Raw genomic sequence first — 40,936 nt, forward strand, 5'->3', positions numbered from 1 at the left:
CCCCTCGACACGGTCGGGCCGCTGCACCGGGTGTCGTGCCTCGCCCGCCAGCCGGGCTCCGGCCATTCCGCCGCCCCCGCCCGAGCGCTCGCGGCATGAGCGGCCCGATGTCGAATCCGGAACCCGCCGTCACCCTGGGGAACCTGCGCGTCGCCTTCGGCAAGGTGCAGGTCGTCGACGGCGTCGACCTCACCGTGGAGCGCGGTCAGGCGATGGCGCTCATCGGCGAGTCCGGCTCGGGCAAGAGCGTCACCCTGCGGGCGATCCTGCGGCTGTTCCACGAGGGGCGCAGCCGGATCGAAGGCACGATCCTCGCCGCCGGCCGAGACGTGCAGGCGCTGAGCAAACGCCAGCTCGCCAATTTCCGCGGCGGCGACGTCTCGATGATCTTCCAGGAGCCCCTTCTGGCCTTCGACCCGGTCTACACGGTCGGCCAGCAGATCACCGAGGCGATCCGCCGCCACGAGAAGATCTCGAAGGAGGATGCCCGCAAGCGCGCGCTCGCCCTGTTCGAGCGGGTGCGGATCCCCAGCCCGGAGCGTCGGCTGGACAACTACCCGCACGAGATGTCGGGCGGCATGCGCCAGCGCGCCATGATCGCCCTGGCGCTCGCCTGCCGGCCGCAGGTGCTGCTCGCCGACGAGCCGACCACCGCCCTCGACGCGACGGTGCAGATCCAGGTGCTCCTGCTGCTGCGCGAATTGCAGCGCGACCTCGGCCTGTCGATCATCATCGTGACCCACGATCTCGGCGCGGCGGTCGAGGTCGCCGACCGGATCGCCGTGATGTACGCGGGCAAGATCGTCGAGACCGGCACCGCGCATCAGGTCGTGCTCGACCCACACCACCCCTACACGATCGGCCTGCTCCGCAGCCGGGCGGAAGGGGCGCTGGCCAAGGGCTCGCGGCTCCAGACCATCCCGGGCAGCCCGCCCGACCTCGCCAACCGGCCGCCCGGCTGCCCGTTCGCACCGCGCTGCTTCCTGGTCGAGGAACGATGCCGCCAGGAAATGCCGCCGGTGGCTGAAATCTCGCCCGGTCACAAGGTCGCCTGCTGGCGGACCGAGGAGGCCGCTGCCGCCTACCGGGCCGGGCCGACGCCGGTGCGCGCGGCGGAGCCGGTCCCGGCCTGAACCCCGGGGATCGACGCATCCGCGCGAAGCCTTTATCCGGCTTCGCGCGGCTTTCAGGTGGCGGAACACCGCGCGACCGGCCGCCCGAGCATCGCGATGAGCCAAACCGCCCCTGAGATCGTCCTGGTTTCCCGCGGGGAGGCCGGCCATTTCCTTCCGTCAGCTTTGGGCTGGCTGGGCAAGCGCATCACCGTCACCGCCCATCCGGGGGCGGCCAACCACATCCTCTGCCTGCCGGTGCTCGACTTCGTCCGCCTCGGCTTCCCGGAGGCGAACGGGCGGCTGGACCTGCTGGAACCCGGCGATGTCGAGAACCTGCGCTCCGGCCGGGCGGCGCTGCTGCTCGACCTGTCGAACGAGGGGCCGGGCCTGCACGCCCCCACCTTCGAGGCCCTGCACCGAAATCTCCACGCGCTCGGCATCCCGCGGACGCAGGTCATCCTGGTCAGCCAGAACCGGGCGCTCCGCCTTGATTACGAGGAGCTCTACGGCGAGGGCCTGCGCTTCTGGACCTTCGATTTTTTTCCGCTTCAGGTCGCCCTCTGGCTCGACGACGAGGCTGGGCCGACGCTCTTCTCGCAGCATCCCCTCGACCGGACCGGCTACGTACCGTTCGCTCACACCACCGGCCCGGCCCGGTTCCTGTGCCAGAACGCGGCCCTGCGCTGGCACCGGGTGCTGCTCTACCGCTGGTTCCAACTCCATCGCCTCGACCGCGAGGGCCTGATCTCGTTCCACGGGATCGGCGCGGACAACCCGAAGGCGGGTGGCATCGACGTGTTCCACGCGCCGTCGGAGATCAAGGACGCCTTCGGGCCACTGCTGGCGGATGTCGGCTCCTGGATCCCCCGGCAGGCCAAGCGGCTCGATACCCCGGCGCCGGGCGGCGACATGGTGTTGACGCTCGATACCCAGGCCTATGCGGCTTGCGACCTGACGATCATCTCCGAGACCGATTTCTTCGAGCTGGGCGTCGAGCGCATCACGGAAAAATCGCTGAAGGCCGCCGCCATGGGGCTGCCCTTCGTGATGGTCGGCGCGCCGCGTGCCGTGGCGCTCCTGTCGGAACTGGGCTTCCACACCTTCGGCAGCCTGATCGACCACCATTACGACCGGGTCACCGACCCGATCGAGCGCCTTCCGGAGGTGTTCCGGTCGATTGAGACAGCCTGGGCCGATTGCCGACGCGACCGCATCGCTTGGCAGCGCCGGGCGCGGGAGCAGGCCGAGGCGAATGTCGCCCATGCGCGCCGCGGGCTGCTGCGGCAGCTCGACCGGGTGACGGTCGCGCCCCTGGTGGAGCGGCTCGCCCGGTTCATGGAAACGGGCACGCTGGTGCACTGACCCGCGCTCCGCCGTGACATCCGGACTCCCGACCGCGCCCCTGCGCTGCACCGCCTGCGACCGCGGCCATTATGTGCCGGTGCGGTTCTGCCCGTTCTGTGGCGCGGAGCAGACGGAGAAGGCTGAACCGCCGGCTCCCCCGCCTCCTGCACCACCTCCGCCGCCGCCCGTGGCGCAGGAGGAAGCTCCAGCCATTCCCGTCGCGGCGCCGATGCTTCCGCCCGAGGAACCGCCTCCACCGCCGGCGCCCGAGCCTGACCCGCCCCCGCCGCCGCCGATCCGGCCGGCGCCCACAGCCCCGCGCCGACGCAAAAGGCTGGTCCGGCTCCGTCAGGCCGTGCTGGCGCTCGCGGCCATCATCGGTCTCGCGGCCCTCGCGCTGGCGCGCCGCGACGTCGTCCCGGCGCCGATACGGATCGAGATCGGAGCGGCCTGGACGCCGGTGGCGATGAAATCCTTCCGGAACGTCGCGGCGCTGCGGATCACCGCGGAGGGCGTGGTCAGCCTGCGCCTCGACGGCGAGCGGGTGCAGCGCGTCAGCCCATCGAGCGGCGCGACCGTGCGGCCCAAGACCCTGCGGAGCCTGGAACTGCGCGCCGGCCGCGGCCCCGTTACCGTGACGCTGACGCCGCGGAGCGAGTGAGCGCACGGGGCATACTGCAACCGCGGCAACCTCAATCGGCCATCCGCAGCGTCTCGGCCAGTCGCTGCACAGCCGGCTCGATCGCCCGTTCGGGCACCGCCGCGTAGCCGAGCAGCAGCCCCGGCTCCGGCGCGCCGACATGGTAGGCCGAGAGCGCCACCGCCGAGATCCCGGCCCGACCGAGGCGCGCGACCGCTTCGGCATCGCCGAGCGCGTCCGGCCAGGCGGGACCGGGCCGGGCGATCAGGTGCATCCCGCCCTCCATCGGTGCGACGTTCATCACGTCGGCGGCATGGCGGCGGGTTGCGTCGACCAAAACCTCCTGGCGCAGGGCGTAGAGCCGCCGGGTCCGGCGCAGATGGCCGGCGAGATGCCCGTCCTCAATGAAGCGGGCCAGCGCCCATTGGCCGATCCCCGGGGGCGCCGGGCCGATCTCAGCGAGCGCCTGGTTCACCGGCGCCACCAGCCCCCGCGGCAAGACCAGATAGCTGAGGCCGAGGGCGGGCAGGAGCAGCTTGGAAAAGCTGCCGACATAGATGACCCGGCCGCCGCGATCCAAGGCCCGCAGCGGCGCCAAGGGACGCCCGGCATAGCGGTAGGCGCCGTCGTAATCGTCCTCGACGATCCAGCCTGAGACGGCCTCCGCCCAGGCCAGGAGGTCGAGCCGGTTCTCCAGGCTCATGGCATGGCCCAGCGGGTAGTGGTGGGCCGGCGTCACCACGGCGAGCCGCGCGCCCTCGAGCAACGGCCCGGCGCCGCTCACCGCGAGGCCGCCGGGGCCGATCGGGATCGGGACCGGGCGCAGGCCGGCGCTCGCGAGCGCCTGGGCGATCCCGGGAAAGCCCGGCTCCTCGACGAGGGCCGCCTCACCGGGATCGAGCAGGAGTTCGGCGAGCAGGCGTAGGCTCTGGCGGATACCCGCCGTGACGATCACGTCGTCGGCCTCGCAGGCTACGCCGCGCGCCTGCGCCAGATAGCCGGCGATGGCCGCGCGGAGCGCCGGCGAACCACGGGGATCGGGCCGCTCGGTCGGTCCGTGGCGCCACTCCGCTTGGAGCAGGCGCGCCCAGACCTCGTACGGGAAGGCGTCGAGGGCCGGCCGGCCGAGCGCGAAGGCGTCGGGCACGCCGGGACCGGCCATGAACCGCCGGTCCGGCGCCGCCACGAGGCGGGCGCCCCGGCGCGACAGGCTGGGTATGTCTGTACGGGTCGGCTGCACCGACGCGTTTGCCCGGGGGAGGGCGTCGTCGGGAAGTGTCGCGGCAACGCGCGTGGCCGACCCGGACCGGGCCGTCAGGTAGCCCTCGGCGATGAGCTGCTCCAGGGCGAGCACCACCGTGCCCCGGGCGCAGCCGAGATCCGCCGCCATCACCCGGGAGGCCGGCAATCGAGCGCCGCGCGGCAGGCGCCGGTCCAAGATCGCCGCGCGCAGACCCTCGCGCAGCTGGACGTGCAGCGGCGTCGGCGCGTCCGGATCGAGGCTGACGGGCAGCGGCAGCGGGCCCCGAGCCATGGCGAAAGCGGTCCAGTCGATTTTCGGAAATCGGACCTTTCGCCTGGTCCGCTGCACGGTCAAGCCTAGCGGCGTTGGAAGGGAGGGATTCGGATGTACCAGCCGCCGCAGTTTCGGGACGACACGCTTGCGGCGCAGCACGAGCTGATCCGTACCTATCCGCTGGGTCTTCTGGTCACCGGCGGCGCGGACGGCCTGGTCGCCAACCCGGTGCCGTTCCTGCTGGACGAGGCCGGCCCGCACGGCACCCTGCGCGCCCATCTCGCCCGCGCCAACCCGCAATGGCAGGCGCTGGCCGAGGCCGAGGAATGCCTCGTCGTGTTCCAGGGTCCACAGGGCTACGTCACCCCCGGCTGGTACGCGAGCAAGCGCGAGCACGGCCGGGTGGTGCCGACTTGGAACTACGCTACCGTCCACGCCTGGGGCCGGCCGCTTGTGATCGAGGATGCGGACTGGCTGCGCCGCCAGATCGCCGACCTCACCGCCCTGCGCGAGGCGCCGCGCGCCGCGCCCTGGGCCGTGGACGACGCGCCCGCGCCGTTCGTGGCGGCACAGCTGCGCGCCATCGTCGGCATCGAGATCCCGATCACCCGCATCGAGGGGAAGTGGAAGATGAGCCAGAACAGGCCCGAGGCAGACCGGACCGGCGTGATCGCCGGGATGCGGGCGGAAGGCGAGACGATCCTCGCCGATATGGTCGCCGCGCGGAGCGGATCATGAGCCAGCGCCTCAACGCCTTCGGCCAGCCGATCGGCCCGGCCCTGCCGGACTGGACCCCGCGCCCTCGGCCGCCGCGGGCGCCGCTAGAGGGCCACTTCTGCCGGGTCGTGCCCTTGGACGCCGAAGCCCATGCGGCCGGCCTGTTCGCCACCTACAGCGCGGCGCCCGACCGGCGGAACTGGACCTATCTGCCCGACGAGATGCCGGAGAGCGACGCCGAATTTCGCGCCCGGCTCGAAGCCAGGGCGGCGAGCGAGGATCCGCTGTTTTACACGATCCTCGACCGGGCGAGCGGCGTACCGCTGGGGATTGCCTCGTATCTTCGGATCGATCCGGGCAACGGCGTGATCGAGGTCGGCCATCTGCATTTCGGCCCGCGGCTTCAGCGCGCGCCCGCGGCCACCGAGGCGATGGCGCTGATGATGGCCCGGGCCTTCGACGAACTCGGCTACCGCCGCTACGAATGGAAATGCGACAGCCTCAACGCCCCGTCCCGGGCGGCGGCGCTGCGCTACGGCTTCACCTTCGAGGGCATCTTTCGCAATGCCACGGTGGTGAAGGGGCGTTCCCGCGACACGGCGTGGTTTTCGATCACGGACGCGGACTGGCCGCGGGTGCGGGCGGGCTTCAAGGCTTGGCTCGACCCGGCGAACTTCGATGGAGAGGGCCGGCAGCGGCGTGGGCTCGCCGCGTTGCGCGCCGAGCCCAACTGATCTCAGCCCCCGGCGGCCAAGAATGCCTCCGCGGTGCGCAAGCTCAGCGCCATGATGGTCAGGGCGGGGTTAGCCGCCAGCGAACTCGGGAAGGTCGAGCCGTCGCAAATCCAGAGGTTGTCGATGTCGAAGCTGCGGCCGACGGGATCGACCACGGCGCTCGACCCGTCACGACCCATCCGGCATGTACCGATCGTGTGGGCGACGCGCTCCAGCACCCAGATGTCCTCGGCGCCGGCCGCCTGCCAGAGGTCGCGCATCACCTTTGTGGCGTGGGCGTTGAGGCGCTCCTCATTGGTGCCGTAGCCGAAGCTGATCTGCGCCTTGCGCATCCCGCGGGCGTCGGTCTCGTCGGACAGGGTCAGCACGTTGGCGTCGCAGGGCAGCGTCTCGCCGTTGATGCCGATGCCGGCGACGTGATTGTAGCCGTCGAGATAGTCGAGCAGGGGCTGCCCCCACAGGCCGCGCCCGCGCGCCACCGCGTTGCCGAAGGTCAGCGGCACGACTCCGAGACTCTGGATCAGGTAGCCGCCGGCGAAATCCGCCCCGGCGCGGATGAAATCCTCGGTGATCAGCGATGAGGGATAGCCGCGATTCATCCGCACCTCGTTGGCGAAGGTGCCCCAGACCTGCGTTGCGACGTGGCCCATGTAGTTGCGGCCGACCTGATCGCTGGAATTGGCGAGCCCGAGATGCAGCAGCAGCCGCGGCGTCTCGACGGCGCCGGCGCAGAGGAACACCGCGCCGCAACGCTGGCGCCGCTCCTGTCCGTCTTGAGTGTAGACCACCGCCGTGACCCGGCCGTCGGTGCCGCGCTCGAGCCCGTGGACGAAGGCCTCTGCCCGGATCTCCGCGCCGCGGGCGACCGCGAGCGGCAAATAGGTGACGTCCATGCTGGTTTTAGCGCCGTTGCGGCAGCCCTGGTGGCAGAAGCCGCAATTGATGCAGGCGTTGCGGTGGGGGCCGTCCTCGGATTGGAACGCCTGCGAGACCACCGCCGCGGGGGCGTCGGCCCAGCGGATGCCGAGCGCGTCGCAGGCGCCGGCCATGATCTGCGCAGGCGCATTGCGTGGCACCGGGGGCAGGGGATAGCGGCGACCCGGATCCCAGGGATAGGATTGCGGCCCCGAGACGCCGATGAAGCGCTCGACCCGCTCGTAGAACGGCGCCAGCTCCTCGTAGCTCAGGGGCCAGTCGACGCCCTCGCCGCTCTCCGTGTGGAGGCGCAGGTCGCGGGCATCAGCCCGGGGCACGAAAGCGCCCCAATGAAGGGTCGAGCCGCCGACGCCAGTGCCGCTGTTGTTGGCCCCGAACGCCTCCGGCGTGGAGCCACCGCTCAGGCGCTCATCGGTCCAGTAGATCTCGTCCGCCAGGGTCTCGTCGAAGGCGAAGCGTTCCGGGGTGAAGTTCGGCCCCGCCTCCAAAGCCACGACCTTCAGGCCGGCCGCGGCCAGCCGGGCGAGCAACGGCGCGCCGCCCGCCCCGGTGCCGACAATGACGGCGTCGACCGCCTCGTCCGTGCGGTAGGTCCGCATCCCGTCGAGATTCATCGGACCGCCTCCTGATGGGCCGGGCGCGGTTCCCAGGGTTCCGGCGTATCAGGCCCGACCTGATGGAAGCCCGGAAGCCCGTCCGCGATCGGGCCCGGCCGGTCGCCGCCGGCGCCGATGCCGGAAAAGCCGACCCGGGCCAGGGCCGCCGGATGGGCAAGCCACAGGCGCACCACGTCAGCCCGCAAATCCTCGAACCAGAACCGCATCCGGTCGTCGTCGAGGCGACCGCCGAGCGTCTCCGGCACCGACAGCTGGCCGCGTTCGGCCAGCGTCAGCAGCGCGTCCTGCTCCCGGCCGTCGAGGACGACGAAGGGCCGGCTGTTAGCGGCGCGGGCCGCTGCGTCGAGGGTGCGCAAGGCGACCCGATAGGCCTCCGGGTCCGGCGGCAGCGCGACGAAACGCCAGCCGTCGCCGGCTCCGGAGGCCAGGCGCGTGTCGAGCCGAGCGGCGACGTCCACGCCCGGCGTCGGCAGGACGCGGGCGCAGGCGGCGCGCAGGATCGCCAGTTCCACCGGATCGAGCGCTTCCGGCTGGTAGGCCGGATCGTCGGGCTCCGCGCGTTCCTCCAGAGCGCTGCGCAGGCGGCTGTTGACCCGCTCGGACGCGATCAGCGCGGCGTAGGCCGGCGGCACCTCGGGCGCCTGAGCACCATCCGCGCGTGGCCGGTCATCGAAATGCTTGCGCAGCAGATCGGACAGGGCCTCGGGACGCTCCAGGGGCAAGAGATGACCGACGCCATCGACTGTGACGACCCGGTGATATGCAAGGTGTGGCGCCATCAGGGCGTGCTGCGCATCGGCACCGAGATCGGCATCCTCGGAGCCGGCCAGGATCAGGGCCGGCGTGCGCAGGATGCCGACCCGGCGGCTCAGATCCTCGTGAGAACCGGCTTCGAGCCAAGCCTTCCAGGCGGCCGGCGCAGCCTGCAGCACATCGGCGACCGCGCGGGCCTCGATCTCTGGGTCGAGCCCATCGCCGACATTCGCGCGCACGAACGCCTTCGCCTCGCGCAGGCGTGTCTCCGGATCGGCGTCGATCCAAGCGAGCATCTTGGCGCGACGATCCTCCGGTATCGGCTCCGGGCTGGGCGGCGAGCCCGAGATCAGGATCAGATCGGTGAGTCCGTCCAGGCCTGCATCGCCGTCCTCGGAGCGGCGGGCGAGGGCCAGGGCCACCTTCGCGCCCATGCTGTGGCCCGCGATGGCGAAGCGCGCCGGTGCCCGGGATCGGATCACGGCCGCCACGTGGTCGGCCATGGCGTCGACGGAAAAGCCCGACGCCCCGGCGGCGTTGCCGAAGCCCGGCAGGTCTACGGGCACGCAGGTCGGCGTATCGCCGAGGGCACGGGACAGAAGCTCCCAGCTTCGGGCGCTGCCGCCAAGGAAATGGAGTGCGAAGAGGAAGTCAGGCGCGGACATGATGCGGACATCGCGCGAGGCTGGAACGCTTCAAGCGTACGCGACGCCGCATGGACCCGATCGCATTGGGGTGGCGCGCTCCCGATCGGCATGGGATCAAACGGCCGGAGCGAATCATGACGTCCGACATTGATCTGGCCTGGCGCGTAGAAGAGGCCTGCCTCAACGCCTGGCCGAGCCCGCGCCAGCTCCTCGTCCACGGCTACCTGCTGCGCGCCACCGGCGGCACCTCGAAGCGACAGAACTCCGTGAACCCCCTGCGCGGCAGCGGCGCCCCCGAGCCGGCGATCGCGGCCGGCGAGGCGCACTACGCGGCCCTCGGCCGCCGGGCGATCTTCCGGGTGCCGGCGATCGCGCCGCAGATGGAGCCGCTCCTGACCGGCGGCGCTTACACCGTCGTCGACGAGACCTGCACGCTGTTCCGCGCTCTCGACGACCTGTCGGCCGGCCCGGACCCGGCAGTCAGGCTCATGTCTGCGCCCGATGCCGCGTGGCTGGCCGTGCGCGACGCAGTGAACCGGGCCGACGCGGCCGCCGCGCAGGCGTTTCGCGACACCGTGGAGACCCTGATCCTGCCACGGGCCTTCTCGGCGGCGACAGTGGACGGCGGCATCGGCGCCTTCGCTTTCGGGGTGCTCGACGGCGATGTTTTAGTGATCGAGTCGGTGGCGACGGTCGAGCATCTGCGCGGACGCGGCCATGCCAAACGCGCCGTGTGTGCGCTGCTGCACTGGGCTCGGGGGCAGGGCGCTCGGGCGGCCTGCCTTCAAGTGGTCGCGGCGAATAAGCCAGCCCGGGCGCTGTACCGGGGGCTGGGATTCGAGCGGGAGCTGTACCGATATCACTACTGGGTCGGGCCGGAGCCAACGTGATCTATCGCTAGAATGGCGAGTTCTCGGCGGGTTTTTCGAAAGCCCGTAAATAATCAGAAACGCGGTCCCGCAGATGCGGCACCGCCTGCGGATGGGCGATGAACCGCGCGGCCGGCATCAAAGTCCAATCGGTGCCTTCGTTTCCGAAGCGGATCTTCTCGACTTCGACCGGCCGTAGAGACGCGGCGCAGAAAAAGGCCGAGGCCCCAGTGCCGGACCAGCTCGGATAGCGACGCTGCCAGACGATCCGCTCAGGCTCGATGAGCAGGCCGAACTCTTCGTGGGTCTCGCGCAGCGCGCAGTCCGCCGGCGACTCGGCGTTCTCCCGACCGCCTCCGGGAAGATCCCAGAGCGCGGGAAACGGGATATCCGGCCGGTCGTCCCGCCGGTAGACGAGGATCTCGTCACCGAGGACCAGGGCGATCTTCGCGCCCGTGAACGGCCGCCCGTCCCAGATGTCGATCGGCACGCTGTCTTGCCCCGACGCGCGGCTCAGAAAAGCGACCCTTGCCGCGTCGGTGCGGCGGTGCTCGCGGGCGTGCGCTTGCCGGTCTCCGCACCGGAGGCCGGCTGCGTCCGCGCAGCGCGCCGGGCGGGTTTCGCCGAAACGGACGGGTCGGCGGTCCCGTCCGGCACCGCATGCACGGTCCCGTCGGCGAATTGCAGGCTGAGGCGGCTGGCAGCGACGGCCTCGGCGGCGTGGCGGACCGGCAGGCCGGCGGCGTCGCGGACGAGGACGTAGCCGCGCTCCAGCACGGCCCGGTAGCTCAGCGAGCCGAGGAGATGCGCCAAGCCCTCCAGCCGGTCGCGGCGGCGCTCGACGCCGCGCAGGCCAGCCTGGGTCAGGCGGTTCGACAGGGCGACGAGGCGGTCGGCCCGGCGCGCCTGCAGCGCCCGCGCCCGCTCCAGGCTGGCATCCCGGGCGACGACCAGGCGCCGGCCGAGCTGGGCCAGGGCCTCGCCCTTGCGCTGGACGTCGTTGCGCAGGGCGGTGAGCGGCCGGTGATCGATCCGCGCCAGCCGCGCTCTGGCATTGGCGAGCGCGACGTCCGGCGAGCGGCGGGCCATCCGGTCAAGGAGGAGTTGCAGGCGGGCGCGGTGCCGGCTGGCGCCGGCCGCGAGCGCAGGGGCGAGGCGCGCCTCGGCGAGGTCGAGGCGCTGGCGCTTGGCCGCGAGCAGGGCGTCGGCGCTCGGCAGGGCGCGAGCGAGAGCGCGCAAATCCGAACGATCGCGCTCGACCCGGCGGCCGATCGACCCGATGGCCCGGGCGGAGAGGTCCGACACCGTGGCGATCAAATCGGCGCGGACCGGCACGGCCATCTCGGCGGCGCCCGTCGGGGTCGGCGCCCGTCGGTCGGAGACGTAGTCGATCAGGGTGGTGTCGGTCTCGTGCCCCACCGCGGAGATCAGCGGGATCGCGCTCTCGAAGGCGGCACGGACGACGCATTCCTCGTTGAAGGCCCACAGATCCTCGATGGAGCCGCCGCCCCGGGCGACGATCAGCACGTCCGGGCGCGGGATGGCGCTGCTTGGCCCCAGCGCGTTGAAGCCGCGGATCGCGGCAGCGACCTCTTCCGCCGCGCCGTCGCCCTGGACGCGCACCGGCCAGACCAGGACGGGGCGCGGGAACCGATCCTCCAGCCGGTGGAGGATGTCGCGGATCACCGCTCCGGTGGGCGAGGTGACGACGCCGACCACGCCCGGCAGATAGGGAATCGCCCGCTTGTGCTCCGGGGCGAACAGTCCCTCGGCGGCGAGAAGCTTCTTGCGCTCCTCCAGGAGGGCCATCCAGGCGCCGAGGCCGGCCGGCTCCAGGCTTTCGATGACGATCTGGTACGAGGACTTGCCCGCGAAGGTCGTGATGCGCCCAGTTGCGACGACCTCAAGACCTTCCTGGGGCTTCTGGCGCAGGCGGCCGAACACGCCCTTCCACACCACCGCGTCGATCCGCGCCTGCCCGTCCTTCAGCGAGAAATAGGCATGGCCGGAGCCGTGCTGGCCGCGATAGCCGGAGATCTCGCCGCGCAGGCGGACATGGCCGAACGCGTCCTCCAGGGTGCGCTTGAGCGCGCCCGCCAACTCGCCGACCGACCATTCCGGCTGGTTGGCGGTGAGTACGCTGGTCGGCGGTATATCCGCCGCGGGCGAGGCTGCGGGGCGCGGAGGCGGCACGAGGGGCATGGGCGGACGCTAGGCGGCCTTAGCCGGAAGGTCAAAGGTCGAGAGGCAGCCTATTCCACGACCAGTTCACGCGGCGCGTCCGAGATCGCCACCCGCGGCACGAACAGCGACAGCAGCAGCGTCAGCGACGCCACGGCAAAAACCGTCCAGAACGTGCCGTGGAGGGCGTGCTGAAGCCCGTCCCGGATCGCGTCGCCGCCGGCGCCGAGGCTGGCGGGATCGTCGAGGAGGCGGCGGAGCTGGTCAGAATCCACCGCCGGTCCGCTCGCCGGATGCACCAGCCGATAGTTCAGCACGGCGCCCAAGGCGGTGGCCCCCAGGGTCGAGCCGAGGTTGCGAGCAAAAATGTTCGAGGCGGTCGCGGCGCCGCGCTGGGCCCAGGCGACGCTGTCCTGGATGATCACGATGGCGGCGGTCGAGAGGAAACCCATCCCCAGCCCCATCACGATCGAGCCGCAGGCGGCCACGATCGGCGAGGTCGCGGAGCCCAGGGCGACGAAAGCGGTGGCACCGAGCGGCAGCAGGGTCGCGCCGACCAGAAGCGTCGGGCGGAGGCCGAAGCGCACGAAGTTGCGCGCCGCCGTGGTTGCGCCGATTGGCCAGCCGAGCACCATCAGGGTCAGGGTCATGCCGGCGATCAGAGGCGATTGCCGCAGCACGCCCTGGACGTACATCGGCAGGAAGGCGGTCAGGCCGATCACTGTCATGCCGGAAAGCAGTGTCGCGGCGTTGGCGGTGGCGATCGGGCGCTGCATCCACAAGCGGATGTCGAGCATCGGGTCGGTGGCCCGGCGCTCCTGCAGCACGAACAGGAAGGCGGCGACCACGAAGCCGAGGGCCGGCCACAGGGCTGCCGCGGCCGAGGTGCCGGCCTCGGTCAGCGCCATCATGAGCGCGGCGATGGCCGCGGTGAACAGGGCGGCGCCCAGCGCATCGATCGGGCGGCTGCGGCGCTCGACGCTCTCCCGCAGGAACGCCAGGAACAGCCCGGCCGCGATGACGCCGACGGGCAGGTTGATCCAAAAGATCCAGGGCCAACTCAGATGGCCGATGATCAGGCCGCCGACCAGCGGTCCGGCCACCGACGAGATGCCCCACACGCTGGCCAGATAGCCTTGGACCTTGCCGCGCTCCCGGGCCGGGTAGAGGTCGCCCACCACCGTCAGGCTCACCGGCTGGATCGCCCCGGCACCGACACCCTGCACCAGCCGGAACAGGATCAGCGAAGGCATCGACCAGGCGAGCCCGCAGAGCAGCGAGCCGGCCAGAAAGACTGCGATCCCGAACAGCAACACCGGGCGCCGCCCGTAGAGGTCGGACAGCTTGCCGAACACCACGGTGGTGGCGGTCTGGGTCAGCAAGAAGGAGCCGAACACCCAGGCGTAGAGGTGGAGGTCGCCCAGCTGCCCGGCGATCTGCGGCATGGCGGTCGAGACGATGGTCGCCTCGATGGCGATCATGAACATCGCCGCCATCACCGCGGCGAGGACCAGCGGGCGGCGCGTCTCGGAAGGGCTGGGCATGCGCGCGGTCTAGGCCCGCAGCCGCCTGCGACCTAGCGTCGAAGATGCGCTCCCGTCCGGCTGTGCTTCCGGGCCGTGCGAGAGCGCACATGAACGGTTACGCTTCGAGTTCTGCATCGAGGTCGCGGCCCCGGGTCTCCGGCAGCAGGAAGGCGGCGATGGTACCCACCAGGCTGAAGGCCGCGAGATAATAGGCCGGCGCCAATCGGTCGCCGGTGGCCGAGATCAGCCAGTTGATCACGTAATTGGTGCTGCCCCCGAAGACCGAGACCGAGAGCGCGTAGACGATCGACAGGCCGGCGCTGCGCACCGCCCGGGGCAAAGCCTCCGGGATGCCGACGATCACCGCGGCGGCGTTGATCGACGAGAGTGCCGAGAGCAGAAAGGTCACGGCGTAGACGCTCGCCGCGCTCGGGGCGTTCACCACCCAGGCGAAGGCCGGCACGGCCAGCACCAGGATCAGCGCCCGCGGCCAGATCATCACCGGGCGACGCCCGACCCGGTCGGCCAGCCAGCCACCGAGCAGGGGGAAGATCACCGAGGCGAGGCCCAGCGCGATCGGCACCGCGGTGGCGGCGGTCTCGCTCAGGCCCAAGGTCGCGCCGGCATAAACCGGCATGTTGGTGCCGACGGCGTTCGACACCGTGGAGGCGGCGATGACCAGGAAGGTCAAGCCCAGCAGGCGGCCGTGCTCGCGCAGCAGCCGCCCGACCACCGCGAGGGTCGAGGGAGCCGCGCGCGGGTCCTCGTCGGCTCCGGCCGTCTCCGGCAGGTGGCTGCGGATCACGAGGCCCACCGGGACGACGCACAGACCGAGGCCGAACATCACCCGCCAGCCCCAGGCCGACATCGCCTGATCGCCGACGATGAGCGCCAGGATGGTCGCGACGATGCCGGCGAACAGGGCGGCGCAGCCCTGGCTGGCAATCTGCCAGCTGGTGACGAAGCCGCGCTTGGCCGGCGGGGCCGCTTCCAACAGGTAGGCGGTGGACGGGCCGACCTCGCCGCCGAGCGCCAGACCCTGGATGAGGCGACCGGCGATGACGATCACCTGCGCCCAGCCGCCGATCGCCGCGTAGGACGGGCAGGCAGCGAGCATCAGCATCCCGAGCGCCATCAGCGCGATGGTGATCAGCATGGCGGGCTTGCGCCCGGCCCGGTCCGCGAAGGCGCCGATCAGTACGCCGCCGATCGGCCGCATGACGTAGCCGATGCCGAACAGGGCGAGCGACGCGAGCAGGCTGTGGGTGGGATCGGTGGCCGGGAAGAACGCCTCGCCGATCGGCTTGGCGAAGAAGGCGTAGACGGTGAAGTCGTAGAATTCGAGGGCGTTGCCGAGGACCACGGCGCCGACCGCCTTGCGGTCGAGGGCGGGGTGCGGCGGCACGTCGGCAGGGATCGCGGTTCTGGCGTCCATCAGCGCGTGGGCTCCGCGGCCGGCGGGTGCTTGGCGAGTCCCCCGGTCACCGGCTCCGCTCCACCGGAGACGGCTTCGTCGTAGCCCGCAAGCCAGCGCGTGCGCGCCTGCGTCCCCTCGGCATAAGGGCAGGCCTCGCGGGCGAGACCCTTCCCGGGGGCGGCGCGGCCGAGGGCGTGCGTATCGAGATCGTTCGGGGGCGAATCCATGCTGGCGCTGCTCCTCATGCGTCGCGTTCGCCGCGATGTAGGGCAGACGGAGCGCGGCGGCTTGCGCTCAATGCAGCGTGGGATCTGCGTCCGGCGGGAGCGAGACGGCCTCGCTGAACGGGAATTCCAGCACGACCTCGCCCGCCGCGTCGGTCACGACCAAGCAGGCGGTCATCAGCCGGGCCTGGTTCCGCGGATCGGCCAGGGCCGCCCGGATCGTCTCCTGGGCCTTCTCCCAGGCCTGGTCCGGATCGCGCAGTTCGAAACCGGTTGGGTCGGTGATCGTGTCGTCGCCAATCTGGGTGTGGAAGAAGTAGCGCGGCATGGCCGTCATCCCCGGTGTCGAGCGCTCGTACAGCGACCGACCCGTTTAGATGGGGATCGGACGAGCTCGGGTCAGCGGTGCGACTCAGCCGTTGGCGGCCTGCGCCATCGGGGCCGCGGGAACCGCCCGGAGGCTGTGCACGGTGGCGGAAGGGGCGCCCGTGCGGTGCAGCTTCTCCATCGCCATCAGCGGCCGCAATTCGGGCTCGGCGAAATCCATCAACCGGGCGTTGCGCCAGCGCGGCTTGCCGGCACCGCGGCCGAACCAGCGTGGACGCACCTCCTCGACCAACAGCACGAGACGGCCCGTCCAGGATTTCCGGAACCAGAAGCGCCCGGTCAGAGCCATCGTCCCATCCCCACGAACAAAGCCGCCCGCAGCAGGCGGCCGAACCGATACGGCTCAGCTGTCGGCGCCCCCAATACCGGACTTGGCCGTAGAAGTACCGGTCTATCGCGCGGACCCATGCCGGCTCGACCAATATCCACAGGCGACGCAGGCCACTCAGCGCGCGAGATGACGTAGGACCAGACCGAGCACGAGGAACCAGACGAGGCCCGAGGTGACGTAGACGAAGCCGCGCAGCAGAGCGGATTCCAGCGCTTGGTGGGCGGAGCCCCGATTGGCTGGCCGGAGCCTGTGCTCTGCGGGCCGTGATGCCGGCGCGTTCACGCCCCCGGACGGTGCAGCGAGGTAGCGCGTCAGGCTTTCCGGCAGCTTTGGTTCGTCGGTCTCCACGGATCGGGAGATTAATCGTCTCCTTTCCCGCGCCGCAAAACAGCGGCCGCGGATGAAACGGAGGCGGCCCCATGATACCGATGGCCGACCCCGGCGGCACGGCCGGTCCACGGCACCTGATCATGTCCCAGCCCCCTGTCCTGATCACGGGCGTCGCCGGCTTCATCGGCAACGCGCTCGCGCTGCGCCTGCTGGAGGCGGGCCGGCAGGTCGTGGGCCTCGACAACGTCAACGCCTATTACGATGTCGGCCTGAAGGAGGCGCGGCTCCGGCGCCTCGCACCGTTCGAAGGCTACAGCTTCGCGCGCCTCGACCTGACCGACGGGTCCGGGATCGACGCTTTGTTCCGCCGCCACGGCTTCCGGACCGTGATCCACCTCGCCGCGCAGGCCGGCGTCCGATATTCGCTGACCGACCCGCACGCCTACGCGTCGAGCAACCTGGTCGGCTTCCTCAACATCCTCGAAGCCTGCCGCCATGGCGGCGTCGAGCACCTGCTCTACGCCTCCTCCAGCTCGGTCTACGGCGCGGTCACGGCCATGCCGTTCTCGGTCCACCAGAACGTCGACCACCCGGTGAGCCTCTACGCGGCGACCAAGAAGGCCAACGAGCTGATGGCGCACAGCTACAGCCACCTCTACGGTCTGCCGACGACGGGGCTGCGGTTCTTCACCGTGTACGGGCCCTGGGGCCGGCCCGACATGGCGATGTATCTGTTCACCCAGGCCATCCTGGCGGGCGAACCGATCCGGGTGTTCAACGAAGGCCGGATGCGCCGAGACTTCACCTATATCGACGACATCGTCGAAGGGATCGTCGCGCTCTCCGAGAAGCCGGCGGCCCCGAACCCCGCCTGGAGCGGCGCCGACCCGGATCCCGGCACCAGTGCGGCGCCCTACCGGGTCTACAACATCGGCAACAACGAGCCGGTGGAGCTGACGCGGATGATCGCGCTCCTCGAAGACGCGCTCGGGCGCAAGGCCGAGACGATCCTGCTGCCGATGCAGCCGGGCGACGTGCCGGCCACCTACGCGGATATCGCGGATCTCACCCGGGACACCGGCTTCCGGCCGGCGACCCCGCTGAAGCTCGGCATCGAACGCTTCGTGGCGTGGTACCGGAGCTATCACGGCCTCTGAGCGGACCGGCGTCGCCTCAGCGACGACGCCCGGCCGCGTCGCGCCGCCGATAGCCGAGCACCGCCGCGATCCCGACGAAGATGGCCAGCGCCGTCCACATCCCGCCCTCGCCGAGCTTGCCGAGGAAAACCCAGAGGCGGTCCGGCTCGTCGAGAAGCGCGATCCCGAGTGCGGCCATCCCGCATAGGGTGACGAGGATCGCCAGGACGCGAAAGGTCATGGTGGGCGCTCCGCTCCCGACGACGCCAGCGGCGCGATCCGGCGGCCAGGCGGTCCGATCTGCTTAGGGGCTCACCGGACGGATCGGCAATCCGGCACGGCGCCGAAGCTGGTTCGAACGCCGCAGCGGCCTCGCCCTCACACCCCGCGATCCAGCTTCCATCCGCCGCAGGCGGCGAAGCGGGAGCATCGGTGTTGAGGGTCTGATCACTCTTTGTATTCACCGGGACGACGGCTCCGAACGGCTAGGCCGTTGCACCATCTGCGTGTAATCATTTAGAGCTGTTCCAGGCAGGCAAGCTCTGCTGTAAACGCTGCCGCGACAGCGGCCATAAGGAGGAAATCCATGCGTTCTTTCGTTCTCGGCGCCGTCCTTGCCGCCCTGATCCCCCTCTCGGCGCAGGCCCAGGAGGCCGGTGATGCCGCCGCTGGCGAGAAGGCGTTCGCGCCCTGCAAGGCGTGCCACAACTTCCAGAAGAACGGCGTGGGCCCGGACTTGAAGGGCATCGTCGGGCGCAAGGCCGGCACCTACGAGGGCTACAACTACTCCGCCGCGCTCAAGAATTCCGGCCTCACCTGGGACGAGGCCACGCTCCACGAGTGGCTGAAGAACCCGAAGGCGAAGGTGCCCGGCACCAAGATGATCTTCCAGGGCTACCCGGACGACAAGAAGATCAACGACGTGATCGCCTACCTCAAGACCCAGTCCTGAGATAGCGCACGACAGCGCACTCGAACTCGGGCATCCGCGCAGCCGCGCGGGTGCCCTTTTCCGTTCTGGACCCGCGGGATAGGCCCGACGACGCGCTATTCCGGGATCAAGCCGGTCTGGAGGCCGAGCCGCAGGGTGACGAGGTCGTTCAGCAGGTCCTTGCGACCCTGCATGTCGAGACCGGTCCGGTCCCCCGCCTCGTCGGGCACGCAGGCGAGCACGTCGCGCAGCGACTGGCCGGCCGGCGTGAGGAAGATGCTGACCTGCCGCTCGTCGGCCCGGTCCCGGGCGCGCCGCACCCGGCCCGAGGCCTCCAGGCGCTTGAGCAGGGGCGTCAGGGTCCCGGAATCGAGGAACAGCCGGTTGCCGATCTCCTTGACCGACAGGCCGTCCTCTTCCCACAGCACCAGCAGGACGAGGTATTGCGGGTAGGTCAGCTCGTAGCGGCTGAGAAGGGCGCGGTAGGCGCGGCCGAACGCGTGCGCGGCGGCGTAGACCGCGAAGCACAGCTGGTTGTCGAGGCGCTGCCGCTCCCGCTGCGATGGCAGATCGACGGACGCACGACCCACCTGTTTCGGCTGAGCGCCGCCCTGCGAAGCAGTCGGGCCTGACATGGGTTGAACTCTCTCTGGTAAAGGCGGCCTATCGTACCGGTATGCCGACAGGTCACTCTTAGTCAGTTCGTGAATCCTGTACAATTCTCGTGAACGGGCGACGGGTCACAGATCGTGTCCGCCGTTCATCCATCCATGAGTGGGTGCAGGTCTCGTACCATCGCCTTCAAACGCTCATCGAGGACGTGCGTATAGATCTGCGTGGTCGAGATATCGGCATGGCCGAGCAATTCCTGGACGATGCGGAGATCGGCCCCGTTCTGCAGGAGATGACTGGCGAAAGCGTGGCGCAGCACGTGCGGACTGACGCGGTCGGGGCGCAACCCGGCGGCGACGGCCACCGCCTTGAGGTCGCGGGCGAAAGCCTGCCGGGTGAGGTAGCCGCTATCGCTGTCGGCGGGGAACAGCCAGGGGGACTCCTCCGGCACCGCCGCGAGATGCGCGGTCATCGCGGCCCGGGATGCCTCGGTCAGCGGAACCAGCCGCTCGCGGCCGCCCTTGCCCTTGATGAACAGGTAGCGCTCGCGGGTGGTGCCGGCGGCGCGCGGCAGGGCGACGAGCTCGGAGACGCGCAGGCCCGTGGCGTAGAGGAGTTCGAGCAGGCAGACCATGCGGCGGGCGCGCCGCGCTGGCCCCGCCTCCTTGTCGGCCGCCGCCGCGTGGGCGGTGGCGAGGAGCCCGTCCACCTCGGCGATCGACAGCACCTTCGGCAGGGTCCGGCCCCGGCGCGGCCCGGAGACCGCGACGCTCGGATCGGCCTCGGCGTAGCCCTCGGCATAGAGAAACTTGTGGAAGCCGCGCACGCAGGACAGGCGCCGGGCCGCCGACGAGGCCATCAGCCCGCGCGTCTCGAGGTCCGCCACGAAGGCCCGGAGGCTGTGCGTGTCGGCCTCTTCGAGCGGGATGCCCTCACGGCCGAGATAGGCGAGGTAGTCGTCGAGATCGCGCCGGTAGGCGGCCAGCGTGTTGGCGCCGGCGCCGCGCTCGGCGGCCAGCATGTCAAGATAGGCGGCGACCTCCGGGGCGGGGGGCCGGGCCGGGACCTCTGCCGCCGCCGCGCTCAACGGTTGCCCGGTTGGAGCTTCGAGGCCGGGATAGTCACGGTCATCTCCCGGGGCGTCGGCACCACGAAATTGGCCAGCGCGAACATCGCGGCGAAGACCAGGCCGGCCAGGATCGCGATGGTGGCGAAGAAACGGAACAGGGTCGGCACGTCGGTCGAACCTCGGGCAGACGGGCGCAGTGAGCGGGGAGGGGAGCGCGCGAAAGGCCCTCCCGAGATGTCGCGAGAGATCGGTTTCCATCACGCGATCGCGGCGCTGACAAGGCCCGCAAGGACACAGCGATGCGTTTCGCAGGCCGCTTGAATCGCGCTAAGAGCCTGGCACAGGATTGGAAGCCCCCCGCGAGGCGCGTGCGGGGCGGCGCGAGGGAGCCGGGACGCCACGACCATGCGATGCTGCCGTCGATGAACGAAGGGGATGCCGAGGAACCGATTGAGGCGCGCCTGCGCCGGGCGCTGGGCCTGCGCTCGATCGTGCTCGTCGGCTTGATGGGGGCGGGCAAGAGCACGGTCGGGCGGCGCCTCGCCAGCCGGCTCGGGCTGATCTTCAAGGACGCCGACAGCGAGATCGAGGCGGCGGCCGGCCTGACCATCCCCGACATCTTCGCGATCTACGGCGAGCCAAGCTTCCGGGACGGCGAGGAGCGTGTGATCTCGCGCCTGCTGCGGGCCGGCCCGCTGGTGCTGGCCACCGGCGGCGGCGCCTATCTGCGTGAGGCCACACGCGAGCGGATCAAGGAAGCCGCCATCTCGGTCTGGCTCAAGGCCGATCTCGACGTGCTGATGCGCCGGGTGCGCAAGCGCGGCAGCCGGCCCCTGCTCCAAACCGACGATCCCGAGGCGACGATGCGCGAGCTGATGGCGGTGCGCCACCCGGTCTACGCCGCCGCCGACGTGGTGGTGATCTCCCGGGAGGTCTCGCACGACCGCGTCGTCCAGGACGTGCTGGAGGCGCTGGACGTCCATCTGACCGCCGCGGCCCCGAGCCCTATCGCCGCCCAATGATCGCGAAGCGAGCCTGTCCGTGACCGAGTCCTCGACCCATCCGGTTCCCCTGACGGTCCATGTCCCGCTCGATGCCGGGCGCGCCTACGACATCCTGATCGGCCGCGAGCTTATCGAGACGGCCGGGGCGCAGATGGCCGCCCTCGGGGCCCGCCGGGCGGCCATCGTCACCGACGAGAACGTTGCCGCGCTCTATGGTGATCGCCTGCGGGAAAGCCTGGAGCGCGCCGGCCTCGGGTCCGGCGTCGTCACCGTGGCACCGGGCGAGGGCTCGAAATCCTATGCTGGCTACGCACAGGTCTGCGACGGCCTGCTGGCGCTGAAGGTCGAGCGCGGCGATCTCGTGGTGGCACTCGGCGGCGGCGTGGTCGGAGACCTCGCCGGCTTCGCGGCCGCGACCCTGCGGCGGGGCGTGCGCTTCGTGCAGGTGCCGACCAGCCTGCTCGCACAGGTCGATTCCTCGGTGGGCGGCAAGACCGGGATCAACGCGCCGCTCGGCAAGAACCTGATCGGCGCCTTCCATCAGCCCCGCCTCGTCTTGGCCGACACCGCAGCGCTCGACACCCTGTCCGAACGGGAGATGCGCGCCGGCTATGCCGAGGTCGCCAAATACGGGCTGATCGCCGATGCCGGCTTCTTCGATTGGTGCGAGTCCAACTGGCGCGGCATCTTTTCCGGCGGCCCCGAGCGCGAAGAGGCGGTTGCCGCGTGCTGCCGCGCCAAGGCGGCGGTCGTCACCCGCGACGAGCGGGAAGACGGCGAGCGGGCGCTCCTGAACCTCGGCCACACATTCGGCCACGCCCTGGAGCGGCTTACCGGCTACGACTCGGCCCGGTTGGTGCACGGGGAGGGGGTCGCGATTGGCACGGCCCTGGCCTTCCGGTTCTCGGCCCGGCTGGGGCTCTGCCCCGGTCAGGATGCGGGCCGCGTCGCCAACCATTTGGCGCTCGCCGGCCTGCCGACCCGCCTCCAAGCGGTGCCGGGCGGCTGCGGCGACGCCGACGCGCTCCTCGACGCGATGGCCCAGGACAAGAAGGTCCGCGACGGCGCCCTGACCTTCATCCTCGCCCGCGGGATCGGCCAGAGCTTCATCGCCCCCGGGATCGACCGGGCGGAGGTGCGGGCCTTCCTGCAGGGCGAGCTCGCTGCCGATCCGCGTCCCTGACCGCGCCATCGGCCTTGCCTTGCGCCGGTCGGACCGCTAAGAGCCTGCCACGTCCGGGACGGTTCACACCGTCGCGGGATTCTGGCCCGGATCATACCCGGGACAGGTGGTCGAGGTCGGTTCGCCCGCCTTGCCGGTTGCCGGTGTAGCTCAGTGGTAGAGCAGCGCTTTCGTAAAGCGAAGGTCGGGGGTTCAAATCCCTCCTCCGGCACCATCACTACCCCACTACCTGACGGCTTAGTTTTCGTTTTCCGTGCCAAAGCGGCCTAAGGGCGTTGCGGCGATCTGCCTCATCAGCCGACGGGACGCGATGGCCAACAACCCGACGGTCGCCGACCCTTTTAAATCCAAATCCGTCACTGACGAAGAGGTGGACGCCGCGGTCGACGCAGTGCTCGCCGATCTAGCGACCGAATCGTTCCCCCTTGCGAAGGGCTGGACCATCGACTTGGTCGAGACGATTCGGACGAACACCACCGCTGCCGAGGCGCTGAAGACCGACAAGCCGGCCTGGAAGCGCAACATGGTCCGCACCGCGATCCTGCTGGCACATCCGGTGAAGGGGTGATGGGCGACGACGCAGATCCGGCCATGGAGGCGGTCGATGCGCTTCGAGCCGCCAACATCGCAGTGGCGCCGGTCGGCGAGGAGCTGGAGCGCTGGCAGATCGGCGACCTGGTCTTCTCGGATGCCAATGTCTGGCGCCTAGCCGCGAGCCGGGGGCTGGTCGAAGTCGATCCGTGAGCCGCTACCCGCCAGGCGCCTACACCCCGGGCGTGGGCGATCCGGTTCCGCGTGGGAGGCGCAATCCCCGCAGGGGCTACGATGCCGAGGGCCGTGAGACGGTTCCAGCCACCATCGCCAACAGCATGTCCAACGGCGCCTATGCGATCCGCGCCACATGCGATTGCGGGCATGAGGCCGAGGTGTCGATAGATCGGTTCCCGCCGAACAGCTTCGTGCCGGATGCCGGGCTGCGCATGCGATGCGAGAAGTGCGGCCGCAAGGGGCCGACGACCGCGCCGGCTTGGTCGCGGGTGAGCGATAGGCCGTGACCACGTCACATCGCCGCAGATATTGGTATTGACGATATCTAGACGACTATAATCTACCTAAGGTACGTTCGCTTTGTGAGCGATTAGATTGGTCTGCGTGTCGGATCAGTTGAAGCGGCTGAAGCCTAAGAGCGCTGAATGCCCCCTTTCGGCCTAACCCTCCCCCTTCGTATCGTGGCGGACGCTGAAGCCGTGAGGGTGCTGGATGCGGCCGACCGGGTTGTGGCGCTGATCGCGGTTCACGCAGACCGAGGCCGCCGCGAGGTGCTCAAGCGGCTTTCTCCGGACGGGGCGGCCGAGGCGGCGAAGGTGATCCGTCAGGCGCTGACCGATTCCACCGTGAACTGCCGCGATTGGGACTGAAACGAAAAAGCCCCGCGCGGCGGGTGCCGGCGGGGCTGAAGGTAGTTCCGAGAGGAACGGGCGGTAGACCGATGGGCGGGCCTAGGGGTCCGAGTCAGTCCGGAGGCCGGCGGTGCGGCGGCTCACGCGGGAGCGTCCGGCCGACGAGGACCGCGATCAGCGCGTAGACCAGGCTAAGATCCTGGTGTTGGCCCGACTGACGGACACCGTCATTAGTCAGCATCAGAACATCCCCCAAGTCATAGATACGCGCGAGCACATGCTACGGCTCGGTCATGCAGAGCAGTTCTGGCGCGTAGGCCACCGTGAACCCGACCTGCGCATAAAGCGCCTCGATGCCGCCACCGGCCGGGCATTGCAGGAAAGCGCAGCGCGCCCCGCGCGCCTGGGCCTCGCGCAGGGCGGCGACCGTCACGGCGCTGCCGAGACCCCGGCGCTGCCGGTCGGCCCGGGTGCTGACGTTGTACAGCCCCGCCAGGCCGCCGCGCAGGTAGAGACTGGCGCAGGCCGCCGGGCCGCTCGCATCGTGCAGGACGAGGTGGACCGGCATCAGCCCCGGCCGAGACCGCGCCGCCCGCAGGGCCGGCAGGTAGAACCGACGCAGATGCGCCTTCACGGCCGAGTCGTCCGACAGATGGGCGAAGACCTGCTCGAAATCCGGCGGCGGTGCGGGTGTGGCATAGGCGTGGACGACTCGGTCCGGCGCGGGCTGCGACGGGGTCAGCCGCGCCACCATCCAGCTTGCCGGATAAGCGGCGGCCGGCTCGAACAGCGTCCGCAGGGCCGCTGCCTCGGCCGCGTCCCGGGCGAGGAAGACGGGGGCCCTGGCGCGGCCGAGCGCAGTCGCCCCGGCCCAGCTGAACTGGTCGGGCCGGCGGACCCCGCATGCGAAGTTCAAGGTCGGGTCCGGGATCGCGCGCGACCAGACATAGACAGCCCCGCCCGGACCGTGCTCGACACCGTCGATCAGGGAACCGGTGAGCGCGGCCAGATGCGCGTCTCGCAGTTCCTCGAAGGTGGGCGCGCCCATGCTCAGGCTGCGCTCCAGGCCGGACGCGGCGCTGTCAGCGCGGCGATCCGCGCATGGAGGTGCGGCGACAGCACGATGTCGAGATGGTCGGTCTCCGGCACGGTCTCCACGGACAGGAGCCGGGTCGTGAGCGGCTGCCAGTCGATCACCGGCAGGCCGCGAGCGCGGGTTTCCGCCGCCACGAAGCTGCGGATCGGCACCGAGCCGGGGACGAGACGCAGCGCCCGGAACTGGATCGCGTGATCGACCAGCGTCCACAAGATCCGCTCCCGGCTACCGACCTCGGGGCCGTCGGTGGGCAGTGGCTGCGGCTCGGCGGCCAGGAAGCGTAGGAACTGTACCGCCGCCTCCAGGTCCATGCGCGCCCGAAGGCCCTCCCAGTGAGCGCGCATCGGCGAGCGCTCAAGCCAGCCAGTCACCATCGTCTCGTGCGCGGCCCGGTCCTCGGCGTCGATCGGACGGCCGGCGCCGCGGGCGAAATTCGGCTCCAGCCCGCAGGCGTCGAGCATTCCGACGAAGTCCAGGGGAAATCCCGGTCCGAGCAGCCGGGCGGTCTCGTAGGCGAGCACCCCGCCCCAGGACCAGCCCAGGAACGCGCAGCCGCCCAGCCGGCCGCGCATCAGACCCCGCACCTGCTCGGCATAGGCGGCGGCGAGCTCGGCGACCTCCGGCAGCGGGCGCACGGCCTCGACCAGGGAAGCGCACAGGAAGCCGTGCGCCTCCTGCCCGGGCCCGAGGTGGGCAACGAGCGGCTCGTATTCCCGGGTGCTGACCAGGAGGCCCGGGAACAGCACCAGGAGCGGCCGCTCGGACCCACCGCCACCGGCCGAGAGCCGGACCGTCGGCGCCAGCCCCTCGTCGGCGGCCTCCGCGTCGGCGTCGATCCGCGCGGCCAGATCCGCGATGGTGGGATCGCGCAGGAGATCCGCGACCCCGATCCCGCCCCGGGGGGCGATGAGGCGCAGGCGCGCCACCAGCTGCAAGGCCGACAGGGAGTCGCCCCCGAGCGCGAAGAAGCGCCGATCCGCCACCCGGACCGGGAAGCCCAGCACTTCGGACCAGATCCCGGCGAGCCGCCGCTCCGTTGTGCTACCGGGCGGGCGCCCGCGCCGATCGTCGGCGGCCGGGTCCGGCAGGGCGTTGCGGTCGAGCTTGCCGTTGGCATTCACCGGCAGCCGGTCGAGCAGCGTCAGGCTCGCCGGGACCATTGGCTCCGGCAGCCGGCGGGCGAGGGCGGCGCGCAGGCGCCCGGCCTCCGGACGACGGCCCCTCGCCGGAACGACGTAGCCCGCGAGATAGGCGCCCGCCGGGCCCTCTCGGCGCAGGACCACGGCCTCGGCCACCTCGGGCAGCGCCCGCAGGGCGGCCTCGACCTCACCGATCTCGACCCGGTGGCCGCGGATCTTGACTTGGTCGTCCGCCCGCCCCGCGAAGGCGAGGCTGCCGTCGGACCGCTGCCGGACCCGGTCGCCGGTGCGGTACATCCGGCCGCCCCGCGGGGCGAACGGGTCGGGCAGGAAGCGCTCGGCCGTCAGGGCGGCCCTGCGCCAGTAGCCCCGGGCGAGGCCGCCGCCGATATAGAGCTCGCCGGTCTCACCCGGGGCCACCGGTTCAAGATCGGGACCCAGCACGTAGACCGCCCGCGCGCCTACTGGGCTGCCCACCGGCGCGTAGGGCTCTTCGAATGTCGTGCCCGGCGGCACCTTCCAGATCAGCGGCGAGATCACGCATTCGGTCGGCCCGTAGCCGTTGATCAGCAGCCGCGGCTTCAGGATGCGCCCGAGCCGCGCGAAGGTCTCGCGGGCCATCGCCTCGCCGCCGAAGGAATAGACCTGCACCTCCGGCGCCTCGCCCAGGCGCTCGGCCCAGTCGGCGAGCTGGCCGATATAGCTCGTCGGGAAGCCCGCATGCGTGACCCGGTGGCGGCGGATCTGTGCCAGGGTCTCGGCGGCGGTCCACAGCTCCGGGCCGCGCAGCACGATGCAGGCGCCCGCGACTAGCGGGGTCATCCAGCGCTCGTGGGCCCCGTCGAACGCGAAGGACAGGAAGTGCAGCTCGCGGGACTCCGCGTCCATCTCGTAGGCGTCCGCAGTGGTGCGGCAATGCATGGCCAGCGGGCCGTGCTCGACCAGGACGCCCTTCGGCCGACCGGTCGAGCCCGAGGTGTAGATCAGGTAGGCGGGATCGCCGGGCTCCGGCATCGGAGGTGCGGTCGCGCCCGGCGCGGCCACCGCCAGGGCAGTGGGATCGAGCCGCGTGATTCCCGGAGGCAGATCGAGCCGCGCGGCGATCTCCGGCGTCGTGATGCACTGCATGATGCCGGCATCCTCCAGCATCATGTGGATGCGGGCGGCCGGGTATTCGGGATCGAGTGGCAGGAAGGCGGCCCGGGCTCGGAGGATTCCGAGCAGCGCGACGATGATCTCCGGGGAGCGCTCCAGCGCCACCGCCACCCGCTGCCCCCGGCCGATCCCGCGGGCGGCGAGCCCGGCCGCCAGGGCGGCGGCGCGGGCATCGAGGTCGCCCCGGGTGAGCGTATCTCCGCCGAACAGTACGGCCGGCTTCTCGGGATCCGCCGCGGCGAGGCTTGCGAGGCGCGCCGGGACGCTTTCTGGATCGGCGTCGGGCGCTGAGGCCGGTGCCAGGTCCGGAGCCTTGGCCGGCTCCTCGATCCAGGCCCGCGCCGCCTCGATCCCGCAGGGGCCGTGCGCCCGAGTCCAGCCAGCGGGAAGTCCGCGTCCGGCCGGCCAGAAGGCGGCGTGCCCGGCCGTGTCGCGCGCCACCACCACCGCGTCCCGGGTCCAATCCGTGCTCGGATCCTCGGTCGTATCCCGGCTGGCCTGAATGTCCATCCGCTCGCTCCTGCGCCCCTCGGGCCTCGACACATCTGACGGTTGACGCCGGGCACGGTTCACGGCGGAGCGCCCGCATGGCTGCAAAAAACGCTGAACCGCGGCCGGGGCCAACCGTCAGGGAGGTGCCGGCAACACGCGGAGGACGGATGACGGACATTGCGAGGGATGAGGCGAGAGACGAGGCTCGGGCGGTGCGGCTCAGCCTGGATGGGAGTTCCGAGTCGCCGGTGATCCGGCTTGTCGATCCGGCTCCACCAGAGATCGCCGCGGAGGCGATCCTGGCCCGGGCCGAGGCGCTGACGGCCGAGGATACGCGGGTCCTGCGTATCGGCGTCGACGCCGATCCCGGCACTGCGGCGCGGCTTCTCGCCCTCGGGGCCGCACGGCGCATCGGAGCCGGAGTCGAGATCCTTCCCGGTCTACTCTGGCAATGCGCCATCCACTGGCTGCCCGATCCGCGGCCGCCCTTTCCCGAACTGGTCACGGTGACGGACGGGCGCCGGCATCCGCTGCGGCCTGAGACGCCGGCCGGCGCGGTCTACGCCCGCGACATCCCGTGGCTCGGCCGCCGCCTGAACTTCCGCACGATGACGGAGCCCGGAGATATCGCGCTGTTCTCGGCCTGGATGAACGATCCCCGGGTCGCCGAGGTCTGGCAGGAGCGCGGCACGCTGGCGGAGCACCAGGCCTATATCGCCCGGCTGCAGGCCGATCCGGCAAGCCTGCCATTGCTCGGCTGCTTCGACGGCGCGCCGTTCGGCTATTTCGAACTGTACTGGGCGCGCGAGAGCCGCGTTGGCCCCCTCTACGAAGCCGGTCCCTACGACCGCGGCTGGCACGTAGCGATCGGCGATGCCGCGATCCGCGGGCGCCCGTACCTCTCGGCCTGGCTGCCCTCGCTGATGCACTACCTGTTCCTCGACGAGCCGCGCACGCAGCGCATCGTCGGCGAGCCCCGGGCCGACCACGCCCAGCAGATCCGAAACCTGCACGGCTCGGGCTTCGCTACGATCGCCACCATCGATTTCCCGCACAAGCGCGCCGCCCTGGTCAGTCTGTCGCGGGAGCACTTCGTCCGCGACCGGCTCTGGGTGCCGGGCGCCGCTTCCGCCGATGCGGCGCCGCGCCCTCCAGCGGTGCCAGCCACCTGATCGCCCTCACACGACCTGACGAAAGACGCGCGCGATGACGGATCACCCCGCGACCGACGACATCATCGGCATCGGCTTCGGCCCGGCCAACCTGTCTTTGGCCATCGCCCTCCGGGACGCGATGGTCGGCAGCCCGCTGCGCCCGAGCTTCCGCTTCCTCGAGCGGCAGGAACGCTTTGGCTGGCACCGGGCCATGATGCTGCCCGGCGCCGACATGCAGATCAGCTTCGTCAAGGACCTCGTGTCCCTACGCGACCCGACGAGCCCGTTCAGCTTCATCAACTACCTGCACGTGAAGGGGCGGTTGAACACCTTCCTCAACCTCAAGACGTTCAACCCGTCGCGGGTCGAGTACAACGATTACCTCGCATGGGCGGCCGAGCACTTCGCCGACGTGGTCGCGTATGGCGAGACGGTACACGCCGTCCGGCCGGAGACCCGGGAGGGCCGGCTCGCTGCCTTCGTAGTCGAGGGCCGGGACCGGGCGGGCGGGCGCCGCCTGCGCCGCTGCCGCCATCTGGTCGTTGCAGCGGGCGGCGACCCGGCGATCCCACCGCCGTTCTCGGCGCTGGTCAACGACAAGCGGCTGATCCATTCGTCCTGGTATCTTCCGGGGATCGCGGGCGCTCTTGGGCAGCCGCAGCTCGAAGGCCCCCAGCCCCGTATCCTGGTGGTGGGCGGCGGCCAGAGCGCCGTGGAGATTGCCACCGACCTGGGCGAGCGCTACCCCCGCGCGCTGATCGACCTCGCGATCCGCGGGCCCGCCCTGAAGCCCGCCGACGACAGCCCGTTCGTCAATGAGATCTTCGATCCGGCTGCCGTCGACCGCATCCACGACGCCCCCGCTCCGGTGCGAGCCGAGCTGATCGCCGCCCATCGCGCCACCAACTACGCGGTCGTCGACGCAGACCTGATCCAGGCTTTCTACGCCACGCTGTACGAGCAGGAGGTCAGCGGCGTAACCCGCTACCGGCTGCGGCGCAGCACCCGGGTGCTGGCCCTGGAGGCCGGTGCGGAGGGCCTGTCCGCACTGTTGCGCGACGACGTCGCCGGGATCGAGGACCGCCAGACCTACGAGGCCGTGATCTGCGCCACCGGCTACGAGCGCGCCGCGGTCCCCGCAATCCTAGACCCGCTCCGCTCGTTCCTGGCCGGCGAGACCGTCGATCGGCACTACCGCCTGCCGCTGGACTCCGCCGAGCCGCGGGTGAGCCTGCATCTCCAGGGCTTCAGCGAGCCGACCCACGGACTGACCGAGACCCTGCTGTCGATCCTGCCGGTACGGGCGGGCGCCATCGCGCAGACGATCCTCGCGGAAGAGCGCGCCGCCCGGGCGACGATCCGGACCGCCGCGGCCCAGCCGTGAAGCGTATGCGGGCGCGACGCGGCGGCGGACCGGTGGATCTCGACGGCGACCAAGTGATCGCCCTGGTTCTGCGCCTGTCGGGGCCGGCGATCCTCGGCATTTCGGCCCATGCGCTCCAGATGCTGGTCAACGCCTGGTTCGTGGCTGATCTCGGCGCGGCGGCGATCGCCACCATCGCCATCGCGTATCCGGTGACGCTCCTAGTGGCCGCGCTAGGGTACGGGGCCGGCATCGCGGCGGCTTCTCAGGTCGCCCGGGCCCTCGGCGCCGGCGACCGCGATCGGGCCGACGAGGCCGCATCTCTGGGCTTCTGGCTTTGCCTGCCGGCGGGCGGGGCCGTCACGGCCGCGATCCTCGCCGACACGCCGGCCTGGCTCGGGCTCCTCGGTGCGGATGCCCCTCTGGCCACGGCGGCAACCCCGTACACGGCACTGGCGACAATCGGCACTGCGCTGATGCTTGTGATGATCGTCGGTGGCTTCGTGGTCCGCGCCCAGGGGCATGCCCGCCTCAGCGGCGCGATCATGATCGGCAGCTTCGGCCTCAACATCCTGCTGGACTGGGTCCTGATCCGGCTCTGCGGCCTCGGCACCGTGGGCGCCGGCTGGGCGGCGATCGGCGCGCAGGCTGCCGGGGCCGCCGCCTATGGCTTGCACTTCGTCCGGGCCCGGGGGCCGGACCGGATCCGGTTCCGCCGACCCGGCGGCGGGCGGATCCGGCCCGGTCTGCTGCCTGAGGCTCTGCGGCTCGCAGTGCCGGCCACTGGCTCCAGCCTGCTTGCGGCCTTCGCGATGGCCCTGTTCGTCGAGGCGGCCGCCCCCTACGGTGACGCCGCGGTGGCGGCCCAGGGGCTCGCCCTGCGCCTCGTCCTGGTGGCGGCCCTGCCGCTCCTCGGCATGATGGCGGGTGCCCAGGCGGTGCTCGGCCATGCCGGGGGCGCCGGCCGGCTGGACCGTCTGCATCGCGCCCTCGGCTTCGTCACGGCTGCTTCCCTGATCTACGGGCTGGTGGTGGGCGGCCTGATGGTCGCCCTCGCCCAGCCGCTGACGGCCCTATTCGCACAGGATGCCGAGACGGCCCGGGAGGGCGCGCGTGCCACGGCCGCCTTCGCGGTGGCGTTCGCCCCCGTGGGACTACAGCTCACCGCCGCGACCCTCTTTCAGGCGATCGGCGCCCCGCGCCGGGCTGCGGCGGTCTCGCTGGCGGCGCAGGGGCTGGCGCTGATCCCACCGCTGCTGATCCTGCCGCGGCTGTTCGGCTATGACGGCGTGCTCGCGAGCCGGATCGCGGCCGAGCTCTTCGCCGACGGTCTCGGCCTCGCGCTGATGCTGGCGTGGCTGTCCGGTGCGGGCACTCGCCGGGCAGGCGGCACAGCGCCGGTCGAGGGCAGCGAGGCAGTGGAGATGCCCCCGACGCACGAGGCCGCACACCAGAGCGCGTGAGACGCCCATCCGCGCAGCGATCACGTTCTGCGGCACGCCGTCGACTCGATGCAGGCGGAAGGCCGTGCCGACCGGCTCCGGTAGTTGCGCCAACGCCGCGGTAACCCGCTGCAGAGCCTCCCGCGCGGCCGTCGCGTCCTCCGGCGTCCCGGCGACAGGGTCGGCGGGATCGATGGCCTGGTCGAGATGAGCGAACAGTCGCCGCTCGAGGGTGCGCCGCCGCGCTTGGTCGATGGCGAGGTTGCGGACCATGCGCGCGACATAGGCCGTCGACCGGACCTCGTCCGAGGGGGGCGCGGCCGCGAGGCGCAGCATCACATCCTGCACGACGTCCTCCGCCTGCTCGCGGCACGCGAGAATGCGACGCGCGATCGAGACATAGGCCGAATGATGCCACTGGGTGACCGCCAAAGCCCCGGGCGCCGTCTTTGACGCCGCGTCGGACCGGCGCGACGCGAGCGCCCCCTTTTCCTGGTGCTTGTGTCTGTTCAAGGACGATGCACTCATGCTGCTCCGGATGGCACAGCATACACACAACCGCCGTGATAGAAATATTCCGCGAGTATTTTATAATTATTTTAATTCGATGCATTCGACCATTTGCGGACTTCTTGTTATAAATTGTTGTAGATAATTAATTGCGTCTCAAGCTCGAACGCTGGAGGTTTATGCTATACGTTCCATCGCCTAGACAGAGGTTCTAACCTCGCGGAGTGAAGCCGTGCCGTTGCGCGATCCTGCTCTCGATCCGGCTTGCTATCAGATCCGCGTTGGTGCCGGGCGGGTGCGGGGCGCTATCGCCAGGGTCGCCTCGCATCCGATGCCATCGATACGGAAGACGCAGCGGAGCCGATTAGCTGTCACCGATACCCGTGGTCATCTTGCCGGTGCCCCCACCGTCCGGGTAGGCGTGGGCGTTTGTGGTGACCTGCTCCCAGGTGCCCAGGAAATCGGCCATGTCGGCGGCATGAGTAGTAGGGACGCTCAACGGTCAGAAATGGAACGACTTCCGCAAAGCCGAGTGCGGAGCTGCTTCGGACGCGGCAACGAACACCGTGTCGAGCCCGGTAGCGCCGAGGGCCACTAAAACTGCTGCCCCCGTTCCAGCACCTGCTCCGATAGCTTCCAGGGGCGCGCCAGCGCCAGTCCCGGGATCGGCCGCATACCCTCAAGCGATCGATCCGAAGTACGCCAAGGAGTCGATCGGCAACGCCCGGATGCACACTTGCCTGGAAAACTACAACGCAGCAAAGGCCGCCGGCACGCTCGGCGATGCGAAGTGGATCCAGAAGGGCGGTGGCTACTACTCAATGTGCAACAAATAGCTCAAAGGCTCAGCCGTCGATGCCTAGCAGCAACCGTGGCTCGCCGCCGGCCGTGATAATTTTAAACCGCGGCTTCGAGCTCTACAGCAGGCTCTACATCTTCACAGAAGGGGACGTAGGCGCACCACCCGCACACGCCTGTGTCGGCAGCCTTCGGAGCGTTCCGTTGAGAACACTCCGGGCAGACCTTCATCACGATGTGGGAGCCATGGACGAACGCCAATCCGCGACCGCGAAAAGTGGCCGCGCCTTGAGGGAGCTTTTTCAACATAGGTAATCCCTGCGTACTACCGCAGGTTGATGTCAACGAGTGCTCACGGCTTCCAGCCCTGCTCAATTAGCGTGGCTGTCCGATGAAGGCGGTCGTGACGTGGCTGCATCGGCAGTCATCCCTTGGAGGTCAGCTTTCACGATGCCCGCTTTAACGATGCCCGCTTTGGGAAGGGCCTATGCTCGCAATCGATCTCCTCACAGCCGACGAGGCGGCCAATCTGCTACGGATCAGCCACCGGACCTTCGACGGCCGCGTGGCCCGAGGTGACGAACGCTGCCTTGCCGCCCGATCTGATTACGGGCCGGCGGCGTAGGTCGTCGATCTGACCAGCCGAACTCGATACGCGATACGCGACGCGACACGGAAGGCAGGATGTGACCGGGCGATTCCCGCGCCGTGCTGGTCGTCTGGGCCGGCCGTCCCGGGTCGGGATCGCGACACGAAAAAGCCCGCGCCGGCGAACCGGGCGGGCGAAGGTTGTGATCTCGAACTCGGGGGAGTCAAAAATCGCCTCGGCTATACCCGGGATGCCGACATTGAGAAGCCCGCCATGGCGCCGCACTCAATGTGCCGGGCTTGCCCATGTGCGTCGACACCCGACGCCGGGGCCGACAGAATTGTTTTCGACGCCAACTGTGCGCCGCAGGTGATCGTCGAGCGCCCGGAACCGGTTCTGCCCTAGCAAAGGGTGCTGTCGCCATCGATCGCCGTGGCCTCGCTGCCAGAACCCGACCGTCATCGCTTCGAGGGCGGGGCGCCGGGCCTGCTCCTCGCCGCCTGAGCGTTGCGATCAACCAGCCCTCCTCCGTTCGAGACGGTCCTTGATCCGTCTCGCGCGCGCGAAGGAGCGGCGTGGTGGCTAGCCTGATGCGGTCCAGCCCACCACCGCCGTCAACGGGTCGCCGGAGGCCCCTTCGGGCTTCAGGACATGCGTGTCGACGCTCGCGAATCCTGCGCTTTGCAGGTACAGGCGAACCAGTTCCGCATGTCCGGTCCCATCAAGGGCACCCCAGATTGCGACCGCTTTGGTCGGGAAGCAGCGGTTCGAGAAACTGATGACCACCGGTGCGCCGGGGCGCAGGACGCGCACGAGTTCAGATAGGACCTCCACGGGGCGCTGCAGATACTGCACCGAGACACAGATCAGCGCCGCGTCCACGCTCGCCGTGTCGAGCGGTAGGTGCGGCTGCGCGTTGAGATCCTGCACGAAATGCCGTGCCAAGCGCGGATTGGCGGTGAGCTCCGTCGCGTTCAGGCCATGGCCGATGACGCTCTCGTAGGCGATCTCGTCCGGTAGGTGGCTGATCCAGCTCGACATCAGGTCGAGGACCACACAGCCCGAGGGTATGACCGCCCTGTAGAGGTCGGTCACGGCGGCGATGGCAGCTGCATCGATATGGGTGACGAGGCGCGGCTGCGCATAGAAGAGCGGATCGGGACTGCGATCCCGCTTGGAGAACGCCTCTGAGGGCAGCTCCGGCAGTTCCTGAGCCATGTTGGGTATGCCTTCGTTTCGCGCGAAGCACCGGACTTGCGCCGCCGTGCCCGCACCCGGGGCGAGCGCACGCGATGCCACCCCGAGATATGGCCCCGTGCGCCCCGCGACCCGCCTCGGCGCAAGATGCCGCATCGGCAGACCATGACCGAGGGCGGTCCGCGCCTCAGGCGCCGGCCACCACCAGGCCGGCGCCGGCTTCCGCGAAGCATTGGTGCTGGTCCGGCGGGACGGCCGCGTCGGTCACCAGGGTCCAGCGCCGCGGCAGGGGAGCCCAGGCCATCTGCTCCGCGCGACCGAGCTTGCCCGCATTGGCCAGCACGATCGTCTCTCGCGACTGCGCGATCATTGCGGATTTGAGGGCGACCTGATCCAGGCTCGCCTCGCACAGGCCGCGTCCCGCGACCACGCCGTCCGCGCTCATCACCGCCCGATCGGCCGTCATCCGCTGCAAGGATTCGATGGCGAGGGGGCCGACGGTGCTCATGCTCGTCGCTCTCAGATTGCCGCCAAGCACGACGAGATCGATCCTGGGGGCCTGGGCGAGACAGGGGAGCAGCGCGAGATTGTTCGTGATGATGCGCAGGCGTCGGTCGAACAGAAGGCGCCCGAAGGCCGTCACCGTCGAGCCGGCATCGAGGATCAGGGTCTCGCCATCCGCGATGAGCGCGAGCGCCGCGCGGCCGATCGCCTGCTTCTCGGGCCCGTTGATCGCGAGCCTCTGGTCGAGGGTCGTCTCGGGCGCCGCTGCGGCCAGTATGGCGCCGCCATAGGTCCGGCGTACCGCCTTGGTGTCGGAGAGATGCTGGAGGTCGCGCCGGACGGTCGAGGCGGAGACGCCGAACCGGCGCGCGAGATCGTCCACGTCGATCTCGCCCAGCCCAAGCGCCTCCAGCAGCCGCGCCCGGCGTTCCGTTCCGCGCATAGCCCCGCTCTCTCAACCTGCCCCCGGCGGGAGCGCCTCGGTCCGTGCCGGCGTCCCTGTCAGGCCGCCTGCCTCTTCGGCGCCAGCTCGACCGCCTGCCGCAGCGCCTCGATGAGGCTGCGCTCGTCCGCGACGCCCGTGCCGGCGATGTCGAAGGCCGTCCCGTGATCGACCGAGGTGCGGATCACCGGGAGGCCGACCGTGATGTTCACCCCGGCCTCGAGACCCAGAACCTTGATCGGGCCATGCCCCTGATCGTGATACATGGCCACCACCATGTCGTAATCCCCCCGGCCGGCTAGAAAGAACAGCGTGTCGGCCGGTAGCGGGCCGCGTACGTCCCAGCCCTTGGCGCGGCAGGCCTCGACCGCCGGCGTGATCTTCTCCGCCTCCTCGCCATGGCCGAACAGGCCGTTCTCGCCGGCATGCGGATTGATCGCGCAGACGCCGATCTTCGGCTCAGCGATGCCGGCCTTCACCAGCATGGCGTGTCCGCGGGTGATGACGCGCTCGACCAGACCGGGTTCGATCCGCGCGATCGCATCGATCAGGCCGATATGGGTCGTGACGTGGATCACCCGGAGCTTCGGGGAGACCAGCATCATCGACACTTCCGGCGTCCCGGTGAGATGCGCTAGCATCTCGGTGTGGCCGGGGAACTTGTGGCCGGCCGCGTGCAGCGCCTCCTTCGACAGGGGCGCGGTGCAGATGCCCTGCGCCTGCCCCGCCTGGACGATCTCCACCGCCGCCGCGATGCAGCGATAGGCGGTCTCGCCGGCGACCGGGGACAAGCGCCCGAACGGCAGGTCTTCGGGGACGCATTTCAGGTCGACGCATTGGACAGATCCGGTGTCGAAGGCCGCCGCCCCCGCGTCGGCGAGCGAGTCGACCCCGATCGTGGCCCCGACGATGCGGCCCGCCTGCCGAAGGCGCCCGGCATCCCCGATTACCAGCGGCCGGCAGATCGCGTGGACCTCCGGGTGGGCCAGCGCCTTCATGATGATCTCTGGCCCGATACCAGCGGGATCGCCCATGGTGATGGCGATGGTCGGACGGGTCATGTGAGACTTCCTTCGGTTCGAACGGTGCGCAGGCGGTCCCGGATCCGCACGAGGCTGTCGGCGTCGCCGAAGGCCCCCGCTTTTGTGGCGATCGGGATCGCGAGTTTCCCCAAGGTGAGGCCGAGCGAAACACCCGGCTCGATCTCGTCGGTCAACTGGATGCCGTGGACCTGAAAGCGCGTCAGCAACGCGGCCGCGGTCTCGCCGCCCGTGGCGGCGAGCGCCCCGATCTGCCCGGCGATCGGTGCGAGCGCGTCGGCGAGCGCGTGGGCGAGGCGGGGCCCGATACTCATGTCGGGTTCGCCCTCCAGCATGATCTCGACCAGGACATCCTGACCGGCGGCCAGCCGCTCCGCGAGGTACGCCGCCAAGTCCGACCGGCTCTTTTCCGCGGCCAGCAGCGTCTCGGGCGCGACCGGCAGATGCGCCACGGCGTCGTCGGCGAGGAGGCGGCGGGCGCCCGCGCGCGAGACCTCGGCGAGGGAGCCGACGACGAGGAGCGAGCCGCGCCCGTCGGGTGCGACCCGGACCGGCGCGAGGGTGGCAACCGGTCCGGCCGACGCGAGCGCATGTGCCAGCCCGGCACTGCCGATGAAGAAGGCCGATGCCGTTCCGGCGAGGCCGGCCTCGGCGATGCGGCGCAGATCGTCATCGGTCTCGGCGTCGCAGACGACGATTTCGGCGGGACCGGCCGCGGCCTCGGCCAGCGCGCCGGCGAGTCGCCCCCCGCGCACGACCGGGAGGTTGAGCGTCGTGGACCGGATTCCGGCCGAGGCCAGTATCTCGCCGAGGTCGGCGCTGGCGTAGCTATGGTCGCGCCGCCACACCTCCGCCTCCTCCAGCGGGCGGCCGCCCACCCGCACCCGGCCCTCCACCGTGGTCCGGCCGGTCCCGGGGAAGGCCGGCGCCAGCACGCCGAGTACCTGGCCGGGCCGAGCGCGTAAGTGAGCGAGCGTCGCGGCGATCTCGGCGGCGGGCTGGCCGCGCATCGTCGAGTCGACCTTCTTGAACAGGCGTCGGTCCGCGGCGTGCAACCGCCCCAGCAGGGCCGCGTGGCGCTGCGCCGCCGCCTGCGCGGTGAGGCCGCGGCTGTCGGCGTCGTAGGACAGGATCGCGATCCGTTCGTCCTGTACAGCCTCGCCCCAGATCACGGCTGCGGCGCTGCCGCGTCGACGGAACGCCACCGCGCAGTCGGCGGCGCCCGTCAGATCGTCGGCGAGGATGAGCCAGCGCGCGTCCATCTCAGGCCCGGCTGACGGGTGCGGGAACGACCGGCTCGCCGTCGAGGGCCTCCGCCTCGTCCGCGCCGCGGCCGACGACCTTCGCGGTCCAGGCCGTGACGATCGGGACCAGGATTGCCGTGACGACCACGCAGGCCGCGACGAGGATCGTCGCGGGGCCGGCGGCCTCCGCGTAGGCCGGGTTCGCGGCGGCGACGATTGCCGGTACGGCCGCGGCGTTGCCGGCGGTCGAGGCGGCGGCAACCCCCGCGACGCCGGTGCCGCCGGTGAGGCGATCGGCGAAGAACAGCGGAATGCCGGTCAGGACCACGACCGCCACGCCCATGGCGAGGCCGAGCAGACCAGCCTGCCACACCTTGGTCAGATCGAGGCCCGCGCCCAGCGCGAAGGCGAAGAACGGGATCATCACCGGGATCGCCCGGCTCAGGAAGGCGCGCATCTCGCGGTCGAGATTGCCGATGATCATGCCGACGAGGAGCGGCAGGACGGCGCCCACCAGGGTCTGCCAGGGAAACGCCGAGAGGCCGGCGACGCCGAGCGTCACCATGGTGAGAAACGGGCCGCTCTCCAGCGACATCACCGTGTACGCCCCGACATCGCGCGGGCGCCCGTACTGGCCCATCAGCGCCATGTAGAGCCCGCCATTGGTGTCGTTCATGCTGGCGACGACGGCCAGGGTGGACAGCCCGGCGAACATGCCGGCCGCGACCGGGGCCTCGCCGAGGACCTGCCCGAAGATCAGTCCCAGGATCAGGGCAATGCCGATCTTCACGATCAGCAACGTGCCCCCCTTCTTGACGATATAAGGGGTGGCGCGGAAATCGATGCTCGCGCCCATGCAGACATAGAAGACCGCCAGGATCGTCAGCGCTCCCGAGAACAGCGCGCCGGTAAAGGATCCGAAATACTTCGGCGTTCCGGGGAAGAAGGTCGCGATGAGCGCCCCGGCGAGCAGCGGCACGACCATCATGCCGCCCGGAACGCGCTCGATCGCCCGCTTGATCGGGATCTGCATACTCGTTTCCTCCCTGCGCGTTTCACGCAGATATTGCTTGAGCTCTCTAGCCATTGATCGACGTGTGAGGCGGAGCTTTGTTGGTGTCTCCTGAGTGATGCGCGCAATGTGCGCATCACGTCAACTGCATTGCGTGATCTGAGCAAAAAACCGAGCGTTGCCGTCAGGGCGCTTCGGCCGATTGCGACCGCGTGGTGGGGTGCCGCTCTGCACCTCCGCAAATGGCCTATGCGATGTGCCCGGCTGGAACGGCCCCGCCCGGCCGCGAGGATCGCAGGATCAACGGTGCGGAAGTGGCCATAGCCACACGGTATGCCACCAACCCGCAGGACAAGGGCTTGGGCGAAGAACCCAACGACTGGTTTTTGTCGGCGCGCTTGAAGACATCAGCCACGCTAGAATGTTGAGCACGCCGCCAGGCGACTCGCACCACTGGTCCTCGACGAACCCGCAACTCGACCGGGCCGGCATCGGATCCGATCGCCAGCGTCGGATCCGCGTTGAGCCCCCTCTTCCAGGGCTGTTCCTCGTGAGTCCCCCTGAGGCTTCGCGACGGTCGGTGCGGCGGCGGAACTGGATACTGTGGGCACCGAGCCCCTGTCTTCGATCGCTGGTAGGACGCCTTCATGAGGCACCGCTCGACGCGTTCCGCGCCATGCAAGAGTTCGCTAACCGACGGCCGTCAGCGTCTGGGATATGTCCAAGCGAACGACCCGAACCTTGAGAAGCGTCCTCTGGGTCGCTGCCCTCGCGCTCTGTTGCTTCTCGGCCGTGATGCTGGCGAAGGCCAACCGGCCACCCGAGAGGGCACTTGCGCGTCCGGCCGCCACGGATCCGGTGACGACAGGGTCCCTTGATCGGGCTCCGATCCGATGGTGTGGGGCCGCTCCATGGTGCCGCTGACCTTCGATACCCTTCATGCTGCCTGATGAGGACACTATGCGACTTTGGATCTCTCTACCGGTCGTGCTGATGCTCGGCGCCGTGACGCCGGCTCATGCACAGGGCGCGGCGCGCGGTGCACAGGATGGTCGCGAGCGTGGTGAGGCCATCGCGGGACCGCTCGGCGCAGTGGTCGGCGGGGCGATCGGAGCGGCCGTCGGTACGGCCAACAGCATGCTCGGCATCGACAGGCGCGAGCGCTTCCGCATCTACGTGGTCGGCGAGCGCCGTCCATCGTTTGCCTACGCGGGACCGGTGCGGGTTGGAACGGTGCTGCCGGAGGACGGCGTCGTCTACTACGACGTGCCATCTGAATTCGCATTGCCGAACTTCAACTACACCATCGTCAATGACCACCCCGTGCTCGTCGAACCGGGGACGCGCCGCATCGTCGAGGTGATCGAGTAGGCTGGTTCTAGACCCCTCGACCTCGGGGCAACCTGGGGGTGACCTGCTTGGTGCAGCCCAGGCGGCAAGGGCCGTCGTTTGCCCAGCGGCTCCTGGAGTCGGAGCGCCGGTTTCCCGCTCCCGGGTTAACCTACGAGCTATGGCGCCACAGGGGCGGACCTATTGGCTGGAGCGCCTGTTGCCGACTCGGATCCGCAATTGCGGATCAGCGAGGTTTTCAGGTGGCAGAACGGCATTCCAGCCAAAACGGTCAGCACGGTGGTCCCGGCATGCCGATGTTCTACGGGGTAATCGGAGGCACCGGGCTCATGCTGGCAGCGCTGACCGTGCTGATGGCCGGCCAGATGGCAAGCTCTCACAGAACGATCGGCCATACGGCAGATGCTTCATCGCTCTCCAACGCTCCGGCAGGGGCGCCCGGCGCTTTGCCCTCTCCGCATGATCGGCCCCCACGGGGTGGTCCAAGGCTAAGAGCGCCTAACAGAACCGTCTGATCTGGTTGAGTGTGATGAGGCTGGCAGCGAGGCTGGTGAAGGCTTCGTAGATGTCTGCACGTCGCTCGTAGCGCACGGGCAGCCGACGGAAGCGATTGAACCAAGCGTGCGTGCGCTCCACCACCCACCGATGCCGGCCTAGCCTCTCGCTGCTCTCGATGCCGCGGCGTGCGATGCGCGGTACAATCCCACGCGCCCGGCACTCGTGTCGGCGCGGTTCAGCGTCGTAGGCTTTGTCGGCGTGCAGTTTGTCCGGGCGGTGTCGCGGCCGGCCC

The 40,936-nt window shown here is 70.2% G+C and carries 43 protein-coding genes, 1 tRNA gene and 1 pseudogene (1 of these 45 cut by a window edge); 20 read left to right on the forward strand and 25 right to left on the reverse strand.

Annotated features, from left to right (window positions below; translation table 11 throughout):
* The 4 genes from BM228_RS13140 to BM228_RS13155 all read left to right on the forward strand — a co-directional run.
* On the forward strand, window positions 1-99 hold the 3' end of the coding sequence (locus BM228_RS13140; protein ID WP_092040914.1) for an ABC transporter ATP-binding protein. The gene continues 957 nt to the left of window position 1, outside the view; the window shows 99 of its 1,056 coding nt (coding positions 958-1,056); its start codon lies off the left edge, out of view; its stop codon occupies window positions 97-99.
* 8 nt (window positions 100-107) lie between these two features.
* Window positions 108-1,133 carry an ABC transporter ATP-binding protein gene (locus tag BM228_RS13145; RefSeq protein ID WP_092041047.1) on the forward strand — a complete coding sequence of 342 codons (1,026 nt, stop codon included), beginning with the start codon at window positions 108-110 and terminating at the stop codon, window positions 1,131-1,133.
* Window positions 1,134-1,229: 96 nt separating this feature from the next.
* Entirely contained in the window at window positions 1,230-2,477 is a 1,248-nt protein-coding gene (locus tag BM228_RS13150; RefSeq protein WP_092041049.1) for a hypothetical protein, read from the forward strand.
* A gap of 337 nt (window positions 2,478-2,814) precedes the next feature.
* The gene (locus tag BM228_RS13155; protein ID WP_092040916.1) at window positions 2,815-3,120 is read left to right on the forward strand and encodes a hypothetical protein; all 306 of its coding nucleotides are present in this window, start codon (window positions 2,815-2,817) and stop codon (window positions 3,118-3,120) included.
* Window positions 3,121-3,151: 31 nt separating this feature from the next.
* Here the strand turns inward: BM228_RS13155 and pdxR are convergent, their stop codons facing one another.
* A complete protein-coding gene (pdxR, locus tag BM228_RS13160; RefSeq protein ID WP_092040919.1) occupies window positions 3,152-4,633 on the reverse strand; it encodes a MocR-like pyridoxine biosynthesis transcription factor PdxR in 1,482 nt (493 codons plus the stop codon).
* A 93-nt stretch (window positions 4,634-4,726) separates the two neighbouring features.
* Between pdxR and BM228_RS13165 the strand changes: the two genes are divergently transcribed.
* A complete protein-coding gene (locus BM228_RS13165) occupies window positions 4,727-5,353 on the forward strand; it encodes an FMN-binding negative transcriptional regulator (protein WP_092040922.1) in 627 nt (208 codons plus the stop codon).
* A complete protein-coding gene (locus BM228_RS13170) occupies window positions 5,350-6,066 on the forward strand; it encodes a GNAT family N-acetyltransferase (RefSeq protein ID WP_092040924.1) in 717 nt (238 codons plus the stop codon). Before BM228_RS13165 ends, BM228_RS13170 begins: the two co-directional genes overlap by 4 nt.
* Window positions 6,067-6,068: 2 nt before the next feature.
* Here the strand turns inward: BM228_RS13170 and BM228_RS13175 are convergent, their stop codons facing one another.
* Both BM228_RS13175 and BM228_RS13180 read right to left on the reverse strand, forming a co-directional pair.
* A complete protein-coding gene (locus BM228_RS13175; protein WP_092040927.1) occupies window positions 6,069-7,616 on the reverse strand; it encodes a GMC family oxidoreductase in 1,548 nt (515 codons plus the stop codon).
* Window positions 7,613-9,037 (reverse strand): alpha/beta hydrolase, encoded by a 1,425-nt coding sequence (locus BM228_RS13180; protein ID WP_092040929.1) that lies wholly within the window; start codon window positions 9,035-9,037, stop codon window positions 7,613-7,615. The genes BM228_RS13175 and BM228_RS13180 overlap by 4 nt, the downstream gene beginning before the upstream one ends.
* A 116-nt stretch (window positions 9,038-9,153) precedes the next feature.
* On the opposite strand from BM228_RS13180, the gene BM228_RS13185 reads away from it, so the two are divergent.
* Window positions 9,154-9,909 (forward strand): GNAT family N-acetyltransferase, encoded by a 756-nt coding sequence (locus BM228_RS13185; RefSeq protein ID WP_092040932.1) that lies wholly within the window; start codon window positions 9,154-9,156, stop codon window positions 9,907-9,909.
* 7 nt (window positions 9,910-9,916) lie between these two features.
* Here BM228_RS13185 and BM228_RS13190 read toward each other — a convergent pair whose 3' ends face one another.
* The 8 genes from BM228_RS13190 to BM228_RS13225 form a co-directional block, all read right to left on the reverse strand.
* On the reverse strand, window positions 9,917-10,378 hold the full coding sequence (locus BM228_RS13190) for an NUDIX hydrolase (RefSeq protein ID WP_244537134.1): 462 nt from the start codon (window positions 10,376-10,378) through the stop codon (window positions 9,917-9,919).
* Between the two features lie 23 nt (window positions 10,379-10,401).
* Window positions 10,402-12,090: an exodeoxyribonuclease VII large subunit gene (xseA, locus tag BM228_RS13195; protein WP_092040935.1), complete on the reverse strand. Its 1,689-nt coding sequence runs from the start codon at window positions 12,088-12,090 to the stop codon at window positions 10,402-10,404.
* A 50-nt stretch (window positions 12,091-12,140) separates the two neighbouring features.
* Window positions 12,141-13,613, reverse strand: coding sequence for an MDR family MFS transporter (locus tag BM228_RS13200; RefSeq protein ID WP_092040938.1), 1,473 nt, complete (start codon window positions 13,611-13,613; stop codon window positions 12,141-12,143).
* Between the two features lie 97 nt (window positions 13,614-13,710).
* Window positions 13,711-15,030, reverse strand: a complete 1,320-nt coding sequence (locus tag BM228_RS13205; RefSeq protein WP_092040941.1) for an MFS transporter — start codon at window positions 15,028-15,030, stop codon at window positions 13,711-13,713.
* Window positions 15,030-15,239, reverse strand: a complete 210-nt coding sequence (locus BM228_RS13210) for an Rmf/CrpP family protein (protein WP_092040943.1) — start codon at window positions 15,237-15,239, stop codon at window positions 15,030-15,032. Before BM228_RS13210 ends, BM228_RS13205 begins: the two co-directional genes overlap by 1 nt.
* 67 nt (window positions 15,240-15,306) lie before the next feature.
* A complete protein-coding gene (locus tag BM228_RS13215; RefSeq protein WP_092041054.1) occupies window positions 15,307-15,564 on the reverse strand; it encodes a DUF6894 family protein in 258 nt (85 codons plus the stop codon).
* Between the two features lie 84 nt (window positions 15,565-15,648).
* The gene (locus tag BM228_RS13220) at window positions 15,649-15,912 is read right to left on the reverse strand and encodes a hypothetical protein (protein ID WP_092040946.1); all 264 of its coding nucleotides are present in this window, start codon (window positions 15,910-15,912) and stop codon (window positions 15,649-15,651) included.
* Between the two features lie 156 nt (window positions 15,913-16,068).
* Entirely contained in the window at window positions 16,069-16,302 is a 234-nt protein-coding gene (locus BM228_RS13225; protein ID WP_092040948.1) for a hypothetical protein, read from the reverse strand.
* A 122-nt stretch (window positions 16,303-16,424) separates the two neighbouring features.
* On the opposite strand from BM228_RS13225, the gene BM228_RS13230 reads away from it, so the two are divergent.
* Window positions 16,425-17,441 (forward strand): NAD-dependent epimerase, encoded by a 1,017-nt coding sequence (locus tag BM228_RS13230; protein WP_092041055.1) that lies wholly within the window; start codon window positions 16,425-16,427, stop codon window positions 17,439-17,441.
* Between the two features lie 16 nt (window positions 17,442-17,457).
* Here BM228_RS13230 and BM228_RS13235 read toward each other — a convergent pair whose 3' ends face one another.
* On the reverse strand, window positions 17,458-17,661 hold the full coding sequence (locus BM228_RS13235; protein WP_092040951.1) for a hypothetical protein: 204 nt from the start codon (window positions 17,659-17,661) through the stop codon (window positions 17,458-17,460).
* Window positions 17,662-18,006: 345 nt separating this feature from the next.
* Here BM228_RS13235 and BM228_RS13240 point away from each other — a divergent pair, with 345 nt between their 5' ends.
* Entirely contained in the window at window positions 18,007-18,372 is a 366-nt protein-coding gene (locus tag BM228_RS13240; protein ID WP_092040954.1) for a c-type cytochrome, read from the forward strand.
* Window positions 18,373-18,467: 95 nt separating this feature from the next.
* Here the strand turns inward: BM228_RS13240 and BM228_RS13245 are convergent, their stop codons facing one another.
* The 3 genes from BM228_RS13245 to BM228_RS13255 all read right to left on the reverse strand — a co-directional run bounded on the left by BM228_RS13245 (window position 18,468) and on the right by BM228_RS13255 (window position 20,199).
* Window positions 18,468-18,986: a MarR family winged helix-turn-helix transcriptional regulator gene (locus BM228_RS13245; RefSeq protein WP_244537135.1), complete on the reverse strand. Its 519-nt coding sequence runs from the start codon at window positions 18,984-18,986 to the stop codon at window positions 18,468-18,470.
* Between the two features lie 125 nt (window positions 18,987-19,111).
* Window positions 19,112-20,050: a site-specific tyrosine recombinase XerD gene (locus tag BM228_RS13250; protein ID WP_092040957.1), complete on the reverse strand. Its 939-nt coding sequence runs from the start codon at window positions 20,048-20,050 to the stop codon at window positions 19,112-19,114.
* On the reverse strand, window positions 20,047-20,199 hold the full coding sequence (locus BM228_RS13255; protein WP_092040960.1) for a histidine kinase: 153 nt from the start codon (window positions 20,197-20,199) through the stop codon (window positions 20,047-20,049). The genes BM228_RS13250 and BM228_RS13255 overlap by 4 nt, the downstream gene beginning before the upstream one ends.
* 243 nt (window positions 20,200-20,442) lie before the next feature.
* Between BM228_RS13255 and BM228_RS13260 the strand changes: the two genes are divergently transcribed.
* The 7 genes from BM228_RS13260 to BM228_RS34655 all read left to right on the forward strand — a co-directional run bounded on the left by BM228_RS13260 (window position 20,443) and on the right by BM228_RS34655 (window position 23,637).
* Window positions 20,443-21,054, forward strand: a complete 612-nt coding sequence (locus BM228_RS13260) for a shikimate kinase (RefSeq protein ID WP_092040962.1) — start codon at window positions 20,443-20,445, stop codon at window positions 21,052-21,054.
* 19 nt (window positions 21,055-21,073) lie between these two features.
* Complete coding sequence (aroB, locus tag BM228_RS13265; protein WP_092040965.1) at window positions 21,074-22,219, forward strand: 3-dehydroquinate synthase; 1,146 nt, start codon at window positions 21,074-21,076, stop codon at window positions 22,217-22,219.
* Between the two features lie 139 nt (window positions 22,220-22,358).
* Window positions 22,359-22,433: transfer RNA gene (locus tag BM228_RS13270), tRNA-Thr, on the forward strand.
* Window positions 22,434-22,529: 96 nt separating this feature from the next.
* Window positions 22,530-22,787 carry a hypothetical protein gene (locus BM228_RS13275; RefSeq protein ID WP_092040968.1) on the forward strand — a complete coding sequence of 86 codons (258 nt, stop codon included), beginning with the start codon at window positions 22,530-22,532 and terminating at the stop codon, window positions 22,785-22,787.
* Window positions 22,787-22,963, forward strand: a complete 177-nt coding sequence (locus BM228_RS34650; RefSeq protein WP_167367718.1) for a hypothetical protein — start codon at window positions 22,787-22,789, stop codon at window positions 22,961-22,963. Before BM228_RS13275 ends, BM228_RS34650 begins: the two co-directional genes overlap by 1 nt.
* Window positions 22,960-23,274 carry a hypothetical protein gene (locus BM228_RS13280; RefSeq protein WP_092040971.1) on the forward strand — a complete coding sequence of 105 codons (315 nt, stop codon included), beginning with the start codon at window positions 22,960-22,962 and terminating at the stop codon, window positions 23,272-23,274. Before BM228_RS34650 ends, BM228_RS13280 begins: the two co-directional genes overlap by 4 nt.
* 192 nt (window positions 23,275-23,466) lie before the next feature.
* A complete protein-coding gene (locus BM228_RS34655; protein ID WP_167367719.1) occupies window positions 23,467-23,637 on the forward strand; it encodes a hypothetical protein in 171 nt (56 codons plus the stop codon).
* A gap of 94 nt (window positions 23,638-23,731) precedes the next feature.
* Here the strand turns inward: BM228_RS34655 and BM228_RS35835 are convergent, their stop codons facing one another.
* The 3 genes from BM228_RS35835 to BM228_RS13290 are packed head-to-tail and all read right to left on the reverse strand — an operon-like array spanning window position 23,732 to window position 27,519.
* Window positions 23,732-23,860, reverse strand: a complete 129-nt coding sequence (locus BM228_RS35835; protein ID WP_280142331.1) for a hypothetical protein — start codon at window positions 23,858-23,860, stop codon at window positions 23,732-23,734.
* A 39-nt stretch (window positions 23,861-23,899) separates the two neighbouring features.
* A complete protein-coding gene (locus tag BM228_RS13285; RefSeq protein WP_092040972.1) occupies window positions 23,900-24,667 on the reverse strand; it encodes a GNAT family N-acetyltransferase in 768 nt (255 codons plus the stop codon).
* A gap of 2 nt (window positions 24,668-24,669) precedes the next feature.
* Complete coding sequence (locus BM228_RS13290) at window positions 24,670-27,519, reverse strand: amino acid adenylation domain-containing protein (RefSeq protein ID WP_092040976.1); 2,850 nt, start codon at window positions 27,517-27,519, stop codon at window positions 24,670-24,672.
* Between the two features lie 149 nt (window positions 27,520-27,668).
* On the opposite strand from BM228_RS13290, the gene BM228_RS13295 reads away from it, so the two are divergent.
* The 3 genes from BM228_RS13295 to BM228_RS13305 are packed head-to-tail and all read left to right on the forward strand — an operon-like array spanning window position 27,669 to window position 31,481.
* The gene (locus tag BM228_RS13295; protein ID WP_092040979.1) at window positions 27,669-28,673 is read left to right on the forward strand and encodes a GNAT family N-acetyltransferase; all 1,005 of its coding nucleotides are present in this window, start codon (window positions 27,669-27,671) and stop codon (window positions 28,671-28,673) included.
* 34 nt (window positions 28,674-28,707) lie between these two features.
* Window positions 28,708-30,039, forward strand: coding sequence for a lysine N(6)-hydroxylase/L-ornithine N(5)-oxygenase family protein (locus tag BM228_RS13300; RefSeq protein ID WP_092040982.1), 1,332 nt, complete (start codon window positions 28,708-28,710; stop codon window positions 30,037-30,039).
* Window positions 30,040-30,044: 5 nt separating this feature from the next.
* On the forward strand, window positions 30,045-31,481 hold the full coding sequence (locus tag BM228_RS13305; protein WP_092040984.1) for an MATE family efflux transporter: 1,437 nt from the start codon (window positions 30,045-30,047) through the stop codon (window positions 31,479-31,481).
* 24 nt (window positions 31,482-31,505) lie between these two features.
* Here the strand turns inward: BM228_RS13305 and BM228_RS35355 are convergent.
* The 6 genes and pseudogenes from BM228_RS35355 to BM228_RS13345 all read right to left on the reverse strand — a co-directional run.
* A pseudogene (locus BM228_RS35355) lies at window positions 31,506-31,988 on the reverse strand (sigma-70 family RNA polymerase sigma factor); the annotation flags it as partial.
* A gap of 1,951 nt (window positions 31,989-33,939) precedes the next feature.
* Window positions 33,940-34,575 carry a methyltransferase domain-containing protein gene (locus BM228_RS13325; RefSeq protein ID WP_092040992.1) on the reverse strand — a complete coding sequence of 212 codons (636 nt, stop codon included), beginning with the start codon at window positions 34,573-34,575 and terminating at the stop codon, window positions 33,940-33,942.
* 166 nt (window positions 34,576-34,741) lie between these two features.
* Window positions 34,742-35,500: a DeoR/GlpR family DNA-binding transcription regulator gene (locus tag BM228_RS13330; protein WP_092040995.1), complete on the reverse strand. Its 759-nt coding sequence runs from the start codon at window positions 35,498-35,500 to the stop codon at window positions 34,742-34,744.
* Between the two features lie 59 nt (window positions 35,501-35,559).
* Window positions 35,560-36,561: a 4-hydroxythreonine-4-phosphate dehydrogenase PdxA gene (pdxA, locus tag BM228_RS13335; protein ID WP_092040998.1), complete on the reverse strand. Its 1,002-nt coding sequence runs from the start codon at window positions 36,559-36,561 to the stop codon at window positions 35,560-35,562.
* Window positions 36,558-37,802: a four-carbon acid sugar kinase family protein gene (locus BM228_RS13340; protein ID WP_092041001.1), complete on the reverse strand. Its 1,245-nt coding sequence runs from the start codon at window positions 37,800-37,802 to the stop codon at window positions 36,558-36,560. Before BM228_RS13340 ends, pdxA begins: the two co-directional genes overlap by 4 nt.
* A gap of 1 nt (window position 37,803) precedes the next feature.
* Complete coding sequence (locus BM228_RS13345; RefSeq protein ID WP_092041004.1) at window positions 37,804-38,817, reverse strand: 2-keto-3-deoxygluconate permease; 1,014 nt, start codon at window positions 38,815-38,817, stop codon at window positions 37,804-37,806.
* A 939-nt stretch (window positions 38,818-39,756) separates the two neighbouring features.
* Here BM228_RS13345 and BM228_RS13350 point away from each other — a divergent pair.
* The gene (locus BM228_RS13350; RefSeq protein ID WP_092041007.1) at window positions 39,757-40,167 is read left to right on the forward strand and encodes a DUF1236 domain-containing protein; all 411 of its coding nucleotides are present in this window, start codon (window positions 39,757-39,759) and stop codon (window positions 40,165-40,167) included.
* Between the two features lie 477 nt (window positions 40,168-40,644).
* Here BM228_RS13350 and BM228_RS13355 read toward each other — a convergent pair.
* The coding region (locus tag BM228_RS13355; protein WP_139234089.1) for a transposase at window positions 40,645-40,936 on the reverse strand (292 nt) is incomplete at its 5' end.

Origin of the sequence: Methylobacterium pseudosasicola (assembly GCF_900114535.1) — a bacterium.
Classification (GTDB): domain Bacteria; phylum Pseudomonadota; class Alphaproteobacteria; order Rhizobiales; family Beijerinckiaceae; genus Methylobacterium; species Methylobacterium pseudosasicola.

Coding starts and splice junctions, on each gene's coding strand:
- BM228_RS13145 (WP_092041047.1), top strand. CDS start 108: ATGTCGAATCCGGAACCCGCCGTCACCCTGGGGAACCTGCGCGTCGCC.
- BM228_RS13150 (WP_092041049.1), top strand. CDS start 1,230: ATGAGCCAAACCGCCCCTGAGATCGTCCTGGTTTCCCGCGGGGAGGCC.
- pdxR (WP_092040919.1), bottom strand. CDS start 4,633: ATGGCTCGGGGCCCGCTGCCGCTGCCCGTCAGCCTCGATCCGGACGCG.
- BM228_RS13165 (WP_092040922.1), top strand. CDS start 4,727: ATGTACCAGCCGCCGCAGTTTCGGGACGACACGCTTGCGGCGCAGCAC.
- BM228_RS13170 (WP_092040924.1), top strand. CDS start 5,350: ATGAGCCAGCGCCTCAACGCCTTCGGCCAGCCGATCGGCCCGGCCCTG.
- BM228_RS13175 (WP_092040927.1), bottom strand. CDS start 7,616: ATGAATCTCGACGGGATGCGGACCTACCGCACGGACGAGGCGGTCGAC.
- BM228_RS13180 (WP_092040929.1), bottom strand. CDS start 9,037: ATGTCCGCGCCTGACTTCCTCTTCGCACTCCATTTCCTTGGCGGCAGC.
- BM228_RS13185 (WP_092040932.1), top strand. CDS start 9,154: ATGACGTCCGACATTGATCTGGCCTGGCGCGTAGAAGAGGCCTGCCTC.
- xseA (WP_092040935.1), bottom strand. CDS start 12,090: ATGCCCCTCGTGCCGCCTCCGCGCCCCGCAGCCTCGCCCGCGGCGGAT.
- BM228_RS13200 (WP_092040938.1), bottom strand. CDS start 13,613: ATGCCCAGCCCTTCCGAGACGCGCCGCCCGCTGGTCCTCGCCGCGGTG.
- BM228_RS13205 (WP_092040941.1), bottom strand. CDS start 15,030: ATGGACGCCAGAACCGCGATCCCTGCCGACGTGCCGCCGCACCCCGCC.
- BM228_RS13210 (WP_092040943.1), bottom strand. CDS start 15,239: ATGGATTCGCCCCCGAACGATCTCGATACGCACGCCCTCGGCCGCGCC.
- BM228_RS13215 (WP_092041054.1), bottom strand. CDS start 15,564: ATGCCGCGCTACTTCTTCCACACCCAGATTGGCGACGACACGATCACC.
- BM228_RS13220 (WP_092040946.1), bottom strand. CDS start 15,912: ATGGCTCTGACCGGGCGCTTCTGGTTCCGGAAATCCTGGACGGGCCGT.
- BM228_RS13230 (WP_092041055.1), top strand. CDS start 16,425: ATGTCCCAGCCCCCTGTCCTGATCACGGGCGTCGCCGGCTTCATCGGC.
- BM228_RS13235 (WP_092040951.1), bottom strand. CDS start 17,661: ATGACCTTTCGCGTCCTGGCGATCCTCGTCACCCTATGCGGGATGGCC.
- BM228_RS13240 (WP_092040954.1), top strand. CDS start 18,007: ATGCGTTCTTTCGTTCTCGGCGCCGTCCTTGCCGCCCTGATCCCCCTC.
- BM228_RS13245 (WP_244537135.1), bottom strand. CDS start 18,986: ATGTCAGGCCCGACTGCTTCGCAGGGCGGCGCTCAGCCGAAACAGGTG.
- BM228_RS13260 (WP_092040962.1), top strand. CDS start 20,443: ATGCTGCCGTCGATGAACGAAGGGGATGCCGAGGAACCGATTGAGGCG.
- BM228_RS13275 (WP_092040968.1), top strand. CDS start 22,530: ATGGCCAACAACCCGACGGTCGCCGACCCTTTTAAATCCAAATCCGTC.
- BM228_RS34650 (WP_167367718.1), top strand. CDS start 22,787: ATGGGCGACGACGCAGATCCGGCCATGGAGGCGGTCGATGCGCTTCGA.
- BM228_RS35835 (WP_280142331.1), bottom strand. CDS start 23,860: ATGCTGACTAATGACGGTGTCCGTCAGTCGGGCCAACACCAGGATCTT.
- BM228_RS13285 (WP_092040972.1), bottom strand. CDS start 24,667: ATGGGCGCGCCCACCTTCGAGGAACTGCGAGACGCGCATCTGGCCGCG.
- BM228_RS13290 (WP_092040976.1), bottom strand. CDS start 27,519: ATGGACATTCAGGCCAGCCGGGATACGACCGAGGATCCGAGCACGGAT.
- BM228_RS13295 (WP_092040979.1), top strand. CDS start 27,669: ATGACGGACATTGCGAGGGATGAGGCGAGAGACGAGGCTCGGGCGGTG.
- BM228_RS13300 (WP_092040982.1), top strand. CDS start 28,708: ATGACGGATCACCCCGCGACCGACGACATCATCGGCATCGGCTTCGGC.
- BM228_RS13305 (WP_092040984.1), top strand. CDS start 30,045: ATGCGGGCGCGACGCGGCGGCGGACCGGTGGATCTCGACGGCGACCAA.
- BM228_RS13325 (WP_092040992.1), bottom strand. CDS start 34,575: ATGGCTCAGGAACTGCCGGAGCTGCCCTCAGAGGCGTTCTCCAAGCGG.
- BM228_RS13330 (WP_092040995.1), bottom strand. CDS start 35,500: ATGCGCGGAACGGAACGCCGGGCGCGGCTGCTGGAGGCGCTTGGGCTG.
- pdxA (WP_092040998.1), bottom strand. CDS start 36,561: ATGACCCGTCCGACCATCGCCATCACCATGGGCGATCCCGCTGGTATC.
- BM228_RS13340 (WP_092041001.1), bottom strand. CDS start 37,802: ATGGACGCGCGCTGGCTCATCCTCGCCGACGATCTGACGGGCGCCGCC.
- BM228_RS13345 (WP_092041004.1), bottom strand. CDS start 38,817: ATGCAGATCCCGATCAAGCGGGCGATCGAGCGCGTTCCGGGCGGCATG.
- BM228_RS13350 (WP_092041007.1), top strand. CDS start 39,757: ATGCGACTTTGGATCTCTCTACCGGTCGTGCTGATGCTCGGCGCCGTG.